Annotated in this window: 40 protein-coding genes (1 of these 40 cut by a window edge); 29 read left to right on the top strand and 11 right to left on the bottom strand. The window is 44.4% G+C overall.

Annotation, left to right across the window (positions count from 1 at the left end):
- Positions 1–111: 111 nt before the first annotated feature.
- On the bottom strand, positions 112–1,020 hold the full coding sequence (locus AB4503_RS09535) for a DUF3943 domain-containing protein (protein WP_017065591.1): 909 nt from the start codon (positions 1,018–1,020) through the stop codon (positions 112–114).
- 210 nt (positions 1,021–1,230) lie between these two features.
- Between AB4503_RS09535 and AB4503_RS09530 the strand changes: the two genes are divergently transcribed.
- Complete coding sequence (locus tag AB4503_RS09530; protein WP_372114439.1) at positions 1,231–2,469, top strand: CinA family nicotinamide mononucleotide deamidase-related protein; 1,239 nt, start codon at positions 1,231–1,233, stop codon at positions 2,467–2,469.
- A gap of 160 nt (positions 2,470–2,629) precedes the next feature.
- Here the strand turns inward: AB4503_RS09530 and AB4503_RS09525 are convergent, their stop codons facing one another.
- Genes AB4503_RS09525 through AB4503_RS09515 form a run of 3 tightly spaced genes read right to left on the bottom strand, consistent with a single transcriptional unit; the run spans position 2,630 to position 6,547 of the window.
- Positions 2,630–3,475: a dimethyl sulfoxide reductase anchor subunit family protein gene (locus tag AB4503_RS09525; RefSeq protein ID WP_372114437.1), complete on the bottom strand. Its 846-nt coding sequence runs from the start codon at positions 3,473–3,475 to the stop codon at positions 2,630–2,632.
- 1 nt (position 3,476) lies between these two features.
- Positions 3,477–4,097: a DMSO/selenate family reductase complex B subunit gene (locus AB4503_RS09520; RefSeq protein WP_372073710.1), complete on the bottom strand. Its 621-nt coding sequence runs from the start codon at positions 4,095–4,097 to the stop codon at positions 3,477–3,479.
- An 11-nt stretch (positions 4,098–4,108) separates the two neighbouring features.
- Positions 4,109–6,547, bottom strand: a complete 2,439-nt coding sequence (locus AB4503_RS09515; RefSeq protein WP_017060996.1) for a DmsA/YnfE/YnfF family dimethyl sulfoxide reductase — start codon at positions 6,545–6,547, stop codon at positions 4,109–4,111.
- A 198-nt stretch (positions 6,548–6,745) separates the two neighbouring features.
- Between AB4503_RS09515 and AB4503_RS09510 the strand changes: the two genes are divergently transcribed.
- Both AB4503_RS09510 and napF read left to right on the top strand, forming a co-directional pair.
- Positions 6,746–7,312 (top strand): molecular chaperone, encoded by a 567-nt coding sequence (locus AB4503_RS09510; protein WP_017060995.1) that lies wholly within the window; start codon positions 6,746–6,748, stop codon positions 7,310–7,312.
- The gene (napF, locus tag AB4503_RS09505) at positions 7,312–7,827 is read left to right on the top strand and encodes a ferredoxin-type protein NapF (protein ID WP_017060994.1); all 516 of its coding nucleotides are present in this window, start codon (positions 7,312–7,314) and stop codon (positions 7,825–7,827) included. The genes AB4503_RS09510 and napF overlap by 1 nt, the downstream gene beginning before the upstream one ends.
- 172 nt (positions 7,828–7,999) lie before the next feature.
- On the opposite strand, the gene yfaE is transcribed toward napF, so the two are convergent.
- The 4 genes from yfaE to ubiG form a co-directional block, all read right to left on the bottom strand.
- Positions 8,000–8,278: a class I ribonucleotide reductase maintenance protein YfaE gene (gene yfaE, locus AB4503_RS09500; protein ID WP_010438115.1), complete on the bottom strand. Its 279-nt coding sequence runs from the start codon at positions 8,276–8,278 to the stop codon at positions 8,000–8,002.
- Positions 8,278–9,411, bottom strand: coding sequence for a class Ia ribonucleoside-diphosphate reductase subunit beta (nrdB, locus tag AB4503_RS09495; protein WP_017063554.1), 1,134 nt, complete (start codon positions 9,409–9,411; stop codon positions 8,278–8,280). Before nrdB ends, yfaE begins: the two co-directional genes overlap by 1 nt.
- A gap of 103 nt (positions 9,412–9,514) precedes the next feature.
- Entirely contained in the window at positions 9,515–11,797 is a 2,283-nt protein-coding gene (nrdA, locus tag AB4503_RS09490) for a class 1a ribonucleoside-diphosphate reductase subunit alpha (RefSeq protein WP_017060992.1), read from the bottom strand.
- Positions 11,798–12,305: 508 nt separating this feature from the next.
- Positions 12,306–13,049, bottom strand: coding sequence for a bifunctional 2-polyprenyl-6-hydroxyphenol methylase/3-demethylubiquinol 3-O-methyltransferase UbiG (gene ubiG, locus AB4503_RS09485; protein ID WP_372114434.1), 744 nt, complete (start codon positions 13,047–13,049; stop codon positions 12,306–12,308).
- Between the two features lie 258 nt (positions 13,050–13,307).
- On the opposite strand from ubiG, the gene gyrA reads away from it, so the two are divergent.
- Together gyrA and AB4503_RS09475 are read left to right on the top strand one after the other, a co-directional pair.
- On the top strand, positions 13,308–15,950 hold the full coding sequence (gyrA, locus tag AB4503_RS09480; RefSeq protein ID WP_017072500.1) for a DNA topoisomerase (ATP-hydrolyzing) subunit A: 2,643 nt from the start codon (positions 13,308–13,310) through the stop codon (positions 15,948–15,950).
- 169 nt (positions 15,951–16,119) lie between these two features.
- The gene (locus AB4503_RS09475; protein ID WP_017066842.1) at positions 16,120–16,749 is read left to right on the top strand and encodes a tetratricopeptide repeat protein; all 630 of its coding nucleotides are present in this window, start codon (positions 16,120–16,122) and stop codon (positions 16,747–16,749) included.
- A gap of 25 nt (positions 16,750–16,774) precedes the next feature.
- On the opposite strand, the gene AB4503_RS09470 is transcribed toward AB4503_RS09475, so the two are convergent.
- Both AB4503_RS09470 and nrfA read right to left on the bottom strand, forming a co-directional pair.
- Positions 16,775–17,119: a rhodanese-like domain-containing protein gene (locus tag AB4503_RS09470; protein WP_017063559.1), complete on the bottom strand. Its 345-nt coding sequence runs from the start codon at positions 17,117–17,119 to the stop codon at positions 16,775–16,777.
- 125 nt (positions 17,120–17,244) lie between these two features.
- Positions 17,245–18,675, bottom strand: a complete 1,431-nt coding sequence (gene nrfA / locus AB4503_RS09465) for an ammonia-forming nitrite reductase cytochrome c552 subunit (RefSeq protein ID WP_029235145.1) — start codon at positions 18,673–18,675, stop codon at positions 17,245–17,247.
- 482 nt (positions 18,676–19,157) lie between these two features.
- Between nrfA and nrfB the strand changes: the two genes are divergently transcribed.
- From nrfB to AB4503_RS09390, 15 genes are all read left to right on the top strand, one after another.
- Positions 19,158–19,742: a cytochrome c nitrite reductase pentaheme subunit gene (gene nrfB, locus AB4503_RS09460; protein ID WP_372114431.1), complete on the top strand. Its 585-nt coding sequence runs from the start codon at positions 19,158–19,160 to the stop codon at positions 19,740–19,742.
- Positions 19,743–19,745: 3 nt separating this feature from the next.
- Positions 19,746–20,432, top strand: coding sequence for a cytochrome c nitrite reductase Fe-S protein (gene nrfC / locus AB4503_RS09455; protein WP_017060985.1), 687 nt, complete (start codon positions 19,746–19,748; stop codon positions 20,430–20,432).
- Positions 20,433–20,434: 2 nt separating this feature from the next.
- Positions 20,435–21,409 (top strand): cytochrome c nitrite reductase subunit NrfD, encoded by a 975-nt coding sequence (gene nrfD, locus AB4503_RS09450; protein ID WP_372114430.1) that lies wholly within the window; start codon positions 20,435–20,437, stop codon positions 21,407–21,409.
- A 128-nt stretch (positions 21,410–21,537) separates the two neighbouring features.
- Complete coding sequence (locus tag AB4503_RS09445) at positions 21,538–23,454, top strand: heme lyase CcmF/NrfE family subunit (RefSeq protein ID WP_372114428.1); 1,917 nt, start codon at positions 21,538–21,540, stop codon at positions 23,452–23,454.
- Positions 23,435–23,989, top strand: coding sequence for a DsbE family thiol:disulfide interchange protein (locus AB4503_RS09440; RefSeq protein WP_004733376.1), 555 nt, complete (start codon positions 23,435–23,437; stop codon positions 23,987–23,989). Before AB4503_RS09445 ends, AB4503_RS09440 begins: the two co-directional genes overlap by 20 nt.
- Positions 23,986–24,426, top strand: coding sequence for a heme lyase NrfEFG subunit NrfF (gene nrfF / locus AB4503_RS09435; RefSeq protein ID WP_004733377.1), 441 nt, complete (start codon positions 23,986–23,988; stop codon positions 24,424–24,426). Before AB4503_RS09440 ends, nrfF begins: the two co-directional genes overlap by 4 nt.
- An 89-nt stretch (positions 24,427–24,515) precedes the next feature.
- Entirely contained in the window at positions 24,516–24,692 is a 177-nt protein-coding gene (locus AB4503_RS09430) for a hypothetical protein (protein ID WP_372114425.1), read from the top strand.
- Positions 24,693–24,941: 249 nt separating this feature from the next.
- Complete coding sequence (ribA, locus tag AB4503_RS09425) at positions 24,942–25,538, top strand: GTP cyclohydrolase II (protein ID WP_004733379.1); 597 nt, start codon at positions 24,942–24,944, stop codon at positions 25,536–25,538.
- A 176-nt stretch (positions 25,539–25,714) separates the two neighbouring features.
- On the top strand, positions 25,715–26,974 hold the full coding sequence (locus AB4503_RS09420; protein ID WP_372114423.1) for an imelysin family protein: 1,260 nt from the start codon (positions 25,715–25,717) through the stop codon (positions 26,972–26,974).
- Positions 26,975–27,085: 111 nt separating this feature from the next.
- Complete coding sequence (locus AB4503_RS09415) at positions 27,086–28,474, top strand: di-heme oxidoredictase family protein (RefSeq protein WP_372114422.1); 1,389 nt, start codon at positions 27,086–27,088, stop codon at positions 28,472–28,474.
- 159 nt (positions 28,475–28,633) lie between these two features.
- Complete coding sequence (locus AB4503_RS09410; protein ID WP_372114420.1) at positions 28,634–29,695, top strand: imelysin family protein; 1,062 nt, start codon at positions 28,634–28,636, stop codon at positions 29,693–29,695.
- Positions 29,685–30,773 carry a DUF1513 domain-containing protein gene (locus AB4503_RS09405; protein ID WP_372114418.1) on the top strand — a complete coding sequence of 363 codons (1,089 nt, stop codon included), beginning with the start codon at positions 29,685–29,687 and terminating at the stop codon, positions 30,771–30,773. Before AB4503_RS09410 ends, AB4503_RS09405 begins: the two co-directional genes overlap by 11 nt.
- Positions 30,774–30,853: 80 nt before the next feature.
- The gene (locus tag AB4503_RS09400) at positions 30,854–32,392 is read left to right on the top strand and encodes a murein L,D-transpeptidase (RefSeq protein ID WP_372114417.1); all 1,539 of its coding nucleotides are present in this window, start codon (positions 30,854–30,856) and stop codon (positions 32,390–32,392) included.
- 198 nt (positions 32,393–32,590) lie between these two features.
- A complete protein-coding gene (locus AB4503_RS09395; RefSeq protein WP_017066830.1) occupies positions 32,591–33,139 on the top strand; it encodes a YcbK family protein in 549 nt (182 codons plus the stop codon).
- A 205-nt stretch (positions 33,140–33,344) separates the two neighbouring features.
- A complete protein-coding gene (locus tag AB4503_RS09390; protein ID WP_017060954.1) occupies positions 33,345–33,998 on the top strand; it encodes an MBL fold metallo-hydrolase in 654 nt (217 codons plus the stop codon).
- A 111-nt stretch (positions 33,999–34,109) separates the two neighbouring features.
- On the opposite strand, the gene AB4503_RS09385 is transcribed toward AB4503_RS09390, so the two are convergent.
- Entirely contained in the window at positions 34,110–34,910 is an 801-nt protein-coding gene (locus AB4503_RS09385) for a DUF2982 domain-containing protein (RefSeq protein ID WP_017060955.1), read from the bottom strand.
- A 220-nt stretch (positions 34,911–35,130) separates the two neighbouring features.
- Here AB4503_RS09385 and AB4503_RS09380 point away from each other — a divergent pair, with 220 nt between their 5' ends.
- From AB4503_RS09380 to AB4503_RS09340, 9 genes are all read left to right on the top strand, one after another.
- Entirely contained in the window at positions 35,131–35,523 is a 393-nt protein-coding gene (locus tag AB4503_RS09380) for a hypothetical protein (protein ID WP_017060956.1), read from the top strand.
- 551 nt (positions 35,524–36,074) lie between these two features.
- Positions 36,075–37,169: a TRAP transporter substrate-binding protein gene (locus AB4503_RS09375; protein ID WP_017060957.1), complete on the top strand. Its 1,095-nt coding sequence runs from the start codon at positions 36,075–36,077 to the stop codon at positions 37,167–37,169.
- A 197-nt stretch (positions 37,170–37,366) separates the two neighbouring features.
- Positions 37,367–37,912 (top strand): TRAP transporter small permease subunit, encoded by a 546-nt coding sequence (locus AB4503_RS09370; protein WP_017060958.1) that lies wholly within the window; start codon positions 37,367–37,369, stop codon positions 37,910–37,912.
- 9 nt (positions 37,913–37,921) lie between these two features.
- A complete protein-coding gene (locus tag AB4503_RS09365) occupies positions 37,922–39,205 on the top strand; it encodes a TRAP transporter large permease subunit (RefSeq protein WP_065585181.1) in 1,284 nt (427 codons plus the stop codon).
- A gap of 104 nt (positions 39,206–39,309) precedes the next feature.
- Positions 39,310–40,665: a cache domain-containing protein gene (locus AB4503_RS09360; protein WP_019821218.1), complete on the top strand. Its 1,356-nt coding sequence runs from the start codon at positions 39,310–39,312 to the stop codon at positions 40,663–40,665.
- Entirely contained in the window at positions 40,658–41,296 is a 639-nt protein-coding gene (locus AB4503_RS09355) for a response regulator transcription factor (RefSeq protein ID WP_017060961.1), read from the top strand. Before AB4503_RS09360 ends, AB4503_RS09355 begins: the two co-directional genes overlap by 8 nt.
- 169 nt (positions 41,297–41,465) lie before the next feature.
- The gene (locus AB4503_RS09350; protein ID WP_017066829.1) at positions 41,466–43,064 is read left to right on the top strand and encodes a BCCT family transporter; all 1,599 of its coding nucleotides are present in this window, start codon (positions 41,466–41,468) and stop codon (positions 43,062–43,064) included.
- A gap of 271 nt (positions 43,065–43,335) precedes the next feature.
- Positions 43,336–44,907 carry a BCCT family transporter gene (locus AB4503_RS09345; RefSeq protein WP_017060963.1) on the top strand — a complete coding sequence of 524 codons (1,572 nt, stop codon included), beginning with the start codon at positions 43,336–43,338 and terminating at the stop codon, positions 44,905–44,907.
- A 323-nt stretch (positions 44,908–45,230) separates the two neighbouring features.
- On the top strand, positions 45,231–45,712 hold the 5' portion of the coding sequence (locus AB4503_RS09340) for a methyl-accepting chemotaxis protein (protein ID WP_017070254.1). The gene runs 1,402 nt beyond the window's last position; the window shows 482 of its 1,884 coding nt (coding positions 1–482); it begins with the start codon at positions 45,231–45,233; its stop codon lies beyond the right edge, outside the window.

The raw sequence follows: 45,712 nt of genomic DNA, 5'->3' as shown, positions 1-45,712 counted from the left end.
TTTAACTGATCGGCATTAGCTAGAGAGCCGCTTTTTAGAAGAGTTGTCACTGTGATTGATGATTCAGCAACTTATATTCAATAACTTATATTGAGTAGTACTAGAGACGAATTAGAACGTTACTTTGAAGTTCATACCAACAAACTGAGAGTCGTATGGTGCGCCAGCATCGTAAGCAAAACGTGCAGCGTCTTGGTTATCCCACCAAGGGTTAGTATTCAGGTTAACTTCTGCATCACCGCCCCATGCGTCACTTACCCAGTAGTGAATGTGTCCAACAGGGTTAAGGAAAAATAGCGACACATCACCCATGGTTTGAGAGCCCATCACTTCGCCACCTGAAGCTATGATATCCTGCTCTGCTTCTAGCATCATTTCACCGACAACCGCACCGAAGAAAGGTGTGATGAAGAGATCTTGCCATGAAGGTACTTCTGCAAACGCTTCTACGCCGTATTCCCAGAAGAACGTCGACATAGTCCAAGAGTATAAGAATGACTCAAACTCGTCGTAACCTGCGTGTCGAGCTGCGGTGTAGTAAACACCACCGAAATATGGGTGCATTACGTAGTTTAGGAAGTGTTCGTCACGGTCCCATGTTGGACCAGCAGAAACGTTATCTTTCCACTTTTTACCTAATGAGCTGATATCACGTTGGTCATCATCCCACTTAGTAATACTTTCAGGGAGCAGAGTCATTAGACCCACTGTCGCGACACTCAAGCCAAGAATGGTGTAGGTTTGACCCATTAGGTAATCCCAATCTTTCTCCTGACTCACCAACATGTGTTTTGGTTGTTGGATTGAGAAGTCGTACTCATCACTCGATTCGCTCAGTGCGTAATTGGTACTAGGCTTGTAGGTGTACAAGTTGTCATTAAAACAGTAATCTTGAGCACATTCATCCGAGTAAGAAAGGTTGATTGGCTGGTCGAAGTCGTATTGGCTTGCAACCGAGTTAACTGACATTAGCATTGAAAATGCGGCAGTAACCTTTGCTAGTAACGGTGATTTGGACACAAGGGTCTCCATGAGAAAGTTTGGAATTGATCAGGGTCACAATTATCTATTAAATGCCTGATTTAGGGAACTAATAATTTATAGCTTTTCCTAAGAAAACCTTAGGTTTAACATTATTAATATTAGTGAAAAGGCGAATTGCTCCAAATTCAACCATAGACCAGTTTGTAAATAATGCAGTGTCTTTTTATGACAACAAGGGATAGAAATATGACGAAAATCGCAATGTTAAGCACAGGTGAAGAAGTTCTTCATGGAGACATTGTAGATACAAACGCAGCTTGGATGTCTGCTGAGTTTTATCAGCATGGTTTTGCGCTTGCTAAGCGCTCAACTGTGGGTGATCAAATGAATGCTCTTGTTGAAGAACTGCTGATGCTGAGCTTTAACTATGATGTGGTTATCGTTAATGGTGGTTTAGGCCCGACAACCGATGATATGAGTGCTGCCGCCGCTGCAGCTGCTTCCGAGCAGAAACTCGTCATGTTCCCTGAATGGCTTGCTCGTATGGAAGAGATGTTCTCTGGACGTGGCATGCCAATGCCAGACAGCAACCTTAAACAAGCTTTGTTACCTGCGAGTTCAGAGATTGTCGATAACCCTGTAGGGACGGCTTGTGGCTTCAAACTGAAAATTAACGATGCGACTTTCTATTTCACGCCGGGTGTACCAAGTGAATTCAAGCGCATGGTGACGTTTGAGATTCTTCCTGACTTGTCGTGTACCTACCCTCAAGTGGTTGCCTCTGAATGCAGTCGACTGTTTACGTTTGGTTTGTCTGAGTCCGGTATCTCTGATGTTTTGGACCAATTAAAGCTGCCTGAAGGTTATGAGCTTGGTTACCGTTCTTATCTGCCGTTCATTGAGGTCAAACTGTTTGGTCCTAAGGCAGACTTAGAAACTCGCGTTAAGTTGCTGCAAATGGTTTACAAGCTGCTAGAAAGTAATGTCGTTAGTGTTGATGAGCCTATGATTGATCATATTGGACACATCATGGCTGAGAAAAAGAAGACGTTATCTGTGTCTGAAGTGTCGACCAAAGGCGCATTGTCAGCGTGGCTGCAATTGAATGAGCAGGTTGAAGATTGCTTCGGGCATTCGTGGGTGATGGCTGAGCCAAAAGAGAGTGAACTTGAGAAGAGCGATCCATTAGCTGCAACCTTTGCTCTGGCTGGCGCAACAAGAGAGAAGTGCGGTACTGAGCTAGCTTTGGTGACTGGCAAGTTAGAAGGCAACACATTCAGCGTTGCATTGTCGACCGAAGCGGGAGAATGGGGCCAGGTGCTTGAATTTTATCGTCAATACTCACGCGAAGACCAACGTAACGTAATTAAGACCGTTGCTGCCGATATGCTGAGAAGGCATTTAGACAACAAACCGATGTTTGGTACTTACTCTTCGGTTAAGCGATTGAAAGACATGTTTATTCCAGCGGCTATTATTAAGTAGTATTTAGGCGAGCTAACCAAGTCTGTACTAAAAACGCGAGAAAAAACGAAATAAAAAGGCCCAACATCTAAATAGGTGTTGGGCCTTTAGTTTATCTAGCCTTCTAGATAACCAAACAAGCAGTTATGTTTACACGTAACTCATGTCTGTAAGAACTTGATTACAAACCGCTTGTCATATGTAGACTATAGAACAAACCACGGCCGATTAACTCTGAAGCCAAGAACAATACTAGTGCTAAGCTAAGGTTTACTGGGTTCACTTTTGCTTTGTTCAGCATAGGTAGAATCCAAATCAACAAGCTTGCCATCAACAATGCAACTTGAAGAATCACATAGCTGCCTAAACCGTCAACCAACTCAGATGCTTTTGCCGTTGAAGTTTGAATGTCACCGATTAGGTTCAGTTTTCCTACGGTCACAAGCAAGCTGATAGCAACTGCGATAACAGCCAGCATGGTGATGTTACGGTCAACCGTAAAGCGACTGTCGTTTGCGAATACAATCACGAACTGAGACAGCAGTAAACCACCCACAACCATCGTCATGATGAAGCTCAGTGGTGTGTAGATGTTGTCCCACGTCGGTACTGTGTTGATCATGTATACGTTAATCATCGCGTACATGAAGATAACACCCAGCACCATAGCGCCGACCATCAGTGCTTTCTGGATAGCAACGCCACCTTTCTTAAGCACAGACAGTAGCCATTGCAGGCCGCCGACAGCGAAGAATGCTGCACCGAAGAACACTTCGTTAGACAACCAAGCTGAGCCTAATTGGTTAAAGGCATTAAACGCGCGCAGTGGAGAACCTAGGTGCGTTGTCGAGAACATGAAGCCAAGACCCATTAGTGCCCACAGAATGAACATTGGAACCTTGTAGCTGTTCAGCTTCTCTTCGTCATGACCAAGTACCAGTGCACGTGCGCCAATCAGTAAGTAACCACCAACCGCAGTTTGCGCCAGCACCGTAAAGAAGATTAAAGACCACTCATGAAAAATCATCTTACACCTCCTTCGGGTTTGCTAGGTGACCGCTGGTATCGCCAGTCGGCTTCGCGTTTTTGTTCAGCTTAATCACGATGTTTGGTAGCGTTTCTGTTGAAGATGGCAGTGGAGCCACATCCGCACCAGAGCCGTACTTCTCGCGAAGTGTATTGATTTCACCAAACTCCAATGCACGAAGTGGGCAAGACTCAACACAGATAGGCTGTTTGCCTTCAGAAACACGTTGGTAACAACCATCGCATTTCGTCATATGACCTTTCTTAGCATTGTATTGTGGTGCGCCGTAAGGACACGCATTGCTACAGTGCTGACAACCAATACATACGCTCTCATCAACCACAACCAAACCGTCTTCATCACGTTTGTGCATTGCGCCCGAAGGACACACTTTCACACACGCTGGGTTAGTACAGTGGTTACAAGCGATAGATAGGTAGTAAGAAAAGACATCTTTCTGAATCCAGGTATCACCATCTTGAGTGAAGCCACCACCGGCATATTCGTATACGCGACGGTAGTTCGTTTTGATGTCTAGATCGTTATAATCTTTACAAGCAAGCTGACAGGTTTTACAACCCGTGCATTTACTTGAATCAATGTAAAAGCCGTATTGTTTCATTCCAACCTACCTTATGCTTTCTTTAGCGCTTTGATTTGAACTAGGTTTGTATGCTGAGGGTTACCCTTAGCAAGTGGGCTCGGGCGCTGAGTCGTCAGCACGTTGATAGAGCCTGCATGGTCGATCTTCTGACCATCTGGTGCGTACCATGCACCTTCGCCTAGTGCGACAACTCGAGGAAGAATCCTAGGTGTCACTTTCGCTGGAATATGTACTTCGCCACGGTCGTTGAAAATACTCACCATGTCGCCGCTTTCAATACCACGTTCTTTTGCATCGATTGGGTTGATCCACAACTCTTGCGGTGCTGCTGCTTTGATTTCTGCAACGTTGCCGTAAGTCGAGTGAGTACGAGCCTTGTAGTGGAAACCGGTTAGCTGAAGTGGGTACTTCTCTGCTAGTGGGTCGTTATGACCTTCGAAAGAGTCCGCGTAAATCGGAAGTGGGTGAATCACTTCGTCTTCTTTCAGCTTCCAAGTCTTCGCGATATCAGCCAGTTGCTCTGAGTAGATCTCGATCTTGCCACTTGGTGTGGTCAGTGGGTTCGCTTCAGGATCTTTACGGAAATCTTCATAAGCGATGTAGTGGTGGTCGTAGCTACGTTTGTAGATACCCAGCTCTTTCATCTCTTCGAAGGTTGGCAGTGTTGGATCGTTCTTACGAGTTTCTGCGTAAAGGTGCTCAATCCATTGCTCTTGAGTACGGCCTTCGGTGAACTCTTTTTCTACGCCCATTCGTTTCGCAAGCTGAGTACACATCTCGTAGATAGATTTTGCTTCAAACTGAGGCTCAATCGCTTTCTGCGCGTAGATGAAGTAAGGCATGTTCGCCGCTTTACCGTCCATACACCAGTCGTCTTGCTCAGACGTTGTTAAGTCTGGCAGGATGATATCGGCGTACTTCGCTGAAGACGTCATATGGTTATCAACCACGACAATCATTTCACACGCACTTTCATCTTGAAGAATCGCGTGAGTCTTGTTGATGTCTGAGTGTTGGTTAATGATGCAGTTACCTGCGTAGTTCCAGATCATCTTGATTGGGTTCTTAAGGCGCTCTGCACCGCGAACACCATCAGTGATGTCGGTCATTTCATGGTGACGGTAAATCGCGTCTGTCCACATGAACATTGAAATAGACGTTTCAACTGGGTTTGGCACAGTAGGGAAGCGCACAAATGGAATGTTGATGTCGCTTTCACGAGCGCCTGTTGAACCGCCTGATACGCCCACAGAACCAGTGAGCAGTGACAGCATCGCGATTGCACGACACGCTAGTTCACCGTTCGCAGTGCGTTGTAAGCCCCAACCTTGGTGAATCGCACATGGTTTCGCTGTGCCCATTTCACGGCCAAGCTTAACGATGGTGTCAACTGGAATACCCGTGATCTTAGAAGCCCATTCTGGTGTCTTCTCTACGCCATCTTCACCTAAACCTAGGATGTAAGATTTGTAGTCGCTGTTTTTAGGCGCTGATGCAGGAAGGGTCTTCTCATCGTAACCGACACAGTATTTGTCTAGGAACGGTTGGTCGACAAGGTCTTCAGTGATCATCACGTGTGCAAGACCCGCTACCAATGCCGCATCTGTAGAAGGACGAATTGGGATCCATTGATCTTCACGGCCACCGGCAGTATCGGTGTAGCGAGGGTCGATGATGATAGTTCTTGCGTTTGATTTGTTTTTGCTTTCAACGTAGTGGTGGATCTGGCCGCCACCAGACATACGCGTCTCAGCAGGGTTGTTACCAAACTGAATGTTAAGTTTAGTGTTCTCTAAATCAGAGAAAGAGTTGTTGTTTGCCCAACCGCCGTAGGTGTAGCTCAAGCCTTTCGTGATTTGCGCTGTTGAGTAGTCACCGTAATGGTTTAAGTAACCACCACTTAGGTTCATTAGACGAGCAATCAGCGTTTGAGCTGGTGGCCAAGATTTAGTAACCGTGCCGCCCAGCGTACCTGTACCGTAGTTTAGGTAGATAGTGTCGTTACCGTAGTCTTTGATAAGGCGTTGCATGGTGCCAGCGACTTCATCATAAGCCTCTTCCCAGCTAATACGCTTAAACTTACCTTCACCACGTTTACCCACACGTTTCATTGGGTACTTTAGGCGATCTGGGTTATAAACACGGCGGCGCATCGAGCGACCACGTAGACACGCACGAACTTGGTGATGACCGTATTCGTCAGTGCCTGTGTTGTCTGTTTCTACGTATTTGATTTCACCGTTTTGTACATGCATACGCAGTGGGCAGCGAGAGCCACAGTTTACTGTACATGCACTCCATACGATTTTCTCATCCACATTTTCAGCAACTGCAGCCGCTACTGGTTTGGATTTGAAAGGTAATGCAATACCGCCCGCAAGTGCAGCTGCACTACCTACTGCAGAGGAAGCTTTCATGAAGCCTCTTCGAGTAAGATTCATTACCCCAGATTCTTTCTTATTCGTCATTCTAAGATGCCTTTTGCAATTGATAGCTAGCACTTTATAGGTAGTTTGTTCTTTATGTATTTATTTCGAATTATTGATTGATTGGCATCAAATAAGTGTGGAATTTAAAGTTTATGAATTGAATGTATAAAATAGATCAAAGAATGAAATGAGTTAATTAATATAATTATCTTTAAACCTATAACGGTATAAATAATAATGATTATCGATACGCATAAATTGTTGGGTTCGCTATTTTATCAAGCGACAAGTAAAGAACAGTTAATCACCATTGTCGAAGCTTTGGTTGAGAGCGAAGTACTCTCTGAAGAATGCTTGCAGGCATTAAGAAGCGAAGACGAAGATGCGCTCGCAGCAGAGTTCAGCCGCCTGTTTGAAGGCGTTGGAGACATGCCAGCTCCGCCTTGGGGTTCTGTGTACCTAGATAAAGACCGCGTTGTGTTTGGTGCTTCTACGGTTGAGTATCGCCAGTTTTTAGAATTGAATCAGATTGAATTAGACACTGGGTTAAGAGAGCCGGAAGATCAATTTGGTTTAATGTTATTCGCTCATGCGTATTTGTTAGAAAATAATAATATTAATTCAGCCGGTGAATTACTTGAGGGTCACTTATTAACTTGGTCTTCTGTTTATTTAGAAAAACTAAATAAAGCATCAGAGTTATCTTTTTATAAAAAGCTATCGGTTGATGTAATAGATTGGTTTAAGTACTTAATATCTGAATATAATTTAAACGTTGCTACTAAAAAGTTATATATCGACTAATGTCTGAACAAATAAATTCAAATAGACGCGGTTTCTTAACTCGACTTTCTAAACCGGTTAAAGCAGCCGCGAATTATGAAGAGATATCACAGCGCTTGCATGCAAGACCGCCAAGAGCGGTCGATGAGGTGCTGTTTGAGCGTCTTTGCGACGGTTGTGGATTGTGTGAACAATCGTGTCCAAATAGCGTTATTGAGATGCTAGAGGGCAGTGCGCTGCTGAATTTGGATTACAACAGTTGTTCTATGTGTAACAAATGCACTGAAGTGTGTCCGACCGGCGCACTTCATCCAACGGTCACGCCTTATATCGACCTCAAGCCGAGCTTTGCGGATAGCTGCAATAATTACATGCAAATGGACTGTTCAGCATGCCAAACGGCGTGTTCAGCTGGTGCAATACACATCGAAGTAGGAGAGTTGCCTACAGTGGACAAAGATAAGTGTAACGGCTGTGGAGAGTGCCGAAGCGCTTGTTATATTGGCTCTGTGACTCTTAACCTGACTCAGCAATAAACGTTTGGCTTTGTATGACACAAGCCAACAGGAAGATTTGGTTGAGTGATAGACGAGTCGCTTTAGATACCTAAAGACATAAATAGAAAAGGGTCCGCATTCCTAAAGGAAGCGGACCCTTTTTTGATTCTTATTGACGATATTCGAACAAAGTGACCTAAAGCCAGCTGGCTTATGCGCGTTTTTGCTTGTTTCTATGAATAACGTTACTCAGCGATAGCTCAGTCTTTGCTTTACAGATACAAGGCAATATCTCATTACCTTGCGTGTAAGCCATAGCAAAACCAACGTACTCGACCTCACCAGAATCCAACGTGCAGCGGCAAGCGCCACAGTGACCATCTCGGCAGTTGTATTCTGGCTCTAACCCAGCTTGTTCCATTGTTTCCAACAGAGTGTTTGAAGGGTTAGATTCAATTGAAGTCAGTTTGTTGATTTTGATTGTTGGCATTACAGCTCAAATCCTTCAAAGTCGTCAGCTTTTACTTCGTTGTCGATTTGGCCAACTAGGTAAGAACTGATTTCTGCTTCTTGTGGAGCAACTTGAACGTTATCTGAAGACAACCAAGCGTTGATCCATGGAATTGGGTTCGACGTTGCTGCTGGGTAAGCCGTACCTAGGCCAACAGCCTGCATACGGATGTTGGTAATGTACTCAACGTATTGGCAAAGAATGTCTTTGTTCAGACCAATCATAGAGCCATCTTTGAATAGGTATTCTGCCCACTCTTTCTCTTGCTCAGCCGCTTCTTTGAATAGGTCGAAACACTCTTGCTTACACTCTTCAGCGATCTGCATGAATTCAAAATCATCTTGACCATTGCGTAGCAAGTTGATCATGTGCTGTGTACCAGTAAGGTGAAGGGCTTCATCACGAGCGATTAGCTTGATGATCTTCGCGTTACCTTCCATTAGCTCACGCTCAGCGAATGCAAATGAACATGCGAAACTTACGTAGAAACGAATAGCTTCTAGTGCGTTTACAGACATTAGACATAGGTAAAGTTTCTTCTTCAGGTCGTGAAGTGAAATCTTGACGTCTTCGCCGTTGATGCTGTGGTTGCCTTCACCGTAGCGGTGGTAGTCAGCCGTTAGCTTGATTAGGTCGTCGTAGTAGAAAGCGATGTCTTTAGCACGCTTCAGAATCTCTTCATTTTCAACGATGTCGTCGAATACTACGCCTGGATCATTCACGATGTTACGGATGATGTGCGTGTAAGAACGAGAGTGAATCGTTTCAGAGAAAGACCAAGTTTCAATCCAAGTTTCAACTTCTGGTAGAGATACCAATGGAAGCAGGGCAACGTTAGGGCTGCGGCCTTGGATTGAATCTAGAAGCGTTTGGTACTTCAAGTTAGAGATGAAGATGTGCTTTTCATGCTCAGGAAGCTTGTTGTAGTCGATACGGTCGCTAGACACGTCTACTTCTTCTGGACGCCAGAAGAAAGAAAGCTGCTTCTCGATAAGCTTTTCGAAGATTTCGAATTTTTGTTGGTCGTAACGTGCAACGTTTACCGACTGACCCAAGAACATTGGTTCTTTTAGTTGGTCATTTTTTTGCTGAGAAAAAGTACTGTAAGCCATAAATGCCTCAAATCCTTTAAAGACCCGTAATAAAACGGACCCTGTTAATGCTTTAAACCCAGAGAAGATAACTCTTCTCTGGGGTCTTAATGTTTATTGCGGTTTAGATCTTACAACCGCCGCCTTCACAATCTTCTTCCGGCACTTGAACTGCATCGCCTTGGTCGTCTTTAGCACCATCACGAGTGTTATGGTAGTAAAGCGTCTTAACACCGTACTTGTACGCTGTTAGTAGGTCTTGAAGCAGCTTCTTCATTGGTACTTTACCGCTGTCGTAAACACTTGGGTCATAGTTAGTGTTTGCAGAGATAGCTTGGTCAACGAATTTTTGCATGATACCCACTAGGTGTAGGTAACCGTCGTTAGAACCAATGTTCCAAAGTAGCTCGTAGTTCTCTTTAAGATTTAGGAAATCTGGAACCACTTGCTTAAGGATGCCGTCTTTCGATGCTTTCACTGATACGTAACCACGTGGTGGCTCGATACCGTTAGTCGCGTTCGAGATTTGAGACGATGTCTCAGAAGGCATAAGCGCTGTTAGCGTAGAGTTACGCAGACCGTGCTCCATGATCTCTTCACGTAGAGAATCCCAATCGTAGTGCAGTGGCTCTTCACATACTAAGTCGATATCTTTTTTGTAAGTATCGATTGGCAGTAGGCCTTTCGCGTAGTTGGTCTCGTGGAAAGATGGGCAACGGCCTTGCTCTTTCGCTAGTTCAACAGATGCTTTTAGCAAGTGGTATTGAATTGCTTCAAAAGTACGGTGAGTCAGGCCATTCGCGCTGCCATCAGAGTACTTAACACCATTCTTCGCTAGGTAGTATGCGTAGTTGATTACACCTACACCTAAAGTACGACGGTTCATTGTCGACTTGTATGCAGCTGGAAGCGGGTAGTCTTGGTAATCAAGCAGTGCATCTAGAGCACGAACAACTAGCTCAGAAAGCTCTGCTAGGTCGTCCAGTTCATTGATTGCGCCAAGGTTGAATGCTGAAAGCGTACATAGTGCAATTTCGCCTTCGTCATCTTCTACGTTAGAAAGTGGCTTAGTAGGAAGCGCGATTTCTAGACATAGGTTCGATTGACGAACAGGTGCTACTTCAGAATCAAACGGGCTGTGTGTATTACAGTGGTCAACGTTCTGAATGTAGATACGACCAGTAGAAGCACGCTCTTGCATTAGCAGAGAGAAAAGCTCAACGGCTTTAACCGTTTCACGCTTCACTGAAGGATCGTTTTCGTACTTAACGTATAGCTCTTCAAAACGGTCTTGGTTTTCGAAGAACGCATCGTAAAGGCCAGGTACGTCTGAAGGTGAGAACAGGCTGATGTTGCCACCCTGAACTAGGCGAGAGTACATAAGCTTGTTCAGCTGTACGCCGTAATCCATGTGACGAACTCGGTTCTCTTCAACGCCGCGGTTGTTTTTCAGTACTAATAGAGACTGAACTTCACCGTGCCATAGTGGGTAGAATACCGTTGCTGCACCGCCACGAACACCACCTTGAGAACAACATTTTACTGCTGTTTGGAAGTATTTGTAGAAAGGGATACAGCCTGTGTGGAACGCTTCACCATTACGGATTTCAGAACCAAGCGCACGGATACGACCTGCGTTGATACCAATACCAGCACGTTGAGATACGTAACGAACAATTGAGCTTGCTGTCGCGTTGATTGAATCAAGGCTGTCACCACACTCGATCAGTACACAAGAACTGAATTGACGAGTAGGCGTACGTACACCAGACATGATCGGTGTAGGTAGAGAAATCTTAAACGTAGACGATGCGTCGTAAAAACGTTTGATGTAGTCAAGACGAGTCGATTTCGGGTATTTAGCGAATAGACACGCAGCAACTAAAATGTAAAGGAACTGAGCACTCTCGTAGATTTCTTTCGTTACACGGTTTTGCACGAAGTATTTACCTTCGAGCTGCTTAACCGCTGCGTAAGAGAAGTCTAAGTCACGTTTGTGGTCGATGTACTCGTCAAGCTCTTCGAATTCAGCTTTCGTGTAATCTTCCATAAGGTGGCTATCGTATTTACCCATATCAACCAGTTTTGCAACGTGGTCATACAGTGCAGGCGGCTCGTATTCGCCGTACGCTTTTTTACGTAGGTGGAATACAGACAGACGTGCTGCTAGATATTGGTAATCAGGAGTCTCTTCAGAGATTAAATCCGCTGCTGACTTGATGATAGTTTCATGAATGTCAGTAGTGGTGATGCCATCGTAAAACTGAATGTGAGCTTTCAATTCTACTTGTGATACAGAAACATTGTGCAAGCCTTCAGCTGCCCATGTAATCACGCGATGGATCTTCTCTAGATCGATCGTTTCTTTGCGCCCGTTACGCTTGGTAACAGTAAGTTGTTGGTTCATTCTGCTTAATTTCCCTAACAAAACTGAACAAGGCCGTGTTTTTGTGTATTTCTGTGTAATTTTTGTAAATTACGTTTCGGCTTTGTGATCTTGGTCTACCCATACATTGTAGTTCAAACACAACATATAGGGGTCATTTGTTTGTTGGGTTACAAGATAGTGCTACAACTGATATTTTTCAAGGTAAAGAAATGGGGTTGCTTGTGGATAAGTGGTGGATTGAAAAAAAACTGTAAGTGACCACTAACTGATGAGGTTATATGTGACTTGATTGTATAAAAGTCGGCTTTTAATGATGCTTTATTTTTGCACGCCCATAAAAAAAAATTCCTTGATCTTTGGCCAAAATGGGCGATTGATTTTAGGCGATTAAATTTAAATCGAGGTGGTCAAAATGGAAGCTAGCGCACGAAATTTAGACTGAAAAAAGTCGCAAAGTTATGGTAATTGCAACTCTTTTCATTCGTCTTTTTTACAAAAGGTTTTACGGTAGGGCTACCGATATTTTTTAGCTAAAGTTTTGCGTGTGGACGATGTAGTTTACGTCTACATTTGTGCCTAAACGATAAGTGTCCGTAAGAGGATTGTAGTGCAGCCCTGTAATCCCTAGTTCTTGCAGCGGAGTGTTATCGACCATCTTGATAAGTTCTGCAGGGCGAATGAACTTCTCGTGTTCATGAGTGCCTTCTGGAACGATCCTCAATAGCTTCTCTGCACCAACAATCGCAAACAAGTAAGATTTGAAATTACGGTTTAATGTAGAAAAGAACACGTGGCCGCCCGGTTTCACCAATTTCGAACAGGCAGTGATAACAGATTGTGGGTCAGGAACGTGTTCAAGCATTTCCATGCACGTTACCACATCGTACGTCTGTGGGTTCTGTTCTGCGTGGTCTTCGATAGTGCTCTGGATGTAATCGAGCTTGGTGCCCGTTTCTAATGCGTGAAGGCGCGCCACTTCTAGCGGTTCTTTACCCATGTCTAGGCCTGTCACTATCGCACCTTCAACCGCCATGCTTTCTGCAAGAATACCGCCGCCGCAGCCAACATCGAGGACTTTCTTACCAAATAGGCCTTCAGTCTTCTCTAATACGTAATTTAGTCGCAGTGGGTTGATTTGATGTAGTGGCTTAAATTCGCCTTCTAGATCCCACCAGCGTGACGCCATGTCTTCGAATTTCTTGATTTCTGCTGGGTCTACGTTCTGTGATTTAGTCATAATCGGCATTTCCAAGTTAAATAATGCATCCATGAAATTGCAGGCATTATAACTTGCCTTTTCGCGCTGACCAGAAGATCTACAATTTTGCTAGTTTATTGGATGTAAAGTGACCATGTTTCAGCAAGATATGATGCGGAGGTGCAATTTCTCATCAATTGATTGGCTACAAGGGTCACAAGATGGTAAAAGGAGAGGGAAAGTGATGCCTCCGTAGGTAAATTTGTGTTATATTTTTCGGTCTTATACGTATTCAAAAATACGATCTGACTATAGAGGGAAAATGGCTCTATGAGCGATCTAGCGAAAGAGATCACGCCCGTAAATATTGAAGATGAGCTTAGAGGTTCATACCTAGACTACGCGATGTCCGTCATCGTTGGTCGTGCCCTTCCAGATGTGCGTGATGGCCTAAAACCTGTACACCGCCGCGTTTTGTTCGCGATGAATGTACTAGGTAATGATTGGAACAAACCATATAAAAAGTCTGCTCGTGTAGTAGGTGATGTAATCGGTAAATACCACCCACATGGTGATAGTGCTGTATACGATACTATTGTTCGTATGGCGCAACCGTTCTCACTGCGTTACATGCTAGTTGATGGCCAAGGTAACTTTGGTTCTATCGATGGCGACTCCGCGGCTGCAATGCGTTATACCGAAGTTCGTATGGCGAAAATTGCTCACGAGCTCCTGGCTGACCTTGATAAGGAAACTGTGGATTACGTACCGAACTACGATGGTACAGAACAAATTCCAGCAGTACTTCCTACAAAAATTCCTAACCTATTGGTAAACGGTGCTTCTGGTATCGCAGTAGGTATGGCTACCAACATCCCACCACATAACCTTGGTGAAGTTGTTGATGGCTGTTTAGCATTTATCAATAATGAAGATATCACTATTGATGAGCTAATGGACTATATCCCTGGTCCTGACTTCCCAACAGCAGCACTTATCAGTGGTCGTAAAGGCATCGTAGATGCTTACAAGACTGGCCGCGGTAAGGTTTACATGCGTTCAAAAGCGGATATCGAAGTAGAGAAGAATGGTAAAGAAACCATTATCGTTACTGAGATCCCTTACCAAGTAAACAAAGCTCGTTTGATCGAGAAGATTGCTGAACTGGTTAAAGATAAGAAAGTAGAAGGCATCAGTGCACTGCGTGACGAGTCTGATAAAGACGGTATGCGTATTGTTATTGAATGTAAGCGTGATGCAGTAGGCGAAGTGGTTCTTAACAACCTATACGCTCAAACTCAACTGCAAACGACTTTCGGTATCAACATGGTTGCGTTGAATAACGGTCAACCACAGTTGTTCAACATCAAAGACATGCTTAAGTGCTTCGTAGACCACCGTCGCGAAGTTGTGACTCGTCGTACTATCTTCGAATTGAAGAAAGCACGCGACCGTGCACACATCCTTGAAGCATTGTCTCTAGCACTTGCTAACATTGATGAAATCATTGAACTGATCAAGAGCGCGCCAACACCAGCAGAAGCTAAAGTTGGTTTAGTGTCTCGTGGTTGGGATCTTGGTAACGTTGCTTCAATGCTTGAGCGTGCAGGTACTGACGCAGCTCGTCCTGATTGGTTAGAAGACCAATACGGCATCCGCGATGGTCAATACTTCCTAACGGAAACACAAGCACAAGCAATTCTAGAACTTCGTCTTCACCGCCTAACAGGCCTTGAGCACGAGAAGATTCTAGACGAGTACAAAGCCCTTCTAGAAGAAATCGCTGAGCTAATGCACATTCTTGCAAGCACTGAGCGTTTGATGGAAGTTATCCGTGAAGAACTTGAAGCAGTACGTGAAATCTATGGCGACGAGCGTCGTACAGAAATCACAGCGGCAGTTCATGACATCGACATGGAAGAGCTGATTGCTCAAGAAGACGTTGTAGTAACGCTTTCTAACGCAGGTTACGTTAAGTACCAAATCCTAAGCGACTACGAAGCTCAGCGTCGTGGTGGTAAAGGTAAGAGTGCAACTAAGATGAAAGATGAGGATTACATTGAGCGTCTGCTTGTTGCTAATACTCACGATAACATCCTATGTTTCTCTACTCGTGGTAAGACATACCGTCTGAAAGTTTACCAACTGCCATTAGCAAGTCGTACTGCTCGTGGTAAGCCTATCGTGAACATTCTTCCTCTAGAAGAAGGTGAACGTATTACGGCTATCCTGCCAGTTTCTGAGTTCTCTAACGAGAAATTCATCTTCATGGCAACGGGTGACGGTACAGTTAAGAAGACATCACTGGATCAATTCGCAAACGTACGTGCTAACGGCCTAATTGCAGTTAACCTACGTGACGATGATTCACTGATTGGCGTTGACATCACTAACGGTGATAGCGACATCATGCTGTTCTCTAAATCGGGCAAAGTTGTTCGCTTTAACGAGGACAAAGTACGTGCAATGGGCCGTACTGCCTCTGGTGTTCGTGGTATGAAGCTTCCAGAAGACGATCAAGTAGTATCGTTGATTGTTCCTTCTAACGAAGGCGATATCCTAACTGTGACTCAAAACGGTTACGGTAAGCGTACTGAACTAGCTGAATACCCAACGAAAGGCCGTGCAACGCAAGGTGTGGTTTCTATCAAAGTCTCTGAACGTAATGGCCCAGTTGTTGGCGCTGTTCAAGTTGAAGAAGGCGACGAAATGATGATGATCACCGACGCAGGTACGCTAGTACGTACTCGCGTTGCGGAAGTGAGCCAAGTTGGTCGTAACACTCAAGGTGTAACACTGATTCGTACTTCTGACGACGAGAACGTTGTAGGTCTACAACGTATCGACGAAGTAGAAGAAGCTGAGGTTGTTGAAGGCGAAGCTGAAGTAGCAAACGCTGAAGCAGCAGTCGTTTCTGAATCAAGTGAAGAGCAAGCATCAGACGCTTCTGATAGCGAGCAAGACACTGAGTGATCTTTCACTTCTATAAATAGAAGTTGAGACAAAAAGCCGAGCCATTGTGCTCGGTTTTTTATTACCTAGAATTTGGCTGTGACTTGTTTAAAAGCCAATAGCTAAACCTCGATCAATATTGTTTTAGTGAGAAAAAGGTACAGTAAAGCGTCAATGAAAGGAGAATGGAATGGATATCTGGTTACTGATTGCTTTGCTGCTAATGAGCCTATTTCTAGTGGCAATCGTGATCGCATCAAACAGAAAAACCAGTCATCTTAAAGGCAACCTCCTTATTTCATGTGTGGCGATATTAGCCAGCATTCTGGTTTGGTCTCAGATGAAACAAGAAGCCCCTCAACTTACTTCAAGTGACGACAGCAGCTATACAGCAACAGATTTCCAAAATGAACTTCAGCAGAGCCTGGAGCAAGACCCTAATCAATCAGACCTTTGGTTTAAGCTTGGTGGTGTTTATATGCAGAAAGGGGAGTTTGATGCTGCATTTACCTGTTACGACTATGCGATTCGTTTAGACCCACAGGCGCCTTCAGGGCTTTATGCAGCTAAAGCGAGCGCCTTGTATTACCTAAGTTCACAGGCGATGAGTGATGATGTGAAAGTGCTCTTAAATCAATCCATGGAGCTTGATCCGAACGATCGTACGGCATTGATGTTGATAGCGACCGATCACTTCATCAGTATGCGCTACCAACAAGCGATCGATGCTTGGACTCAAATTCTCGATTCTAACCAGAAAGGCATTGATCGTGTCTCTATCATCCATTCGATCAACCAAGCTAAGCAAATGATCCGTTAAACGGGCACTATCTGTAATTTCGAGATTATTTGCTTTCTTGCATCTCAATTAAACCGCCAGCGTTGTGGATCTGTGTAAACCCTTGAGCTTTCAAATACTGGTAAGCTTGTCCTGAGCGGTTACCACTGCGGCAATACAAAACGATAGGTTGAGCTTTGTCTATGCTGGCAAAGTGCGTAGCGACTTCAGAAAGAGGGTAGTTAATCGCATTGTCCAGATGACCTTGCTTGAACTCTCCTGGTGTCCTGACATCAACGACCAGCGCACCTTCCTCAATCATTTCCCACCCTGTTTCTGCTCGTTCTGAGGCGTGAAGTCCTGAACTTGTTAATGCGATGCATAATGCCGAAAGCGAAAGTAAGTGCTTCATTCTTTGTTCCTTGAATTAGCTAAAAGGTAATGTGAAATTGGGACGGTTGAGTGCGCCCAAATCTAAAAAACCAGCCACACCTTTACAGTGTGACTGGTTTTATCTTATTGGTCTATTTGAAGGAACTAGTATTCGTAGTTAGCTTCACGCTTTTCAGCTTGCTCTTCCCACTTAGGAACCACGGTGTCTAAGAAGTGTTGCTTCTCAGCATTCATCTTATCCATGTCCATTCCTAGCGCTTTCTGAGCGGCTTCTTTGGTTGAGATATCTGGAATCTCGATTGGATCGGTAATGCCTTTCTTCGCAAGTAGACGAACAATCTTAGTTCGCGCGTCTGCTGCGCGGTCAACCGCCGTTCCAAGAACCTCTAGGGCTACTTCAGGCGCGTGCATGTGAACACCATGAGATGCGATAGCGTAGTCCCAACGCCATTGCGCATGACGAATATCTTGTAAGATAGGTGCCATCTCTTGTTCTGTTGCGCCTGCTTCCCATGCTGCGCCTGCTTCAAAGTGAGCGGCTACGATTTGTTTCTCAGCGGTCAGCTTCATGTTTAGTACTTGAGCTTTGCGGCTTGAAACGATGTTACGCATGGTCTCTTTAGATTGAGTATGGCAGTTAGCACAAGTGTCTTCGAAGCGGTCAAACGGGTTACCTACTTTATGGTCGGTGTAAACGGTACCGTCTTCTTTCGTCACTTTAGGCATGTGGCAGTCAACACAAGCGACGTTGTTCTTACCGTGGATGCCTTCGCGCCAAGTTTCGTAACCTGGGTGCTGAGCCTTTAGCATTGGTGCTTTAGAGACTTTATGTGTCCAATCTTTAAAACCAATCTGATCGTAGTACTCTTCCATCTGTTCAACACGCGTCCCTTTATCCCAAGGGAATTTCACACCTTTTGTTGGACCCGTGAAGTAGTATTCCACGTGACACTGAGCACACACAGAGGCTTGCTGATCAAAGCGACCTTGCTCTTCGAAGTTCTTCCCAATCGCATCGAACGCACGTTCAACATAAGGACGAGTGATCTTTAGTGCAGGTTCGCCATTTTTAAAGCCTTCACTTTGAGTATCGTGACAGTCGGCACAACCAATTGGATTGACTATCTCGCTGCCAAGACGAGCCCATTTACCTTCAAAGTAGCCGTCTTCACCACGCTCTTCAATAACGCGTGCTACGTCTGGGCTTTTACAGCTCCAGCACGCCATTGGCATTGGGCCTGAATTTTCGTCGGTTGGTCCGCCAGTACGCAGGGTTTGTCTTACATCATCAACCGCATAAAAGTGGCCGCGGGCTTTGTTGTAGTCTTTCGCGAAACCGTAGCCCGCCCATAGAATAACCATGTTTGGATCTTCTTTTAGTGCGTCTTCAATGGCTTCGCTCTCTGACGTTTGTCTCCATGAATGGTATTGATCTGGGTGGTTTTGCTCGAACTGGTCGTTACGAGGATCACCAATTTCTTTTTGTTCAGACGCAGCAAAACTGGTCGCGCTTACTAGTGATGCGCTAACCATTAATAATGCTGTGACGGAATTACGTATCCAATGCTTTTTCACAGTGATATCTCCAATATACTGATTTTTATACCAAGCGTTGTGAGTTTGCTATTCAAATTAAGAACTGGAGAATTGCTGTTTATATTAATTCATAAATAAACACATTTTGTTACGTGTCGGATGTTTGCTTGTTTTAGATCAATTAATGACAGTGACTTCAATCACGTTGAAGTTTATATAGCCCTAAAGGGGTATGTGAACATCAAGTTAGACTGGTCTTATTGATAATTATTATCATATATAACAAATAATTACCCGACATGCCCTCACTATAAATAGGGTGATTGTGTTCACATATTACCCTTTGTATATTTCGCTTTACCTAATTAGGGGTATATTCTAAATATAGAAAGCGTTGTGGCTTATCCAAAATAAGAATTGATATCATTTAAGCGGTAATAATATCGTTTAAGGGTACTTTTGTTTAACCGGAATATTATTTAGTTGAGAGTTAAATAATGCCGGTATAAGGAAAGGATAAAATGGGCAATATTAAATTGGCCATAGTCATAATGCTTAAATCCCTTCTAGCATTCTGCCTCTATGGTTATTCCATTCATGCTGTTGCAGAGCCTGCTGTTACGCCGGTAGGAGAATCAACAAGACATGAAGTCGAATTAATCCGTGACAAAGACTACAAGTGTGTTCAGTGCCATAAAGATTCAAAAGAAACGGTATTGGGTTCACATGGTGAAAGTGCACACGCTTTGCTTGGCCGTGAAGTAAATTGTACCGACTGTCATAGTTCTATTAGCCCCGACCACCGCGAAGGCGCGCCTAAAGTGGTGAAGTATCGTGAGGCTCAATCACAACCAGGTACCGACAAAGTTTACCTAGACCCTAGCTTAATTTTAGATGCCAATAGCCAATGTATAGATTGTCACAAGCCTGATGAGCTGCGCGAAGCGAGCTGGACCCACGACGTTCACGCACAAAATTTAACGTGTTCAAACTGTCACGATGTGCATGCGAGTGAAGCGAAGGTGCTTGGCTTAGATAAAAAGCAAACCATCAAGCTGTGTGTGGATTGCCATTCAGACTTCAACCAGAAGAAAGAAGGGGAGTAATCTATGAGCTGCTCAAGAAGAAACTTTTTAGCTGGCGCGGGTGCTGTTATTTTCACAACTGGTGTTGCAGGTACTGCAGCGGTTACAAGCCGCAAAACGCTGGCTAATGTTCAGGAAGATGGCACCAAGCGTTACGGAATGGTTCATGACGAAACCGCTTGTATTGGCTGTACTGCTTGTACTGAGGCGTGTCGTGAAGTAAACAAAGTGCCTGAAGGCGTATCGCGCTTAGAAATCATAAAGAGCGAACCTCAAGGTGAATATCCAAATGTTGATTACCGTTTCACTCGTAACTCTTGTCAACATTGTGATAATGCACCTTGTGTGATGGTTTGCCCAACAGGCGCCGCCTATAAAGATGAGAAGACAGGAATTGTTGATGTACATAAAGAGAAGTGTGTCGGCTGTGGTTATTGCCTGCTAGCTTGTCCATATCAAGTGCGCTTCTTCCATCCTAAGAATAAGTCGGCCGACAAATGTAACTTCTGCCGCGATACCAATCTTGCGCAAGGTAAATTACCTGCTTGTGTTGAATCTTGCCCTACCAATGCGCTGATATTTGGCGACTTAAATGACCCTAAGAGCGAGATAAACCAGGTACTTAAATCTGAAGTGGTTTACAGAGATAAGGCTTATCTAGGTACTCAGCCAAAACTCTATAAAGTGCCACACCAAAAAGGGGAGATTTGATTATGAGTGCATGGGATACAGCGTTTCAATCAGGTACCGTGGTTTGGGACTGGATCATTGCTATCTATCTGTTTTTGGCGGGTATGTCAGCGGGTGCAGTGATGATCTCGATTTACCTTAAGAGAAAGGTGATTGAGGACGATCCAGCGAATAATGGTGTATTAAAGGCAACGGCTTTTCTAGCACCATTCGGGATCATCTCAGGTTTATTGATCTTGGTTTTCCACCTGACGAAACCACTATCATTTTGGAAGATCATGATCTTTTATAATCCGACGTCAGTGATGTCGATGGGTGTGATCTTATTCCAAGTGTATATGGTGATCCTATTTGTTTGGATCGGCATTATATTCCGAAATCAGATTGCCGTATTCTTGAGTGATCAAGCATGGTTAAAAGGGCGACTCGATTTTGTCAGTAACTGGATTGGCAAATTAGAATCTTTTGAGAATGTTTTTGAAATATTCTTAGCTGTGCTTGCGCTATTACTTGCGGCTTACACTGGCTTCTTACTCTCTGCGCTAAATACCTTCCCAATGCTGAATAACCCAGTGTTGCCGATATTGTTCTTATTCTCGAGTTTATCCTCGGGAGCGGCGGCATGTATTTTATTTGGTGTGTTGGTCTTTAAGGAGTCTCCGCATAGTGCGAGTATTTCTTGGATCCACGGGTTCGAACGTCCGGTCGTGATGTTTGAGTTGTTTGTTCTGATTACTTTCTTTACTGGGCTTATCTTCGCTGGTGGCCAAAGTGAGCAAGCCGTATGGAACGCAATCGGCAGTGGTTTCTGGGCGAGTTGGTTCTGGTATGGCGTAATCGGTGTTGGCATGGTTCTACCCTTGTTGCTGAATGCCGTTACACCAACCTCAATCCGCCATAGCTCGGTGTATATTTTCTCCGTGACTTCACTAAGCCTAATGGGCGTATTAATGCTGCGAACTTTTGTCCTTTATGCAGGGCAGTTAACTATAGCTTAATTTTGCTCAAGTTTATTAGTGAGCAGATGTTGGATACTAAATATCTGCTTATTAATGAACATGCTTTAAATAAACATGAGATGCGTGTTCAGATTGGCTCTGCTCAAGCGGAGCCTTATTGAGGTGATATGGTCGGTTCTTTGGGGCTGTTTAGTTTAGTGTTGGTTGCTGTACTCAGTAGCATTATTGGTGTGCATTCGTTTTATCAAATGCTAAACAAACGGACGCAAAATATAAGTTTAATCCGCAGTTTCTCTCTTTCAAGTGCATTGTTTTCTCTCACTTCTGTCGCATTGCTTGGCTATGCTTTTGTCAGTGATGACTTCTCTATTCTCTATGTCGCTGAACATTCAAATACTCAATTACCCTCATTTTTTAAGCTCGCAGCCGTATGGGCTGGCCATGAAGGTTCCTTATTATTTTGGGTACTGACTATCAGCGTCTGGTCTGGCGTGATCGCCTTACAAAAACACTATTCGAATGAATACCAAAGCCGAGTGCTGTGGGTGATGAACCTACTGCTCGCGATATTTGCTTGGTTCACGTTATTCGCATCAAATCCGTTTGAAATGAATTCGATCTTGCCGCTAGAAGGGCGTGACCTTAACCCAATGTTGCAAGATGTCGGTCTGATCTTTCACCCGCCATTACTTTACCTTGGCTATGTCGGCTTTTCTGTGGTGCTGGCATTTGCAGTTGCTGCTTTGCTGGTTGATCCTATTGAGTTTGATTGGGTTGCCCATTGTCGCAGTTGGTGTCTAGTCGCTTGGATCTTTTTAACCGCAGGGATCATTCTTGGCTCTTGGTGGGCGTATTACGAATTAGGCTGGGGCGGCTGGTGGTTCTGGGATCCTGTTGAAAATGCCAGCTTGTTGCCGTGGCTTACTTCAACAGCATTACTGCACATTCTAGGCGTTGCTAAGGGCAAACAACAGCTCTTGAAATGGTCTCTTAGCCTTGCTTTCATTACGTTTTGTTTGAGTATCTTAGGCACCTTTATTGTTCGTTCTGGCGTATTAACGTCGGTGCATGCTTTTGCTGTTGACCCAACCAAAGGTATCGCACTGCTACTTATATTAGTGTTGGTGCTCGTGAGCTCATTTTCTCTGCTTATCATTAGAGGAGAGTCTTTTGAATCTAACCCGATTACCAGCTTCGCGAGTAAGAGCTTTTTAAGCCTAGTCGCGGTGCTCATTTTTGTACTGGCGACCGCTGTTGTGGTGTTTGGTACGTTTTATCCAATGGTATTTGAACTGCTTGGGTTGGGGAACATATCGGTAGGTGCGCCTTACTTTAATCTGTTGATTGCACCTTTGGCTTTGCTTGCGTTGGCCGTCGTCGGCTTAGCCCCTTTGCTGAGTATTAAACCTCAAGCGACTAAAGGTGTTATTACGCTGATCGCTCTAGTATCTATTGGTCTAGGGTTCGCCTGTTACGCTTTGCAAGTCGAGCAGACCCAAGTGATGGTACTAATGACATGGTCACTCGCATTTTGGGTGTTACTCACTCATGTGTATGGCTTGGCGGTAACGCGCGGCGCTAAGTTCCAACGCAAAGTCTGGGTGATGACCTGTGCTCATGTCGGGGTTGCGGTGCTCGCCGTAGGCGCTGCAATGAATAGCTATCACTCGTTTGAGCGCAGTTATAAACTAAGCCCTAGCACACAAGTAGAGTTCATGGATTGGACGCTTTCTCATCGTGATACCGAGCTTTATGTCGCCTCAAATTTTACCGCAGAGAAGGCGATACTAAACTTAGATGCAGGCGATAAAAGCTTTACCATCGCGCCAGAAAGAAGACACTACCAAGTTCGAGTCATGAACATGAGTGAGCCTGCAATGAAGTGGTTCTGGCATGGCGATGTTTATATCACCATGGGCGAGAAAGTCGATTCCACCGCTTATGCATTTCGAGTGCAGTACAAGGCGTATGCACGCTGGATCTGGTTTGGTGGGTTGTTCTCCATTCTTGGCGCTTTACTCTCATTGACTCATCGTAAAAAGAAAACCGTTAAGGCGTCACAGTATGCATACCAGCGTTCGTAACAAGCTCATCACGCTAATTATCTTGGCATTAATGGTGGTGTTGGGTTTTGCCTTTGCGCTCAATAATAAGCAGCAATCGACGATTGTGTCGGAGCAAAAAAGGGCATTTCCAGAATTCATATCTACTGCGTTAGCGAATAGTGAAGGCATCAGTAGTAAACAGGAAATTACGTTGGCTGATGTCACTCAGCATCCTTATCAACTGGTTAATGTATGGGCTTCGTGGTGCGGGATATGTAAAACTGAGCACGCTTTTTTGCTCAAACTTCATGATAAAGGTATTCCAATTGTTGGGCTCAATTATCGAGATAACTCCGGGGCAGCGATCAATGTGTTATCGAGCGATGGCAATCCGTACTCAACGGTGATCAGTGATCCTCAAGGTAAGCTAGCGTTAGAACTCGGCGTAATCGGTACTCCTGAAACGTATCTGGTCGACGCTGACGGCCAAATCATTAAGAAGTTACTGGGCGTGATCAACGAATCAGTGTGGCAAGAAGAACTTGCGATGTATTTTGATGGTGCGAATGGATGATGAAGCCTTTAATACAAGCACTCGTTGTGCTGTCTACGCTTATGGTTATTAGTTTTCCGACTTTGGCAGAAGATCTGTTTACAGCCAGTAATAAGGACACGAGTATTCAAGTTGAACTGTTTGAGTTTGAAAACCCAGAACAACAGCAGCGCGCTATTACATTGGCAAAAACCCTACGTTGCCCGCAATGCCAGAATCAAAACCTGATTGAGTCGAACTCTCCAATTGCAAAAGACTTACGCCTCGTTGTATTCAATATGGTGAAAGCAGGGAAGAGTAATAATGAAATTACTCAATATATGACGGAAAGGTTCGGTGAATTTGTGCTCTATAAACCAGCAATGAGTGTTTCAAACTTATTACTTTGGCTACTTCCGAGCGTATTATTTCTCTTATTTATATATCTATCAGTAAAAAGTGTTAGAAAGAGCTCATAAAAATTATGTATTACTGTTTACCAATTGACCTGTATTTTGTAACATTAAAGGATTATAAAGGCTAAGCACTGTTATATAAGGATGTATCTGTGGATAACGTAATCTCAAATTTAAAGAAAGAGTTCCATACTCGTGTCCGATCTGACAAATGGGCAGAAAAATACAGTGCAAAGTCGAGCATTTCTACGCTTACTCAAGAAGAGTTAACCGAATTAGAGAACGCTTGGGTTCAGCTTGTCATCTGGAAGCAAACTCAAGTAAGTTGATCGTTCTGTAAAAAATCGTAGCCTTAGCCGCAACTGATTAATTTATAACCCCATGTTGGTCATTCCAATGTGGGGTTTTTTGTTACCTGAAAAATTATTGTTATAATATAACAATTAGTGCATGGTCGACCTTGAAAAAAATTGTTAACAGCCTCATAGTGTCTATCATTAGATAGTTAGCTACAAAATATTGCCTAGACATATAATGTAGTGTTGTTAAATACATCGAATTTTCAAGTGAGTATAGCTATGGCGGAAGTGCGTGCCAGAATAGATTTCAAAGTAGGGGTAACAAGCAGTATTGATGCTGAACTTCTGTCTTTTCATGGATTGAAAACAGATAAAGAGCATGTTGCTGTGATATTTAAATCAGCAGACAAGACACAAGACATACCTCTTGTTCGTATGCACTCTGAGTGCCTGACTGGTGATGTTTTCCATTCCTCTCGCTGTGACTGTGGCGAGCAGCTAGACGAAACCATTAGAATTATGGGTGAGACGGGTGGAGTGATTCTTTACTTACGCCAAGAAGGTCGTGGTATTGGTTTATACAATAAAATCGATGCATACCGCCTGCAAAGTGAAGGTATGAACACTTACGAAGCCAATAACCATCTAGGTTTCGGTGATGATTTGCGTGATTTTACTGAAGCGGCAGAAATGCTTCGTGCTTTAGGAACCACAAAAATTCGCCTAGTCACTAACAACCCAAAGAAAATCAATGAGCTGAAATCTTTTGGTATTGAGATTGAAGAAGTGGTGAATACCTCTGCTCATGTTAAGTCGGGTAATGAAAGCTACCTGAAGGCAAAAGTCTCACACGGTAAGCATAATCTGGATATCTGATTAGTCTCTTTGTTGCGCATAACATAAAAATGTTTAAAGACCTCACATATGTGAGGTTTTTTTGTATTTATCTTGCAATAAAATTGTAAGTTTGTATTATTCCAATCCGTAGTGCAAATGATAATGGTTTGCACTATTACTACGAATAATAATTTAAAGCTCAACAAGGATGCTTCATGACTATTAAATCTTTAGTGACAAAAGCCGTAACTTCGTCACTCCTTTTTGCCTCTGCTTCTTCTTTCGCAGCAGTAACTCAAGATCAAGTTGTAGAACATTACGCAGATATTGCTCATGCCGTGTTTGCAGATTCAGTAATTACAGCAAAAGCGTTGAACTCTTCTATTGATACCTTCTTAGCTTCTCCTTCTGCTGGCAATTTCGAACAAGTAAAACAAGCTTGGCTGGAGTCTCGCGTACCTTACCAACAGTCAGAAGTATTCCGCTTTGGTAACGTTGTTGTTGACGATTGGGAAGGCCAATTGAACGCATGGCCACTTGATGAAGGCCTAATCGATTACGTTTCGACTGATTACCAATATGAACTTGGTAACGAAGGCGCTAGCGCAAACATCGTGGCTAACAAGACTTTCCAAATTGGTCAGACTACCGTTGATGCAACCAACATCACCCCTGAGCTAATCGCAGACTTGAACGAGATCGGTGGTTCTGAAGCGAACGTAGCGTCTGGCTACCACGCAATTGAATTCCTACTTTGGGGCCAAGATTTAAACGGTACAAACAGCGGTGCAGGTGAGCGTGCTTACACTGATTTCGTTGTTGGCGCTGAGTGTACTAACGGCAACTGTGACCGTCGTGGCGCATACCTAAAAGCATCTGCTGAGCTACTTATCCAAGACCTAGAATGGATGGAAAAGCAGTGGGCTGAAGGCGAGAAAGGCAACTACCGTCAAGAGCTTCTTTCAGAATCTAGCGAGAATGGTCTTCGTAAAATGCTGTTTGGCATGGGTTCACTGTCTCTAGGTGAGCTAGCGGGTGAGCGTATGAAGGTTGCACTAGAAGCAAACTCTACTGAAGACGAGCACGATTGTTTCTCTGATAACACGCACAACTCTCACTACTACAACGAGCAAGGCATCTACAACGTTTACACGGGTCTATACAAGCGTGAAGACGGTACTCTGCTTTCCGGCCCAAGCCTGTTCGACCTAGTAGAGCAAAAAGATGAGCAAGCTGCGAAAGAGATTCAAAAGCAGTTTGACCTAGCACGTGCACAAGTTGGTCAGCTTGTTGTTTCTGCAGAGAAAAATAACCAGCACTTCGATCAGCTAATTGCTGCTGACAACGCTGCAGGTAATGCACTAGTAAACAAAACAATTGTTGCTCTAGTGTCTCAAACTGCTGCAATCGAGCGTGCTGCTGGTGTGATTGGCATTGATAGCCTTAACCCAGACACAGCGGATCACGAGTTCTAAGAACCCGAGCCGACACAAATGTAAGGGCTCTGATTGAGCCCTTAATTGTTTGATCCTCAAGAAAGCCACACCCACATAAAAACTAAAATCAAAAACACAGCAAGGCAATGTATGAAGTCGTATCTCTCAGCCTCACTATTAACCGCACTGTTTTTCGTATCTCCATTACACGCTCATGAAACCTACTCTGGCGGCAAAACGACCGTGAAGAAAGAAGGAGCGAACGCTTTTTCCCTTCCCGCAGCCAATCTACCAATGAGTAAGCGCTTGGATTTCAGCGTAGGTAATAGCTTCTTTAGAAACCCTTGGGTTCCTGCACCGTCATCAACCGATGCTCGTGATGGGTTAGGACCACTATTTAATACTAACGGCTGTCAAAATTGCCACATCAAAGATGGTCGTGGTCACGCGCCAGAAGAAGGAGATGAGAACGCAGTATCCATGTTGGTTCGTTTAAGCATTCCGGCTGAAACGCCTGAGCAGCGACAAGCCTTCATTCGAGATGGTGGAATTCCAGAGCCGACGTACGGCGGTCAGCTACAAGATTTTGCGCTTCAAGGTGTAAAACCAGAGGGCAAAGTGAACATTAGCTACACGGATGTTCCTGTTGAATTCAAAGACGGCACCGTCGTTACTCTGCGTAAACCCACTTTAAATATTACTGAACTTGCTTTCGGCGAGATGCATCCTAAGACCGAGTTTTCAGCTCGAGTGGCGCCGCCAATGATTGGTCTTGGTCTGCTTGAAAGTATCCCACAAGAAACGATTCTAGGATTTGCAGAGCAGCAATTTGCTGACAAGCAAGGTGTGTCGGGTAAAGCTAACTATGTTCTTGATGTTCAAACCAATGAAATGGCGCTAGGTCGTTTTGGTTGGAAAGCCGGGCAGCCAAACTTAATGCAGCAAAACGCGGCGGCATTTAACGGTGACTTAGGCCTGACAAGCCGCTTATTTCCGAATGAAAACTGCACATCAGCGCAATCAACCTGTGATGATTTTCCAAATGGTGGCGAGCCAGAAGTCAGTGACAATATCTTAGATTTTGTTGAGTTCTATTCGCAGCATCTCGCAGTACCTATTCGTCGTAATGTCGATAGCCCAGCTGTCGTACAAGGTAAAAAGCTGTTTAAAGACGCTGGTTGTCAAAGTTGTCACCAAGCTGAATTCCGCACGGCTGAGCGTGAAGGCTTGCCTGCATTGTCTAATCAGTTAATTAGCCCATATACCGACATGTTACTGCACGATATGGGAGAAGGCTTAGCCGACAATCGCCCTGAGTATCTTGCCAATGGTCAAGAGTGGCGTACCACACCACTTTGGGGATTAGGTTATACCAAAGAAGTGAACGGTCATACGTTCTTACTTCATGACGGTCGCGCAAGAAACGTTATGGAAGCGGTACTTTGGCATGGTGGTGAAGCAGAAATGGCAAAACAAAAAGTATTAGCTTTGAGTAGCAGTGAACGCGAAGCACTACTAGCGTTTTTGGACTCATTATAGGCTGTCTTGAATTCAGTTAAGCCAACGGCTTAGTTACTTAAGAAAACCGCTAACAAAAGACTGACTACCGCTGAACTTTTAGGAATACGAGGCCAGCGGTCGTTTCGTATTTAATGAACTCATATAATTAAAAGAAAAATTAGGAAGTAAGGTAACAGCATGACACATAAATTTTTGTTAATGCCTTTGTCGGTATTAATCATGGCAGGCTGCCAATCATCGGGTGAGCAAACGGCTTCATCTGAGGTTAACGGTGTCTCTTATCAAGCAGACACGACTGCTCATATCAGCCGTAGCGTGTATCAACAAGAGTTTGATTCAGCCGTGCTATTCGCTAAGCAAGCCGGTGAGCTGGAAGTCTTGATGCAGGGTTACTGTGAAACCAACAATATTGAGCTGGATGCGTTGGAAAATCAGTGGCAGCTCACCATGAACAGCTGGATGGCACTGCAAGGACAAGAAAGAGGCCCAACAGCGGCATTGGAACAGAGCTGGAATGTTCAGTTTTGGCCAGACAAAAAGAACACCACAGGTCTAAAAATGCGTCAACTGACTCAGCAAGATAAAGCTTGGTCACAAGATGAAATCGCACAGCAGAGTGTGACTGTTCAAGGGCTTGGCGCCTTGGAGTGGTCTCTGTACGACGAGCAATCGCCACTGCTTCAAGATAAAGCGCTAGGTTGCCAATCATCACAAGCGATTACTGAAAACTTAGCGATTAAGTCATCTTCGATTGCACAGGCATGGCAGGTTAACCCTTGGCTAGCGCTAGACGAGACTCGCTGGGAGTCTGAATACATCGCTTTATTGACCAACCAACTTGATTACAGCATGAAAAAGCTGAGTCGCCCGATGGCGAAAATTGGTCATCCGCGTCCTTACTTCTCGGAATCATGGCGTGCACAAACCTCGATGACTCAACTAAAAGCGAATGTAGCAGCACTTCAGAATTTGTACCTTGCCGATGGCCATGGCCTAGACGGCTTGTTGAGAGAGAAGGGCTTAAACGACCTAGCTGATCGCGTTGCTGACCAGTTCACATTGACGCTAGATACTTGGCCTACAGACTCAAGCTTGTTTGAGTTATTGCAGAGCAAAGAGGGCTATCGAGATGTGCTGACTCAATACAACAAACTAGAACGTTTGAAGTACCTGATTCATGAAGAAGTGGCGATAGAGCTTGGCGTGGTAATAGGATTTAATGCTACCGATGGTGACTGATAATACGCGAAGATCGTTACTCAAGGCTGCACTGGGTTGTGCAGCTGTTCCATTGCTTCCGTTTGGGTGTGCGACTCGAAAGGATGGGGTGAGTGCGTCGAACGATCCCCAACTGATTGGCTGTGCGCTTAATGGTCGTGGTCAATATTCTGCAGTTGTGGCTGACGAATTTGGCATGCCACTGAGCCAACTTCCCATCCCCAATCGTGGCCATGGCGTCGCGATTTGCCCAACCTCATCGCATGCGGTGGTTTTTGCTCGTCGTCCTGGTGACTATTTTATGGTGTTTGACTATAAAAACGGTCAGCAGATCAAAATGGTCGTCAAAGGTAACAACCGTCACTTCTATGGTCATGGCGTTTACTCATTAGATGGCAAGTTACTGTATGCCACTGAAGGGAAAACGGACAGCAGCCAAGGTGTGATTGGCGTTTACGATGTCGCGCAAGGCTATCGTAAGGTCGAAGAGTTCAGCGGTTTTGGTATTGGGCCTCATGAAGTGATCATCATGCCGGATGGTAATCTCGCGATCGGCGTTGGTGGCGTTCATACTGATGGTAGAACACCGAAAAACCTCGATTCGATGCAGCCGAGCTTGAGTTATGTTTCTCCTGAAGGTGTGTTACTTGATCAGGTTGAATTGTTGGATAAGAAGCTGAGCATTCGACACTTAGCCCATGATGGTGCTGAAACCGTGCTTTGTGGCCAGCAATATCGTGGCGAACCAGATGAGTATCCTTCGCTATTGGCGATGCATACTAAAGGAGGCCAGTTTGAATCACTTAACGCAGAGCCAGAGCAATGGGCAAGGTTCAATCACTATATCGCCAGTATTGCGGCGTCAGATGATTGGATTATTGCGACTTCGCCAAGAGGCAACTGCTACGGTATTTGGTCTAAAGAAACCAAAGAATTAGTAGAACTGTCTGCATTATCTGACGCTTCTGGTGCTGTGCTGCTTGATGGTGAGTTTCGATTAAGCTCTGGGGCGGGAAGTGTGGTAAGCCAGAGCAAGCCTTATGAGAAATCAACTCAGCAATCATCGGTCCAGTGGGATAACCATTGGAGTTCAATCTGATTTATAAAGCCTCTTAAAAATAACATGCTTACTCCCATTTCTTTGCCATACTTATGAGATGGTTGGTGATGGAGTTAAGCATGTTCGCAAAATACTTCTGTGGATTATTAGTTCTAGTTTCTGTGCACGCATGGAGCTATACGAGTTCTGACGAGAGCCGATTTATTCCGGCTGATTCAGAGCTCTCTTTTATGCTGATTTATCCAGAGCTTACCCAGAGTATTTATCAAGACTCATCCCTGCCTATTCTTTGGGACTCACCTGAACTTGTTAAGGCGTTTGAATTTCAATTGTCGCTTCTCGAACAAGCTCAAATGGCACCACTCTTCGATCGACAACTCAAGCAAATTCGTCACTATCAATCCCATGCTCAATGGCAAGAGTTGGACATATTACTCACCGATACTTTTATCTACTACCTGAGCTACGTTGAAAATGCGCCGCTTGCCGGTAAAGAGTGGTACTTCTCGGGCAAGCTGCATTCCAAATTACCTGCGCCTTCTCCGCATATTCTGATGAGATTAAAAAGCAGCGTTGCCAATGATTACTTATTGGAGATGGTGTTGTCTTACGCGCCGCCTGTTGGGGATTTTGACCAATTCAAAGCAACCTATTCGGTGTTAGAAACCGCCTCTGAACTCAATATTGAACGATATAGACAGAAAGGTTTGAAGCGCTTGGGTGACGAGCTTTCAGACAAAACGGTTCTTGTTGAGCGCATTGCTTTGGTTGGTGTTGATACCTCGATGATTGCGGTCGATTTACCCGAGTTCGATCGAGATCTGCAAACGGCGATTAAATCATTTCAGCGCATGCACGGCCTTACAGACGATGGGATCGTCGGGCCAGATACGATCAAATGGATCAATATGGGCTTTGATGATCGATTGACTTCATTGGCTCTGAATGCCGAGCGTGTTCGTTTGTGGCCTAGAGACAGAGACTCTCTCATCGTCGTCAATGTCCCTAGTTTTGATATGAAGTATTGGGAAGATGGTGAAGAGGTCTTTGAGTCCAAAGTTGTCGTGGGCAGAAAGTCGCGAAAAACACCGCTTTTAGAGATAAATCTCGATTCGGTCATCCTAAACCCGACTTGGAATGTGCCATGGAAAATCATGGTCAAAGACATCTTGCCTAAGGTGAAAGCGGACGAAAGCTATCTAGATACACACAACTTCCAAGTGATTGACGGTTGGCGCACTATGGAGACGGTCGACACCACTGAGATCGATTGGCAGACCATCAATTTCAATTCTTTCCCATATCGAATGCGTCAGCAGGCAGGCTCGCGTAATGCATTAGGTTTGTACAAGTTCAACACACCTAACAAGCGAGCGATCTATCTGCACGATACGCCAAGCAAAGGTCTGTTTAATGACGACTTCCGTGCTTATAGCTCCGGCTGCATACGTGTTGAACATGCAGAGGAACTCGCGGAGTTGTTATTTGCGACTAAGGTAAAGAAAGTGCCGAATCAGGATGATGAACTTGCGCCCAATACTAAGGTTCGTCTCAAGAAGCGAATTCCAGTGCATATCATTTATCAAACCGTGTTGTTTGAAGAAGGAGGCATACAATACCGCGGTGATATCTACCAATATGATAAAGAGGGCGGTTGATTGAAATATGGTCAAGAAAGGTGATCTTGACTGAAAAATGACAACCAAGCTTCTATTGATAAAATTATAATGAGTATCAATAACTAACCGTGCAAAGGTTACAAATACTAACGTTTTGCACGGTTTTTGTACGTTGACGCAGCAAATTCCATTATGTATCGTGCATTTTTCGTTCGATCTAATTGGTTTTTTTACTGTATGTCTCAAAGTTTATTTTCACGCCGTCAGTTTCTGACTTACGCTGGTGGTACTGCTGTAGTCGCCTCTCTTACTCCTTCTATCGCTTTCGCTTCATACCCGGATCAACCAAGAACGATTAGAATGAACAATCTTCACACTGGTGAACGATTAGAGACTTGTTATTTCGATGGCACTAACTATGTTGGTGACGAGATGGCACGCCTTAGCAAACTGTGCCGTGACTTCCGCCGCAATGAGATTCATCCAATGGATAAGAACCTGTTTGATCAGATCACTCAGATTCAAAATGTACTGGGTATTCAAAAAGAAGTTCAAATCATCTCTGGCTACCGCTCTCCAGCAACCAACGAAGCGTTGCGCTCTAAGTCGAGTGGTGTCGCTAAAAAGAGCTATCACATGCTTGGTAAAGCGATCGATTTTCGTATCGATGGTGTTGATTTAAAGGAACTGAGAGACGTAGCTAAAAGTCTGCAAGCAGGTGGTGTTGGTTATTACGCTCGTAGTAACTTCATCCACATTGATACTGGTCCAGTTCGCAGCTGGTAGAGCTAAGCTGAGTTATTGAGTGATACGGTAGGCACTTGTCAAAGTAGACATCCAATGTCATAGTTTGCCCAAATTTCAGTTTGTTCTAATAATTCGGTTTATTGCTGCTCAGTTTGTTGCTGTTTAGTTTGTTATTGTTGGGTTTGTTGCCAATAACATAGCGATATTCGAGTTGTTCACCAGATTCGCTCTTTAAGGTTTGTATATGTCTCTTAAGTATCAAGTTGTACCTGTTACCTCTTTTTCTCAGAACTGCTCGATTGTGTGGTGTGATGAAACCATGGAAGGCATCGTTGTCGATCCGGGCGGTGATGTTCAACAACTCGCGGCTATCATTGAAGAACTCGGTGTTAAGGTTGTGAACTTGGTACTGACGCACGGTCACTTAGATCATGTTGGCGGTACGGTACCACTTGCTGAGATCTTGAAGGTTGAAATTGTGGGCCCGCATAAGGCAGACAACTTCTGGCTACAAGGTCTAGAGAATCAAAGTCAGATGTTTGGTTTCCCACTGTGTAAAGCTTTTGAACCAAACACTTGGTTAGAAGAGGGCGACAAAGTCACTTTTGGTAATCAAGTGATTGATGTGATTCACACGCCGGGCCACACGCCAGGTCACGTTGTACTGTTCAGTGAGCAAGCTCGTTTAGCGTTTGTGGGTGATGTGTTGTTTAACGGCGCAATTGGCCGTACTGACTTCCCACAAGGTGACTTCAATACGCTTATCGCTTCAATCAAGACTAAGCTTTGGCCACTAGGCAGTGACGTAACATTCGTTCCGGGCCATGGTCCTGAATCGACATTCGGTCGCGAGCGTGCATCAAACCCGTTCGTCGCAGATGAAATGCCTCTGTACTAATTAAATCTTTGATTTTCCAACCGATTATTTGTGTCGATTGATTGAAAATGAAGCTTAGCTTTTGTCCTGAAAGCTAAGCTTTTTTATTGTGTGTGAACTTACTGGTAAACCTTAATCAGAAAGACGTTCAGCGGCAGCCAAGTAGCGTCGAGCCAGCCCCACAAACTCTTCTCCACTCATATTCAAATCATGGGTTGATATGAAAATGTCATAACCGTGGAAGCCCCTTTGATATTTCATTCTGTTGGCAAGCATCGCCTGCAATCCAGAATAGTTTTTAATCACCGCGTTTGGACTGTTTGTCTCATTCGGTGAATCAAGGTTGTCCTGTGATTGGTTATCGTTGAAATTTACGTTGTCGGTATTCTGCGACTCTTTGTATTGGCTTAGTTCGACACAGCCACTTTCAGTACAACGCGCATGGTAATGCGATGAGTCGAGAACCATATCCTCAAAGTTGGACTCTTTGCCTGCTTGTTTGGCTCCTAAGTACAAAAGTGCTCGTTGGCTGAGCAATAATTCACAAGTTATTTTAGGGCAAATCGAATCGAGGTAGGGCGAGTAATCTTTTACTTTAATTCCGACCCAGGGCAGAGGTTGATGCCAACCATCTTGTTCATAAGTGCAAAGACCAATTTTTTGGATGTTACTCCATTTTAAAACCCAACCCCCTTTGTAAAAGTGCTGCTGAAAATGAGTCGGGGTAAGTGTGAACATCACTCGGCTGCGCAGCATCAAATAGTAGCCAGTTCCCAGAAGCGCAATACTGCAAAAAGCACCCACGATCAGTAACTTTGGATTGTCACTGTAGAGCGAAACGATCAAGCAAATGAAGCCTAAAATAATGGCGAGGATACGGTACGAGCGAGTGAATGAAGGCAAAGAGAAATTACTAAGGTGACGAGTGTCCATAGGTAACACCAAGTTTTCATATTTTTGTCTGGATGGATAACCAGTGTATATGACCCTGAATTGATAAGTCGATGTTTAAATAATAGACGCTAGTAGACAATATCGGTATTTTTCGTCGACTTTCGACGCTTCACTCTACAAATAGCTCCTGTTTTTTGGTATAAATCGCGCTTCAAATTTTCACCACTGCGAAAAGAGCAGTGAACTGGAGAAATATTCAATGAGACTTGCTCATAAGCGTAAGGTGCAGGCTAAACTGCAGAAACGCACTAAAGCGGCTGTAGTTAAAGCAGTGGCAACGCCGAAAAAAGCGAAGCCTGTCGCAGAGAAAGTTGTAGCAGAAAAAACTGTAGCAGCAAAACCAGCGGTAGAGAAAGCAGTAGCAGCAACTAAAGAAGTTGCAGTAGCACTGACTCCTAAGCAACAACAAGTTCTAGACATCGTTGTTAGCAATGCTGAAGGCATTAACCCTAAAGGTATCGGCCTAGAAGCTGGTCAAGAAGACGCGAAAGCAGCTTCATGGGCAACAGGCGCATTGAAAAAACTTCTTGAAGAAAACCTAGTAGCGAAAGAGCAGCTAGCAGGTAACAAGGTTATCTACAAAGCTATCTAATCCTGTGGGATTACATTCGCTTCGTTAAGTTTTTAAGCCTCGATTTTCGAGGCTTTTTTGTATCTGGCACATTATGCCAAGTCCGAGCCCAAATCCAAGCCTAAACCTAGGCTCTATAATCTCAATTCCAATTCGATATACGGCTTAACTGATTAGTGTTGTCTCGTGCCAGAGCTTCGAATCAGCAAGCACTAAATTAGGGCGTTAGCTAGGTAGATCAAGAGAGCAAAGCCTTGATTTTTTCCCTAAAATACAGCAATGATTAGAGCTTCATCACGAAATGGCAATCAATTGTTAAGAGTATTTAATTATTAATACTTAGGTATTTATCAATAAGCATTTCTCTAGTGAATGGCCTCAATCCTTTAAAATCGACTTTACCTAATCATCTCCTACGTAGTTCTACGTAATCCTTTGGTCTAATACGCAGTTTGTGTGCGCCCGTCGTGCGTGCTCTCCCTGATATCTTGTTGCCTCATCACGGTGCACTCTTATGTTGAATCATAAAAAATGCTCATAGAAAGAGTGTTAACCCAACAAAGGACGTGAACATGAGTCTCATTTCTAACTCCCTCACACGAGTTTTTAAAAACGTTGCAGTAACTGCTGCGGCTTGTTTAGCTTTGGTCGCTACTGGTGCTACAGCCGCTGATAAGGTTTACCGTTTAAAACTTGCGGAAACTTGGGGACCAAACTTCCCAGTTTTCGGTGATGCAACCAAAAACATGGCGGCGATGGCTGAGAAGATGTCGAATGGTCGACTGCAAATCAGAATCGATTCAGCAAACAAACACAAAGCACCTCTTGGCGTTTTTGACATGGTTAAGTCTGGTCAATACGACATGGGTCACTCAGGCTCTTACTACTGGAAAGGTAAAGTTCCAAACACTCTTTACTTCACTTCTATGCCTTTCGGTATGACGCCAGCAGAACAATACGCGTGGTTCTATCACGGTGGTGGTATGGAGTTAATGGAGCAGGTTTACTCTCCACATAACTTGATGTCTTTCCCTGGTGGTAACACGGATATCCAGATGGGGGGTTGGTTTCAAAAAGAGATCAACAGCGTTGAAGATCTACAAGGTCTGAAAATGCGAATCCCGGGCTTTGCAGGCGAGATTCTTGCTGAGCTAGGTGCTAAACCGACGAACATTGCCCCAGGTGAACTTTACACGTCTCTAGAGCGTCGCACGATTGATGCACTAGAGTGGGTAGGTCCATCGCTGGATTTACGAATGGGCTTCCACAAAATCGCGCCTTACTACTACACAGGTTGGCACGAGCCGGGTTCAGAGCTTCAATTCCTAGTGAACAAGCGTACATGGAACAAGCTGCCTGAAGACCTACAAGAAATCTTACGTGTTGCAATGCGTACTGCGGCTTACGACATGTATACACAAGCAACGCACGAAAGTGGTAAGAACTGGGTTTCAATGAAGACAGAATACCCAGATGTACAAGTGAAAGATTTCCCACCAGAGGTTATGTCTGCTCTGAAAGAAGCGAACGATCGCCTACTGGCTGCACATGCTGAGAAAGATGAGCTAGCAAAAGAGATTCAAGCTTCACAAGCAAGCTACCTAGAGCAAGTACGTTCATGGACGGATATTTCACATAGAGCTTATCTAAATAGCCAAGCGAAATAATCGACAGTTGTTGAACTGAATCTAAATGAACCCGAAGCTTTTCTTATTGAGTATTTAAGAGTGAATAAGCCGAGGGTTCATTTAAAACATAATAACTAAGCAGGATAAATCCTGTATTACGCTCAAGAACCTTTTCTACGTCCTACAGCTCGTTACCTCAGCTGCGCGATGTCTTTTCAAATTCCATGGAGTCGGGAATGCGAAGTCTAATTTATATTGAACGCCTGTTTAATCGTATCGGTGACGCACTGGGATGGCTTTCCAGTATGTTGTTTATTTTACTTATCGCCAACGTCGTGTATGACGTTGTCATGAGATATGCCTTCAACGATGTCTCTATCGCCTTCCAAGAGATGGAGTGGCACCTCTTCTCAGCCGTTTTCCTATTAGGTGTTCCTTATGCCATCAAGGCTGGTGGTCATGTGCGAGTGGATGTGTTCTACGAGCAACTGAGCTTTAAAGCACAAGCGATTATTGACCTGCTTGGCACGCTTATCTTTCTACTTCCGTTTTGCCTGCTGGTGGCTTGGTTTGGTATCGATGTTGCCAAAGAGAGTTATGAACTGGGTGAAACCTCAGGCGATCCCGGTGGCCTGCCGTATCGCTGGATCATCAAAGCTATGATCCCGCTGTCATTCTTTTTGATGGCACTCAGTGGCGTAGGTTTGATCCTGCATTCACTGAATAAGATTTTTAATCCGCATCTTATCCATGCAAACAATATTCATACAAAAAACAAGTAGAGGCTGAACATGATTGGAATAGTAATGTTTTTCGTAGCCTTGTTTGCGCTTTTACTTGGCTTCCCAGTGGCGTTTACCTTTGGTGGTATCGCGTTAATCTTTGGTGTTTGGGCTGAGGGCATTGAAATGTTTGCCTTCATGCCATATCGAATTCAATCCATTATGGAAAACACGGTTCTGATGGCCGTTCCATTGTTTGTTTTTATGGGGCTCGTTCTACAAAAGACCAAGCTTGCTGAGCAGTTGCTTGAGTCTATGGGGCGACTGTTTGGCGGCGTTCGTGGTGGTATCGCAATCTCGACGGTACTCGTAGGTTCTCTGCTTGCCGCTTCTACTGGCGTGGTTGGTGCTTCTGTTGTTGCGATGGGCCTTATCTCCCTACCTGTAATGCTCAAGTACAATTACGACAAAGGCTTAGCCTGCGGCACTATTTGTGCGTCTGGTACGCTAGGGCAGATCATTCCACCCTCCATCGTATTGATTCTATTGGGTGATGTTCTAGGTGTTCCTGTAGGCGACTTGTTCCAAGCGGCGATTTGGCCGGGTGTGATGCTGGTCGGCGCGTACATCGTTTATATCTTGATATACGCGAAGCTACACCCTGAAGCGGCTCAACCGATTGAACGTGATGACTCTATCAGCCGTAAGCAAGAAGTGTTTAATGCACTGAAAGCGATTATTCCGCCTTTAGCGCTCATCATTGTTGTACTGGGCTCTATCTTTGCAGGTGTTGCTACGCCAACCGAGTCAGCGGCATTAGGTGGCGCGGGTGCGATGATTCTTGCACTGCTTTACGGTCAGTTTAGTTGGTCGATGGTCTACGACGCGTCGAAAGAGACGGTGAAAGTAACCGCGATGGTATTTGCTATCTTGTTGGGTGCAACGGCATTCTCAATGGCGTTTACCTACACTGGTGGTGACTATCTGGTTGAAGAGTGGATGCTACAACTGCCAGGTGAAAAATGGGGCTTCTTGATCATTACCATGCTGGTGATTCTGATTCTGGGGTTCTTCATCGACTTCGTAGAGATCTGTTTCATCATTGTGCCGATCATTGCGCCAGTTGCTGAACTGATGGGCATCAACATGACATGGTTCGCTATCCTTATCGCGATGAACCTACAAACCTCATTCCTGACGCCGCCATTTGGTTTTAGTCTGTTCTATCTCAAAGGCGTAGCACCTAAAGGTGTGACAACTAAGGACATCTACCGAGGCGTGATGCCGTTCATTCTGATTCAAATCCTCGTACTTGGATCACTTCTCGCTTTCCCATCTTTCTATGGAATGTGAGTGAAGCCAAGAATGTGAATGATATGTTTCAACGGCTATCTATAAATTGCTAAAGTAAAACGGCTTATTGATGTTCAGTAAGCCGTTTTTTGTGAGGGAAAGGAATGCCTCTAAAAGCCAAGCTGATTTTGCTGACGCTGCTCCCGTTGCTGCTGGTAACGGCGAGTATTAGCTGGATCTCGCTGCACCAGACTAAAACGTTAGGCGCTAAAGAAGTCGAGATCTTTAGAGATAGCCTAATCAAGTCGCGTGAAAACGCCCTCAAAGACACGGTTGACCTCGCTTTCGACGCCATAGAACACGTCTATAACGATCCAAATATCCAAGAAGCCCAAGCCAAAAAAAAAGTTCGAACCATATTGTCTAAACTTAGATATGGCTCTGATGGGTACTTCTTCGCATACGATCGCCACGGGACCAACTTGGTTCATCCAATTCAGCCAGAATTGATAGGCCAAAACCTACTCCAACTGCAAGATGAAGATGGCGATTTTCTGATAGAGGCTCTGTTAAGAGAAGCGCAAACCGGAGGCGGGTTTCACCAGTATTTGTGGCAAAAGCCTTCGACGGGTGAGGTGGTGTCTAAGCTGAGCTACGCCGCTTGGTTAGAGCGTTGGGACTGGATGATTGGCACCGGCTTGTATATTGAAGACGTACACCAAGAAGTGGCTTCGATGCAGGCTGCGATAAATAAGAATATTGAAACCACGTTCTTTTCGATTGTGGTGATTTTGAGCGTAACGGTCGCGGTCATCATCGTGCTGACCTTGGCTATTAACATGCATGAACATCGGATTGCTGATAACAACTTAAAGGAGCTGGCGCATAAGACGGTGATGTTCCAAGAAGACGAGAAGAAGCATCTAGCGCGTGAGTTGCATGATGGTATTAACCAATTATTAGTGTCGAGTCGTTGCCATTTGGAACTGCTCGGTAATAAGCTACAAAATGAAGACCTTAAAGCACATTTGAATAAGTCGCAGCATTCACTGATGCGAGCGATCGAAGAAGTGAGGCACATCTCGCATCAACTTCGTCCAAGTTCGTTGGATGATATTGGTTTAGAGGCGGCATTGTCTTCATTGTTGTTAGATTTTCAGGCGCATTCGGGTATTGAAGTAGAAACCTTGTTTAGCACTCAACAGGGTAAGTTGAAATCTGAGGCTGCGACAACCTTGTATCGAGTGGTGCAAGAGTCGCTGAATAATATCGAGAAACACGCGCAAGCGACCAAAGTAACGGTTATCGCTCAGCAAATTGGTAATGTGTTGCAACTACTGATTCAAGATAACGGTGTCGGTTTCAACACCTATAAAGCGATGGAAAAACGAGGGATCGGGCTGCGTAACATGAGAGAGCGAGTGGAGTTCATCGGTGGTGACTTTGAATTGATGAGTGAGATTGGCCTCGGAACGGAAATTACAGTGTTACTGACACTAGAGGGATTAATGAATGAGTGAAGTTATTCGAGTTGTGATTGCTGATGATCACCAAGTGGTACTGGATGGCTTTATGGCGAGATTGGAACTCGAGCCAGATATTAGCGTGATAGGTACGGCCAGCAATGGACTAGAAGCGGTAGAGGTGGTTAAGTCTCTGCGCCCTGATGTGGTGTTGATGGATATCAGCATGCCTATCATGAATGGCATTGATGCCACCCATCTGATTAAAGAAGAAGACCCAGAAGCCAAGGTCCTGATGCTGACCATGCATAACAACCGTGAATACATCATGAAGGTGATGCAGTCGGGTGCTGTCGGTTACATGTTGAAAGAGATTTCGGCTGAAAAAATGGTACAGGCAATCAAAACGGTCAATCAAGGATCGACCTATTTCTGTGAAAAAGTCACGCAGAATTTGTTTACTCAGCCGATTACTCCCACGCCATCTGTCAAGAATCCATTGAGCAGACGTGAAGAGGCTGTGCTGAAATTAGTCGCAAAAGGGGAGAGCAGTAAAGAGGTCGCAAAGGCGCTGAATATCAGCTATCGAACGGTAGAAACCCATAGGCAAAATATTAAGCATAAGCTCGATATTCACTCTACGGCAGAGCTTGCTAAATATGCGGTCAGCTCCGGGCTTGTGGACTGATCTTACGCTAAATAACGTTAAATGTGTAATTTAATTACTAAATGTGTAATTTACGCCTCCTTTATGGAGGTTTTTTTAGTATTTTTGCGACAGGTTGATATTCTTCTTTTCGAAATTTAAGCGCCGAATGCAATGTTGCAAACTGTGCGCTGCAAATTAGAGAGGAAGCATGGAGCCTGTAAAAGATAGGTATAGTATTGAAAATACCGATTATACAGTAGGACAAGATAACGTTCAGAAATGGGGTTTTGATGTTCATAACCCAGTATTTGGAATCAGTGCAGGGGCGATCATTATCTTCCTGTTGGCACTTCTAGTCGCAGACCCTGAAACCGCAAAAGCGGCGCTTGATGGAATCAAATGGAAAGTCATTGGTAACTTCGATGGTTTCTTCATGTGGGCAGCAAACATCTTCGTAATTTTCTGTTTTGCCCTCATTGTCTCCCCGTATGGCAAGATACGTATTGGTGGCAATGATGCCAAAGCAGAGCACTCAAACCTATCTTGGATGTCGATGTTATTCGCCGCAGGAATGGGTATTGGCTTAATGTTCTGGGGTGTTGCTGAGCCAGTAGCTTATTTCACTGGCTGGTATGAAACACCACTAGGTGTTGAAGCTTACTCTCCTGAAGCGGCGAAGTTGGCTCTTGGTGCAACCATCTACAACTGGGGTCTGCACGGTTGGGCGATTTACGCGGTTGTTGCTCTAGCGCTTGCCTTCTTCACCTTCAATAAAGGTTTACCTCTATCAATCCGCTCTATTTTCTACCCTATCTTGGGTGATAGAACTTGGGGTTGGTTTGGTCATATTGTTGATATCGTCGCTGTGCTTGCAACGCTATTTGGCCTTGCAACTTCATTGGGCTTAGGTGCTCAACAAGCGACCAGTGGTATTAACCATGTATTTGGTACCGATGGCGGTATTGGCATGCAGCTGATTGTTATCGCAGTGGTTACTTTCTTAGCGACAATGTCCGTGGTTCGTGGCATCAACGGTGGTGTAAAGCTTCTGAGTAATGTGAACATGCTGGTTGCTTTGGGCTTACTTATCTTCGTTACCATCGCTGGTGGCATGGCGGGTATTAAAGCAATCCCAACCGCGCTAATGGGCTACATTGAAAACTTCATTCCCTTAAGCAATCCTCACGGTCGTGATGACGAAACGTGGATGCAAGGTTGGACGGTATTCTACTGGGCATGGTGGATGTCTTGGTCACCATTCGTAGGCATGTTCATCGCTCGTATCTCTAAAGGTCGAACGATTCGTGAATTCATCGTTGCTGTATTGTTCATCCCAACGACAGTAATCATCATCTGGATGGCTATTTTCGGTGGCATCGCGATTGATCAAGTGGCGAACAAGGTGGGCGAGATTGGTGTGAATGGTCTGCAAGATATTACACTTTCTCTTTTCCATACTTACGATGCTCTGCCAATGAGCTCTGTGCTTTCAGTGGTATCGATTGGTTTGATTATGGTGTTCTTTATCACCTCTTCTGATTCAGGCTCATTGGTTATCGATAGCATTACCTCTGGCGGTAAAGTGGATGCACCGGTTCCACAACGTGTATTTTGGGCGTTGATGGGCGGCGCGATTGCAGCGGTTCTACTATGGGTTGGTGGTACGGAATCTATTCAAGCACTGCAAGCTGGAACGGTATCGATGGCGCTACCATTTGCCTTCATATTATTGCTTATGTGCCTAAGCTTATTGCTAGGTTTACGAACTGAAAATCAATTGGTTAAGCACCAAAATGCTTTGAGTTAAAAGTATTTTTGATAAAAAGGTCGACAGGGTCGACCTTTTTTTCGTCATAAACTTGAGTAATTACGTGAATATTGTTTGAAATTCCATCGAACCGATTCTAGTTTACTGAAAACAACAAGTTAACCTGCTAAACTTCAGACATCCAAGTATTTGAATTATTGTGACAACAGCTTGTACTACTTGGATCGTAGGTTCGAGTTTGTAATTAAGTCGCAGGTAAGTAAGGAATACGAGGTCAATAGACCCTAATAGAATTCCGTAGAGAGGGATAATGACTAAAGGTATAGATAAATACAGTATCGACAGTACGGATTACACTGTCGGTCAAGATAACGTCCAAAAATGGGGTTTTGATGTTCATAACCCAGTATTTGGTATTAGTGCGGGACTTATCGCTTTGTTCCTGATCGGTGTTCTTATTACAGATACCGCTTCAGCAAAGGCTGCGCTAGATGGCGTTAAAGGCCAGATTATCAATTCGTTTGATTGGCTTTTCATCTGGTCGGGTAATATTTTCGTAATTTTCTGCTTAGGTTTGATTGTTTCTCCGTACGGCAAAATCCGCCTTGGTGGTGTTGATGCGACGGCAGATTACTCATTCTTCTCTTGGCTATCGATGCTGTTTGCCGCAGGTATGGGTATCGGCTTGATGTTCTGGAGTGTGGCAGAGCCAGCGGCTTACTTCACGGGTTGGTTTGAAACTCCGTTAGGTGTTGAACCAAACACACCAGAAGCTGCAAAACTGGCATTGGGCGCAACCATGTATCACTGGGGTCTACACCCTTGGGCGATTTATGGCGTAGTAGCACTGTCACTTGCGTTTTTCTCTTACAACAAGGGATTGCCTCTTTCTATCCGTTCTATCTTTTACCCAATTTTAGGTGATAGAGCTTGGGGCTGGGCAGGTCACATTGTTGATATTCTTGCTGTACTTGCAACGCTATTTGGTCTGGCGACATCGTTAGGTCTTGGTGCACAACAAGCGGCAAGTGGTATTCAGCATGTATTCGGCATTGAAGCGGGCTTAGGTCTGCAAGTTATTGTGATTACAGCGGTGACTTTATTGGCGGTAGTATCAGTACTTCGTGGTATTGATGGTGGCGTTAAAGTTATCAGTAACATCAACATGTTGGTGGCTTTCCTACTGCTTATCTTAGTGGCTCTAATCGGCTACGCGGTGACTTTAGGTTCTATCCCAACGACATTGATGGCATACATTGAAAACATCATTCCGTTGAGTAACCCTCACGGTCGTGAAGATGAAACGTGGATGCACGGTTGGACTGTATTCTACTGGGCTTGGTGGATCTCATGGTCTCCATTCGTAGGTATGTTTATCGCACGTGTTTCTAAAGGTCGTACCGTTCGTGAGTTCATCACAGCAGTACTGATTGTACCGACTACAGTGACTATCATTTGGATGTCAGTATTCGGTGGCATGGCGATTGACCAAATCGTGAATAACGTTGGTATTCTTGGTCAAGACGGCCTAACAGATGTATCACTAGCAATGTTCCAAATGTTTGATGCACTGCCGTTCGGGACTCTGCTTTCAATCATTGCGGTTGTATTGGTTCTAGTCTTCTTCATTACATCGTCTGACTCAGGCTCTCTAGTAATCGACAGCATCACCGCGGGTGGTAAAGTTGATACGCCTGTGCCTCAACGTGTGTTCTGGGCGTTCCTAGAAGGTGCGATTGCTGTGGCTCTATTGTGGGTTGGTGGTACTGAAGCAGTACAAGCTCTACAAGCGGGTGCAATCTCTACAGCATTGCCATTCACCATCATTCTATTACTGATGTGTGTGAGCTTGCTAATGGGTATGCGTACAGAAAAACGCTAGGCTTTGTAAGCTGAAATCTACTGCAATTTATACGCAGTAGAGTGGTAAATAATATGAAGGCAGAAGAGGAAACTCTTCTGCCTTTTTTGTTTCTTCTTTACCGTGTTTTCTTGTCTCTTTTTAACATGTGAAGTGCGATAAAAATACTAATAACCGTAGAGATAATGCCGCCTTAAATTTGGCGACAAGCCAAGGAATTGACATTAGGTAAGCTTATGGTTTGCTTAAAATTATATTCCGATATTAAATTATAAAATTGCTCGAATTTAATACTGATATTGGGTAGTATGCGCGAGATTTCCCACCACTCGTGAAACTTTGACATGAAACTAACACTAAAGCAGAAGTTGATAGGCGCTAGCCTATCTGCTGTTGTCGTTATGGCTACAGCGTTGACTTGGTTATCAGCAAACCAATTATTTGAACAGACTCGTAATGGCGTATACCTACGAGCTGAAAGCGTATCTGAAGCAGCATCTGAAGGTATTAAAAACTGGATTGATATCCGTACTGATATCGCATCAGCATTTAATGACTTTTCACGAGAGGATGATGTTGTTCCTTTCCTTAGACAAGCTCGTGTAGCGGGTGGCTTTGACGATATCTTTTTAGGTACTCCAGAAGGTGGAATGTACCGTTCACATCCTGAACGTAATCGTGCAGATTACGATCCTCGTCAACGTCCTTGGTACCAAGAAGCAAACGCTGCAGGTAAGCAAATCATTACTACGGCTTACCAAGATGCAATCACCAAAGCACTTCTAGTAACGATCGCAGAACCTGTTCGCCACAACGGCCAACTTGT

It is taken from the genome of Vibrio sp. 10N.222.55.B11, assembly GCF_041473705.1.
GTDB lineage: Bacteria > Pseudomonadota > Gammaproteobacteria > Enterobacterales > Vibrionaceae > Vibrio > Vibrio crassostreae_C.
This window is presented reverse-complemented; position numbering and strand designations above follow the sequence as displayed.

What these genes read in the sequence shown, in the direction of transcription:
- AB4503_RS09530 (WP_372114439.1), top strand. Translation starts at nt 1,231, where the DNA reads ATGACGAAAATCGCAATGTTAAGCACAGGTGAAGAAGTTCTTCATGGA.
- AB4503_RS09525 (WP_372114437.1), bottom strand. Translation starts at nt 3,475, where the DNA reads ATGATTTTTCATGAGTGGTCTTTAATCTTCTTTACGGTGCTGGCGCAA.
- AB4503_RS09520 (WP_372073710.1), bottom strand. Translation starts at nt 4,097, where the DNA reads ATGAAACAATACGGCTTTTACATTGATTCAAGTAAATGCACGGGTTGT.
- AB4503_RS09515 (WP_017060996.1), bottom strand. Translation starts at nt 6,547, where the DNA reads ATGACGAATAAGAAAGAATCTGGGGTAATGAATCTTACTCGAAGAGGC.
- AB4503_RS09510 (WP_017060995.1), top strand. Translation starts at nt 6,746, where the DNA reads ATGATTATCGATACGCATAAATTGTTGGGTTCGCTATTTTATCAAGCG.
- napF (WP_017060994.1), top strand. Translation starts at nt 7,312, where the DNA reads ATGTCTGAACAAATAAATTCAAATAGACGCGGTTTCTTAACTCGACTT.
- yfaE (WP_010438115.1), bottom strand. Translation starts at nt 8,278, where the DNA reads ATGCCAACAATCAAAATCAACAAACTGACTTCAATTGAATCTAACCCT.
- nrdB (WP_017063554.1), bottom strand. Translation starts at nt 9,411, where the DNA reads ATGGCTTACAGTACTTTTTCTCAGCAAAAAAATGACCAACTAAAAGAA.
- nrdA (WP_017060992.1), bottom strand. Translation starts at nt 11,797, where the DNA reads ATGAACCAACAACTTACTGTTACCAAGCGTAACGGGCGCAAAGAAACG.
- ubiG (WP_372114434.1), bottom strand. Translation starts at nt 13,049, where the DNA reads ATGGATGCATTATTTAACTTGGAAATGCCGATTATGACTAAATCACAG.
- gyrA (WP_017072500.1), top strand. Translation starts at nt 13,308, where the DNA reads ATGAGCGATCTAGCGAAAGAGATCACGCCCGTAAATATTGAAGATGAG.
- AB4503_RS09475 (WP_017066842.1), top strand. Translation starts at nt 16,120, where the DNA reads ATGGATATCTGGTTACTGATTGCTTTGCTGCTAATGAGCCTATTTCTA.
- AB4503_RS09470 (WP_017063559.1), bottom strand. Translation starts at nt 17,119, where the DNA reads ATGAAGCACTTACTTTCGCTTTCGGCATTATGCATCGCATTAACAAGT.
- nrfB (WP_372114431.1), top strand. Translation starts at nt 19,158, where the DNA reads ATGGGCAATATTAAATTGGCCATAGTCATAATGCTTAAATCCCTTCTA.
- nrfC (WP_017060985.1), top strand. Translation starts at nt 19,746, where the DNA reads ATGAGCTGCTCAAGAAGAAACTTTTTAGCTGGCGCGGGTGCTGTTATT.
- nrfD (WP_372114430.1), top strand. Translation starts at nt 20,435, where the DNA reads ATGAGTGCATGGGATACAGCGTTTCAATCAGGTACCGTGGTTTGGGAC.
- AB4503_RS09445 (WP_372114428.1), top strand. Translation starts at nt 21,538, where the DNA reads ATGGTCGGTTCTTTGGGGCTGTTTAGTTTAGTGTTGGTTGCTGTACTC.
- AB4503_RS09440 (WP_004733376.1), top strand. Translation starts at nt 23,435, where the DNA reads ATGCATACCAGCGTTCGTAACAAGCTCATCACGCTAATTATCTTGGCA.
- nrfF (WP_004733377.1), top strand. Translation starts at nt 23,986, where the DNA reads ATGATGAAGCCTTTAATACAAGCACTCGTTGTGCTGTCTACGCTTATG.
- ribA (WP_004733379.1), top strand. Translation starts at nt 24,942, where the DNA reads ATGGCGGAAGTGCGTGCCAGAATAGATTTCAAAGTAGGGGTAACAAGC.
- AB4503_RS09420 (WP_372114423.1), top strand. Translation starts at nt 25,715, where the DNA reads ATGACTATTAAATCTTTAGTGACAAAAGCCGTAACTTCGTCACTCCTT.
- AB4503_RS09415 (WP_372114422.1), top strand. Translation starts at nt 27,086, where the DNA reads ATGAAGTCGTATCTCTCAGCCTCACTATTAACCGCACTGTTTTTCGTA.
- AB4503_RS09410 (WP_372114420.1), top strand. Translation starts at nt 28,634, where the DNA reads ATGACACATAAATTTTTGTTAATGCCTTTGTCGGTATTAATCATGGCA.
- AB4503_RS09405 (WP_372114418.1), top strand. Translation starts at nt 29,685, where the DNA reads ATGGTGACTGATAATACGCGAAGATCGTTACTCAAGGCTGCACTGGGT.
- AB4503_RS09400 (WP_372114417.1), top strand. Translation starts at nt 30,854, where the DNA reads ATGTTCGCAAAATACTTCTGTGGATTATTAGTTCTAGTTTCTGTGCAC.
- AB4503_RS09395 (WP_017066830.1), top strand. Translation starts at nt 32,591, where the DNA reads ATGTCTCAAAGTTTATTTTCACGCCGTCAGTTTCTGACTTACGCTGGT.
- AB4503_RS09390 (WP_017060954.1), top strand. Translation starts at nt 33,345, where the DNA reads ATGTCTCTTAAGTATCAAGTTGTACCTGTTACCTCTTTTTCTCAGAAC.
- AB4503_RS09385 (WP_017060955.1), bottom strand. Translation starts at nt 34,910, where the DNA reads ATGGACACTCGTCACCTTAGTAATTTCTCTTTGCCTTCATTCACTCGC.
- AB4503_RS09380 (WP_017060956.1), top strand. Translation starts at nt 35,131, where the DNA reads ATGAGACTTGCTCATAAGCGTAAGGTGCAGGCTAAACTGCAGAAACGC.
- AB4503_RS09375 (WP_017060957.1), top strand. Translation starts at nt 36,075, where the DNA reads ATGAGTCTCATTTCTAACTCCCTCACACGAGTTTTTAAAAACGTTGCA.
- AB4503_RS09370 (WP_017060958.1), top strand. Translation starts at nt 37,367, where the DNA reads ATGCGAAGTCTAATTTATATTGAACGCCTGTTTAATCGTATCGGTGAC.
- AB4503_RS09365 (WP_065585181.1), top strand. Translation starts at nt 37,922, where the DNA reads ATGATTGGAATAGTAATGTTTTTCGTAGCCTTGTTTGCGCTTTTACTT.
- AB4503_RS09360 (WP_019821218.1), top strand. Translation starts at nt 39,310, where the DNA reads ATGCCTCTAAAAGCCAAGCTGATTTTGCTGACGCTGCTCCCGTTGCTG.
- AB4503_RS09355 (WP_017060961.1), top strand. Translation starts at nt 40,658, where the DNA reads ATGAGTGAAGTTATTCGAGTTGTGATTGCTGATGATCACCAAGTGGTA.
- AB4503_RS09350 (WP_017066829.1), top strand. Translation starts at nt 41,466, where the DNA reads ATGGAGCCTGTAAAAGATAGGTATAGTATTGAAAATACCGATTATACA.
- AB4503_RS09345 (WP_017060963.1), top strand. Translation starts at nt 43,336, where the DNA reads ATGACTAAAGGTATAGATAAATACAGTATCGACAGTACGGATTACACT.